Below are 57,671 nucleotides of genomic sequence, written 5' to 3' on the forward strand. Positions count from 1 at the left end.
GGACCGGCCGGGTCGTCGTCCGTGACCCGGTCGCCGGGGGCGCCGTCGCCCGTGCGGGCGGCGTCGAGCCTCGCCCGCGCGCCGTCGAGCCACTCCTGGCAGCGTGCGGCGAGGGCCTCGCCGCGCTCCCACAGCGCGAGCGAGGCCTCGAGGGGCTCGCCTCCGGTCTCCAGCCGGGCGACGACCTGGACCAGCTCGTCGCGGGCCTGCTCGTAGGACAGCGCGGAGACGTCCGCGCTGACAGCGTTGTCGGATCCGGTCACGGCGCTATTCAACCTCATCTGTCCGAAGGGGCCGCGCGGGGTGCCGTGCGGCGGGGTGGGTCACGTTCGCTCCGCAGCGGTCGCGCCGTCGGCGGCACGGGCGGCGTCGTCGACCACCCGGGCGGCGAGCTCGCCGCGGGCCAGGCGTACGCGGAGCGCCGCTCCGAGCGGCGCGTCGGCGGGCGAGCGCACGACGTGGCCGTCGTCGCCCTGCACGACGGCGTAGCCGCGCTCGAGCGTGGACGCGGGCGACAGGGCGCGCACCTGCGCCTCGAGCCGGCCGACCTCGCCCGCCGCGCGCACCAGGCACGAGTCGAGCGCGCGCCGGCCGCGGTCGCGCAGGAACGCGACGCGCTCGGCCCGGTCCGCGAGCATCACCTCCGGCGACGCGAGGACGGGGCGCGACCGCACGGCGTCGAGCGCGGCCTGCTCGCGCGCGACGCGCGCCTCGACCGCCGCGCGCGCGCGGGCGCGGGCCTGGGTGACGCGGGTGCGCTCCTCGGAGACGTCGGGCACGATGCGCTTCGCGGCGGCGGTCGGCGTCGACGCGCGGTGGTCGGCGACGAGGTCGAGCAGCGGGCAGTCCGTCTCGTGCCCGATCGCGCTCACGAGCGGCGTGCGGCACGCGGCCGCGGCACGCACGAGGGTCTCGTTGGAGAACGGGAGCAGGTCCTCGACGGACCCCCCGCCCCGCGCGACGACGATCACCTCGACCTCCGGGCGCGCGTCGAGCTCGCGCAGCGCCGCCCCGACCTGCTCGACGGCGTGCACGCCCTGCACGGCGACCTCGCGGATCTCGAACCGGACCTGCGGCCAGCGGGCGCGCGCGTTGACGACGACGTCGTGCTCGGCCTTCGACTCGCGCCCGCACACGAGTCCGACGACGCGCGGCAGGAACGGCAGCGCGACCTTGCGCTCGGCGTCGAACAGGCCCTCCGCGGCGAGCACGCGCTTGAGGTGCTCCACCCGTGCGAGGAGCTCGCCGACGCCGACCGGGCGGATCTCGCGCGCCTGGAGCTGGAGCGTGCCGCGCCGGGACCAGAACACCGGCTTGGCGTGCACGACCACGTGCGCGCCCTCCTCGACGGGCTTCCCGTCCAGGACGCGCACGGCGGCGGAGACGGGCAGCGACATGTCCTGGTCCGTGTCGCGCAGCGTCAGGAACGCGGTCGACGTGCCGGGCCGGCGGTTGAGCTGGACGACCTGGCCCTCGACCCACACGGGTGCCATGCGCTCGACGTACTGCTCGATCTTGCGCGAGAGCAGGCGCACCGGCCACGGGTGCTCGGCCGACGTGTCGAGCGCCCGTGCGGGCAGCTCGTGGCGCGACGCCGCCCGGCGGGGCGGGACGGCATCGTCGGACCGCCCGTCGGACCGGCCGTCGGACCGGCCGTCGGACCGGCCGTCGGACGGCCCGTCGGGCGCGGGGAGGGAGGCGGCGGACACGGCACCAGCCTGCCCCATGCCACCGACGTCGACCCGTCACGGCCGCCCGTCACGGCCGCCCGTCACGGCCCCGTGCCGTGTGACGGTCGTGTGCAGGGGCGGGGGAGTGTCGCGTGCCACCGCCTCCCGGCCCGGGCGAGAACCGAGGGGTCACCTAGACTGGCGGGCGTGAGTGCCACCCCTGCCAGCCAGTCCGCCGCCGACGCCACCGTGCCCGCCGCGAGCACGGGCGCGACCGGCAAGCGCGTCCTGCTCGCGGCCCCCCGCGGCTACTGCGCCGGCGTCGACCGCGCCGTCGTCGCGGTGGAGAAGGCGCTCGAGCACTACGGCTCGCCCGTGTACGTGCGCAAGGAGATCGTGCACAACAAGTTCGTCGTCGAGACGCTGAGCGAGCGCGGCGCGATCTTCGTGGACGAGACGGACGAGGTGCCCGAGGGCGCGCGCGTCGTGTTCTCGGCGCACGGGGTCTCGCCCGCCGTGAAGGCGGCCGCGGCGGAGCGCAACCTCGACACGATCGACGCCACGTGCCCGCTCGTGACCAAGGTGCACAAGGAGGCGGTGCGCTTCGCGAAGGACGACTTCGACATCCTCCTCATCGGCCACGACGGCCACGAGGAGGTCGAGGGCACGGCGGGCGAGGCGCCTGACCACGTCCAGGTCGTCAACTCTCCCGACGCCGTGGACGACGTCGTGGTGCGCGACCCGAGCAAGGTGGTGTGGATCTCGCAGACCACGCTGTCCGTCGACGAGACGATGGAGACCGTCCGGCGCCTGCGCGAGAAGTTCCCGACGCTCCAGGACCCGCCGAGCGACGACATCTGCTACGCGACGCAGAACCGCCAGGTCGCGGTGAAGAAGCTCGCGCCGGGTGCCGACGTCGTGATCGTCGTGGGCTCCGCGAACTCGTCGAACTCCGTGCGGCTCGTCGAGGTCGCGCTCCAGGCCGGCGCACGCGCCGCGTACCGCGTCGACCGGGCGCGCGAGATCGACGAGGCGTGGCTCGAGGGCGCGACGACCGTGGGCGTGACCTCCGGGGCCTCGGTGCCCGAGATCCTCGTCGACGACGTGCTCGCGTACCTCGCCGAGCGCGGCTACGGCACGGTGGAGGAGGTCCGCACCGCGACGGAGGACCTCATGTTCTCCCTGCCGCGCGAGCTGCGCTCCGACCTCGGCGCCACGGGCCCGGGCGCCCGACCCGGGCGCGGCGGGCGCCGCTCGCTGTCCGTCCAGCCCGTCTGACCCCGGCCCGACCCGTCCGACGCCGGGGGGCCGTGACCGCGGAGCGCCGTCGCGGCCGGTGCGTCAGGCGAACGCCTGGCGCGCGTCGTCCTCGTCGTCGCCCGGGCGGTCGTCGATCGCGACGACGGCGTCCGACGCCGCGGCGACGAGCTCGGGCTGGGTGACGGGCCGCGGCACGTCCTCGACCACGCGCACCTGACCGATCCGTTCCGACTCGTCCACGACGTTCAGGTCGACCAGTCGACGCGCCTGGGGCAGGACGCGCGTCTCGAGCGAGCCGACGAAGACGTTGAAGTCCTTCGTCGCCGCGCTGAGGGACCGCCCGAGCTTCGTGACGTGCCGCGCCGTCGTGACGAGCCGCGAGTGCAGCTCCTTGCCCGCGCGCAGGACCTCGTGCGCGTTGTCCGTCACGGCGTCCTGCTGCCACGCGTAGGCGACGGTGCGCAGCAGCGCCACGAGCGTCATCGGCGTCGCGACGACGACGTTGCGGCGGGCCGCGTACTCCAGCAGGTCCGGCCTGCGCTCGACGGCAGCGGCGAGGAACGGCTCCGCGGGGACGAACATCACGACGAACTCCGGCGTCGGGCTGAACTGCGACCAGTAGCGCTTGGACGCCAGGTCGTCGACGTGCTTGACCATGTGCCGCACGTGCGCGTCCAGGCGGTCCTCGCGCACGGCCGGGTCGGACGCCTGCTGGGCCTCGAGGTACCCGAGGAACGCGACCTTCGAGTCGACCACGACGTTCTTGCCCCCGGCGAGGTGGACCACCATGTCGGGGCGCAGGGCCCCGTCCTCCGTCGTGACGTGCGCCTGCTCCGTGAAGTCCACGCGCGAGAGCATCCCCGCGGCCTCGACGACCCGCCGCAGCTGGAGCTCGCCCCACGCCCCGCGGGTCTGCGACGAGCGCAGCGCCGTGACGAGGTCGTTCGTGCCGCTGCGCAGGTCCGCGCTGGCCTCGGCGAGCTGGCGCAGGTGCTCGGCGAGCGCCGAGTGGCCCGCGGCCCGTGCCTTCTCGGCGGCCGCGACCTCGGCGCGCATCTGCTCGAGCGAGCGAGCGAGCGGCTCGACGAGCGTGCGCACGGCCTCCTCCCGCTTCGCCAGCTCGGCCGCGCCCGTCTCGTGGCTCCGGCGCAGCCTCTCCTCCGCGTGCGCGAGGAACTGCTCCGACGTCGCGGCGAGCGCGCGGCGCGACAGCGCCTCGAACTGCGTCTCGACGCGACGGTGGTCGCCCTGCACCTCGGCGAGCCGGCGCGCGGCCGCCTCCTGGACGTCGGCGAGCTGCTGCTCGTGCGACGCGCGCGCCAGGTCGAGCCGCTCGTCGGCGCTGCGCTGGGCCGCGGCGAGCTGGCGGACGAAGGCCTCCCGCTCGGCGGCGAGCTGACGGTCGAAGCCCTCGCGCTCCGCCTCGAGGCGTTCCGCGAGGCCGGCACCGCGCGCCGCCTCCTGCTGGGCCTGCCCGAGCATCGTGGTCAGCCGTCGGACCTCGGCGGCCGCGCCGTCGGGCGACGTGCGCCGCACGACGAGCACCAGCGCCACGCCGACGACGACGCCCAGCACGAGCCCGACGGAGAAGAGCGCCCAGGAGTCCATGGCGGCACCTTCGCACGGGGCACCGACAGCGGGACCGGCGCGTGACCTGACCCACGCCCCGGCGCGTCGTGACAAACCGCACCAGGGCGTCGTCGACCGCTCCGTTAGGTTGGGCGCCATGGTCGACCCCACGCACGAGTCCCCACCTGCCGGCCCGGTGGCCGCCCCGGCCGAGCAGGTCCCCGCACCTGCTCCCGGGCAGGCGCCCACCGCTCCGCACGACCCGGCCGCCGCCCTGTCCCTGCGGGGCCTGTGGAAGCGCTTCGGGGAGAAGGTCGCGGTCGCGGGGGTCGACCTCGACGTCCCCGCGGGGTCGTTCTACGGCCTCGTGGGCCCGAACGGCGCGGGCAAGACGACGACCCTGTCCATGGCCACCGGCCTGCTGCGCCCCGACTTCGGCAGCGCGCACGTGCACGGCACCGACATCTGGGCCGACCCGGTGGCGGGCAAGCGCCGGCTCGGGGTCCTGCCCGACGGCGTGCGGCTGTTCGACCGCCTCACCGGCGCCCAGCTCATCACGTACGCGGGCCTGCTGCGCGGGATGGACCGCGACACCGTGGCCGGGCGCACGACGGACCTGCTCGACGCGCTGGACCTCGCGAAGGACGCGAACACGTTCGTCGTCGACTACTCCGCGGGCATGACGAAGAAGATCGCGCTCGCGACGGCGCTCATCCACGCGCCGCAGGTCCTCGTGCTCGACGAGCCGTTCGAGGCCGTCGACCCGGTCTCGGCGGCCAACATCCGCGACATCCTCGCCGACTACGTGCGCTCGGGCGGCACCGTCGTCGTCTCGTCCCACGTCATGGACCTCGTCCAGCGCATGTGCGACCACGTCGCCGTCGTCGCGGGCGGGCACGTGCTCGCCGCCGGCACCGTGGACGAGGTGCGCGCCGGGCAGAGCCTCGAGGACCGCTTCGTCGAGCTCGTGGGCGGCCGCACGACGTCGGAGGGCCTCGCATGGCTGCGCAGCTCGTAAGGCTCAAGCTCACCCTCATGGCCAACGCGTTCCGCCGGAGCGCGTGGCAGACGATCGGGTTCGTCCTCGGTTCGCTGTACGGCCTGTTCGTCGTCGGCCTCGTGGTGTCCGGGACGATCGCCCTCGGCACGAGCGACCCGGTGCTCGCCGGCGCCGTCGTCGTGCTGTTCGGCGCCGTCGCGGTCCTCGCGTGGTGGATCGTGCCGCTCTTCGCGTTCGGCGTCGACGCGACGCTCGACCCGCAGCGGTTCGTCCTGTTCGGCATCCCGCAGCGCCGGCTGCTCGCCGGCCTCGCGCTCGCGGGGACGGTCTCGATCCCGGGCATCGCCACCGGCCTGTCCGCGGTCGGCGTCTCGTTCGCGTGGTGGCGGACGCCGCTCGCGGTGCTCGCCGCGCTCGTCGGCGCGGTGCTCGCGCTGGCGCTGTGCGTCGTCGGCTCGCGCGCCACGACGACGGCGCTCGCCCCCCTGCTCGAGTCGCGCCGCTACCGGGAGGTCGTGACCATCGCGGCGTTCGTGCCGCTCATGCTCGTGGGACCGGCCTTCGGGTGGTTCGCGTCCCAGATGGGCGAGGGGCCCGTCGACGGCGACGGCGTGCGCGACCTGGCCACGCGCCTCGCCGGCGTCGTGGCCTGGACGCCGTTCGGCGCGCCGTGGGGCCTCGGCGCCGCGGTGCACGACGGCGCGTGGGGCCTCGCGCTCGGCCGCCTCGTCGTGGCGCTCGTGACGCTGGCCGTCGCGTGGGTCGTGTGGGACCGGTCGCTGGCACGCGCGCTCGTCTCGCCGCCGACGTCCGGCGCGGGAGGGCGGGCGAAGGGCCTCGGGATGTTCTCGCGCTTCCCCGCGACACCGACCGGTGCCGTCGCGGCGCGGACCTCCACGTACTGGCTGCGCGACCCCCGGTACTCGGGCTCGATCGCCGTCGTGCCGCTCATCCCCGTCGTGCTGCTCGCGCTGGGCGGCGGCCCGGGCTCGGAGGTCTTCCTCGTGCTGGGCCCGATCACGGCCTGGATCCTCGGGTTCGCGATCTCGGCGGACGTCGCCTACGACCACACGGCGTTCGCGCTGCACGTCTCCACGGGCGTGAGCGGGCGCGCCGACCGGTGGGGCCGCGCGGTGCCGGTCCTCGTCGGCGGCGTCCCCGTCTCGGTGCTGTTCGCCGTCGTCTCCGCAGGTGTCGCGGGCCGCTGGGACGCCCTGCCGGCGGTCCTCGGCCTCACGCTCGGGCTGCTGCTCGTCTCGCTGGGGGTCTCGAGCGCGTCCTCCGCACGGCTGCTCTACCCGGTGCCGAAGCCGGGCGACAGCCCGTTCAAGTCCCCGCAGGGTGCCGCCATGGCGACGATGGTCGCGCAGACGGTCGCCATGGCGCTGGTGCTCGGGCTGTCGCTGCCCGTGCTCGCGCCGGGCGTGCTCGCGATCGTCCTGCCCTCGGCCGTGCTCGGCTGGGTGAGCCTCGCCGTCGGGCCCGTGCTGGGCGTGGTCGTGCTCGTCGTCGGCGTCCGGTGGGGCGCGCGCGTCTACGACCGCCGGGCGCCCGAGCTGCTCCAGCGCGTCATGTCGTACGCCTGACGCACGCGGCGCCCGGCCGGGAGCCGGGGCGCCGCCCTGCGTAGGATGGTGGCCCGTGGCTCTCACTATCGGCATCGTCGGCCTGCCCAACGTCGGCAAGTCCACCCTCTTCAACGCCCTGACGCGCAACCAGGTCCTCGCGGCGAACTACCCGTTCGCGACGATCGACCCGAACGTGGGCGTCGTGCCGCTCCCGGACGCGCGGCTCGACCGCCTCGCGGAGATCTTCGGCAGCCAGAAGGTCCTGCCGGCGACCGTGTCGTTCGTCGACATCGCGGGGATCGTCAAGGGCGCGAGCGAGGGGGAGGGCCTCGGCAACAAGTTCCTCGCCAACATCCGCGAGGCGGACGCCATCTGCCAGGTGACGCGCGTCTTCTCCGACCCGGACGTCGTGCGCGTCGAGGGCTCGGTCGACGCCGAGGGCGACATCGAGACCATCAGCACCGAGCTCGTGCTCGCCGACCTCCAGACGCTCGAGAAGACGCTGCCGCGCCTCGAGAAGGAGGTCAAGATCAAGAAGGGCGACGCCGCCCTGCTCGCCGCGGCGCAGAAGGCGCAGGCGATCCTCGAGGAGGGCACCACGCTCTTCCAGGGTGCCGCTGCCGCCGGCCTCGACCTCGCCGACGTGGCGAGCCTCCAGCTCCTCACCGCCAAGCCCTTCATCTACGTCTTCAACACCGACGACGCGGGTCTCGCCGACGACGGGATGCAGGAGCGCCTGCGCGCGCTCGTTGCCCCGGCGCAGGCCATCTTCCTCGACGCGAAGTTCGAGTCCGAGCTCGTCGAGCTCGAGCCCGAGGAGGCGCGCGAGATGCTCGCCGAGAGCGGTCAGGCCGAGGCTGGTCTGGACCAGCTCGCGCACGTCGGGTTCGACACCCTCGGGCTCCAGACGTACCTGACGGCCGGGCCGAAGGAGGCCCGCGCGTGGACGATCCGCAAGGGCTGGACCGCCCCGCAGGCGGCGGGCGTCATCCACACCGACTTCGAGCGCGGGTTCATCAAGGCCGAGGTCGTCTCGTTCGAGGACCTCGTCGAGACGGGCTCGGTGCAGGCCGCGCGCGCCGCGGGGAAGGCGCGCGTCGAGGGCAAGGACTACGTGATGGCCGACGGCGACGTCGTGGAGTTCCGCTTCAACGTCTAGTCGCCCGAACGCGCTCCTCGGGCGGTCGGGGCCCCGGCCCGGCAGCCGTGCGTGCAGTGGTGCAGGTCACAGGCTTGCCGGTGCTGTTCCCGGTCTGTTTCCGGTCGATTTCGGCCCCGGGTCGCGCCCGTACCGACCAGTATCAACTCGGTAACGATCACCTCCGGCAACCAGGCGATCCGGACAACCCGCGCAACTTGGTAGGTAGCGTTTCCCGAAACCGTGGTGGGCGTCACTCGACCCATGCACGCCGGCTCGTCCGGGCGGTGCTGGTCGAGGCGGCCTGGGCGAGCTGACGTCCGGGGCGTGCCCACCATCCCCTGGAGGAGGAACATTGAAGATCAGGCGCACGAGCGCTGCCATCGCGGTGGCAGCCACCGGTGCACTGCTGTTCTCAGCGTGCACGAGCCCCGCGGGCAACGATGACGAGCCCGACTCGAACGAGGGCACGACGGCTGCGGCGGAGATCGACGCGGACGACCCCTGCAAGCAGGACCCGGGCGTCTCCGAGACGCAGGACGGCAACGTGTCGTTCTCCGTCGGTGAGGACGAGTTCCTCGGTTACAACACGGTGACCCCCGAGACGTACTCGACGTACAACAGCGTCGTGACCGAGCGCATCCTCGGCGGGTTCTGGTACTTCGGCACCGACGGCACGATCTGCCACGACGAGACCTTCGGCACCTACGAGGTGACGAACGAGGACCCGCTGCAGGTCACGTACACCATCGCCGACGACGCGAAGTGGTCGGACGGGACCGACATCACGGTGGCCGACTTCGTCCTCAGCTGGGCCGCCCAGGCGATCCCCACGGAGGCCGACCCGGAGACCCCGCTGTTCAACCACGTCTCGGGCATGACCTACGGCGAGTACGTGCCGGAGGGCCCGCAGGGCGAGGCGACCGGCAAGGAGTTCGTCCTCGACTACCCGACGGTCTACGCCGACTGGGAGATCCAGGTCGAGGCGCCGATGCCGGCGCATGTCGCCGCCGAGCAGGCCGGCATGACGACCGAGGAGATGGTCGCCGCCGTCCGCGACCGCGACTACAGCAAGCTCACGCCGCTCGCGGAGTTCTGGAACACCGGCTGGCTGTCGCAGACGCCGGGCGAGCTGCCCGACCCGGCGCTCGTGCCGTCGTCCGGGCCGTACACGTTCAAGGACAACGGCTGGACCGCCGGCCAGTCCCTCACGCTCACGGCGAACGAGGAGTTCTGGGGCGCGCCGCCCGCGACGCAGGAGCTGACGTTCCGCTTCACCGCGGCCGACACGCACGTCCAGGCGCTGCAGAACGGTGACCTCGACGTCATCGAGCCGCAGGCGACGGTGGACACGCTCGGCCAGCTCGAGGCGATCGGTGACACGGTCACGGTCGAGACGGGCTCGTCGCTCACGTGGGAGCACCTCGACTTCAACTTCCGCGAGGGCAACGTGTTCGCCGACAACCTGGCGCTGCGCGAGGCGTTCGCGCTGTGCGTGCCGCGTCAGCAGATCATCGACAACCTCATCGCGCCGATCAACCCCGACGGTGAGGTCATGAACGCCCGTGAGGTGTTCCCCTTCCAGGAGAACTACGACGAGGTCGTCGAGGCCTCGTACGACGGTCGGTACGACGAGGTGGACATCGAGGCCGCGACGGCCAAGATCGCCGAGGCGGGCGTCGAGACGCCGGTCACGGTCCGCATCGGCTACTCCGCGCCGAACCCGCGCCGCAGCGACGAGGTCGCCCTCATCAAGTCCAGCTGCGACCAGGCGGGCTTCCAGATCCAGGACGTCGGCGCGGAGGACTTCTTCGACAACATCCTGCCGAACGGTGACTACGAGGTCGCGCTCTTCGCGTGGGCCGGCTCCGGCCAGAAGGCCTCGGGCCAGAACATCTACGCGACGGGCCAGCCGCAGAACTACGGCGAGTACAGCGACCCCGTCGTCGACGAGGCGTGGAACACCCTCGCGTCGTCGGTCGACCCCGAGGTGCACCTCGAGCAGACCAAGGTCATCGAGAAGCAGCTCTGGGACACGCTGTTCGGCATCCCGCTGTTCGCCCACCCGGGCGTCGTGGCCTACAACTCCAACCTCCAGAACGTCCGCGACACCGCGACGCAGAGCACGGTCGTCTGGAACGCGGAGCAGTGGTACGAGGCTCAGTGACCCTGAGCCGCTCCCGGTAGCACACGCTCCGTGAGCACGTCCTGACGGGCACCCTGTGGGGCAGGAGGCGCCGCCTCCTGCCCCACAGGGGTGCCTGGCCAGGAACGATGCAGGAGTTCGTCGTCCGGTGGCATACAGTGACCTGCTGTCCCACACGGAGCAGGCGCCCGACCGGCGCCAGGCTTGAAGGGTAGACCCGTGCTCAGATTCATCCTGCGGCGCATCGGGATCTCGTTCCTGGTGCTTCTCAGCGCGTCGTTCCTGCTGTACATCATGGTGATCAACTCGGGTGACCCCCTCGAGGACCTCCGTGAGTCGAACGCGGAGAACCGCCAACAGCTCATCGATGCACGCGAGCAGTTCATGGGTCTGAACGACCCGTGGTACCTGCGGTACTGGAACTGGCTGCGCGGCGTCGCCGGCTGCGTGACGCTGAACTGCGACCTCGGCGTCGACCGGACCAACCGCGACGTCGGTGCACTCCTCGGCCAGGCGGCGGGCTCGACGCTGCGCCTCGTCGTCATCGCCACGGTCCTCGCGATCATCGTCGGAGTCGCGCTCGGCATCCTCACCGCGATCCGCCAGTACTCCGGCTTCGACTACACCGTCACGTTCGGTGCCTTCCTCTTCTTCTCGCTCCCGGTCTTCTGGGCCGCGGTGCTGCTCAAGGAGTACGGCGCGATCCGGTACAACGACTGGATCGCTACCGGGTGGGTCAGTCCACCGGCCATCCTCCTGATCGCCGCGCTGCTCGCCTTCATCGTCCAGGCGGTGCTGGGTGGCGACGCGCGTCGGCGCCTGCTCACGGCCGGCGCGACGTTCGTCTTCGTCACCGTCGCGATGTTCGTGTTCAACGCGCTCGACTGGTACCGCAACCCGTTCATGGGCCCCGTCGTCGTGACCCTCGTCGGCGCCGGTGCAGCCGTGCTGGTCACGTCGCTGGTCACGGGCCTGGCGAACCGGCGCGTGCTCTACGCGACGCTGACGACCGTCGCGGTGGGGCTCGTCTCCTACTTCGCCTTCGCGGGGATCCTCGTGGAGCCGAGCGGCTGGCTCGTCCTCATCGGGCTGTTCGTCCTCGCGATCGCCCTGTCGATGCTCGTGGGCTACCTGTGGGGCGGCTACTCCCGCCGGCAGGCGATGTTCGCCTCGACCATCACGGGCGTGATCATGAGCATGCTCATCGTCGCGGACATCGCGATGGCGCACTTCTCGAGCTTCCTCGACCTCAAGTCGCGCCCGATCTCCACGATCGGCGCCGGGACGCCGAACTTCACCGGCGGGTTCTGGGAGTCGTTCCTCGACAAGGGCGCGCAGCTGATCCTGCCGACCATCCTCCTCACGCTCATCTCGGTGGCGTCGTACAGCCGCTACACGCGCTCGTCGATGCTCGAGGTCATGGGGCAGGACTACGTGCGGACCGCACGGTCGAAGGGTCTGTCGGAGCGTGCGGTCATCACCAAGCACGCGTTCCGCAACGCGCTCATCCCCATCACGACGATCGTCGCGTTCGACTTCGCCGGCCTCATCGGCGGTGCGGTCATCACCGAGACGGTCTTCGGCTGGAAGGGCATGGGGGAGCTGTTCCGCACGGGCCTGGACAACGTCGACCCGAACCCGGTGATGGCGTTCTTCCTCATCACCGGCATCGCGGCGATCGTGATGAACATGCTCGCGGACATCGCCTACGCCTACCTCGACCCGCGGATCCGGCGGTGACCGCGGTGGCGCACCAGACCGGGGCGACGGCGCCCCAGCCGGCACCGGCCGGCACGCAGACATCGACGAGCGGGCGCACGACCTGCACGACCCGCGCAGCGACCCCCGGAGGCCGGGATGAGTGACGACGACCAGCGCGCACGGCGCGCTCAGCAGGGCGACGAGTCCTTCGAGCCGATCGTGGGCGTCTCCGGGACCGACGCGATCGGTGCGAAGTCCACGGCGATCGCCATCGACGAGGAGCCGCACGACGGCAAGTCGTACAGCCAGGGTCAGCTCGTGCGCCGCCGGTTCTTCCGGCACAAGGGCGCGATGGCCTCGCTCGTCGTCCTCGCGGTGATCACGATCGTCGCGTTCACGTCCATCGGCATCGGCCCCATCCCGGGTTGGTGGCCGCACGACTACACGCTCGCGGGCCAGGTCGTCAACGGTGGCCGCCCCTCCTGGGAGCACCCGTTCGGCCAGGACACCATCGGCAAGGACTACTTCGCGCTCGTCATGCGCGGCACGCAGCAGTCGCTGATCATCGCACTCGGCGTCGGACTCATCTCGACGTTCCTCGGGACGCTGATCGGTGCGCTGGCCGGCTTCTACCGCGGCTGGATCGAGGCGCTGCTCATGCGTCTGACCGACCTGTTCATCATCATCCCGCTGCTCGTCTTCGCCGCCGTCCTCGGGGCGATCGCGCGCGACTGGGGCATCTGGGGCCTGACGCTCGTCCTCGGCGCGGTGACGTGGACCGGTCTCGCACGCCTCGTGCGCGGCGAGGTGCTCTCGCTGCGCGAGCGCGAGTTCGTCACGGCGGCCCGCGCCGTGGGCACGGGCGCCGGCCGCATCATCACCAAGCACATCCTGCCGAACGCGATCGGCGTGATCATCGTCTCGGCGACGCTCGCGATCGCGCAGGCGATCCTGCTCGAGACGTCCCTGTCGTACCTCGGCTTCGGCGTGCAGGCCCCGAGCACCTCGCTCGGCCTGCTGATCTCCGACTACCAGAACGCGTTCACCACCCGCCCGTGGCTGTTCTGGTGGCCCGGCATCATGATCCTCGCGATCGCCCTCGCGGTGAACTTCCTCGGTGACGGTCTGCGCGACGCGTTCGACCCCCGCCAGAACAGGAGCAAGGCCTGATGACGACCCTCGACATCACCACCGAGGACGGGGTCGGCTACCGCACGGACGCCGTGCTGTCCTTCGAGGACCTCGACGTCCGGTTCGGCACCGAGTTCGGGACCGTGCACGCGGTCAAGGGCATAACGCTCGACGTGCGCCCGGGCGAGGTCGTCGCGCTCGTCGGCGAGTCCGGCTCGGGCAAGTCGGTGACCTCCATGACGGCGCTCGGGCTGCTGCCGAAGAACGCGCAGGTCTCGGGCACCGTCCGCGTCGGGGACAAGGTCCTCAGCGACCTCGACCTGCGGGGCCTGCGTCGCCTGCGCGGCAACGACGTGGCCATGGTGTTCCAGGAGCCCATGACCGCGCTCAACCCCGTGCTGACGATCGGCGACCAGCTCACCGAGGCGCTCCAGCTCCACGGCATCGCGTTCGGCAAGCAGGCCGACGCGCGCGCCGCCGAGCTGCTGCGCATGGTCGGCATCCCCGAGCCGGAGCGGCGCCTCAAGCAGTACCCGCACGAGCTGTCGGGCGGCCAGCGCCAGCGCGTCGTCATCGCGCTCGCGATCAGCTGCGACCCGAAGGTGATCATCGCCGACGAGCCCACCACGGCGCTCGACGTCACCGTCCAGGCCGAGATCCTCGACCTGCTGCGCTCGCTCAAGGACAAGCTCGACACGGGCATCCTGCTCATCACCCACAACATGGGCGTGGTGGCCGACATGGCCGACCGCGTCGCCGTGATGCTCAAGGGCGACCTCGTCGAGATGGGTACGGCGGAGCAGGTGCTCACGCGCCCGCAGCACGAGTACACCAAGCGGCTGCTCGGCTCCGTGCCGCACCTCGGGTCCGGCCCGGGCCAGTTCGGCACGGCCGCCGAGGACGTCATCGACCACCCCGACCTGTCCGACGCACCCGCGCTCGACCTGAGCAACCTCGTCATCGAGTACCAGCGTCTCGGCAAGGCGCCGTTCCGGGCCGTCGACGACGTGTCGTTCCAGGTGCGCAAGGGCGAGATCGTCGGACTCGTCGGCGAGTCGGGGTCCGGCAAGTCGACGATCGCGCGCTGCGCGCTCGGCCTCATCCCCGCGGAGAGCGGGTCCGTGTCGATCTTCGGCGAGGACTTCGGACGGATGCGCAAGCGCGAGCTCAAGGAGCTGCGCAAGCGCATCGGCGTCGTCTTCCAGGACCCGGCGGCGTCCCTCAACCCGCGCATGCCCGTCGGCGACTGCATCGCCGAGCCTCTCGTCGTCCACCAGATCGGCGACGCACGGTCCCAGCAGGAGCGTGTGTACGAGCTGCTCGACGCGGTCGAGCTGCCGCGCACCGCGTTCAACCGGTACCCGCACGAGCTGTCCGGGGGTCAGCGCCAGCGCGTGAGCATCGCCCGCGCGCTCACGCTCGACCCCGAGCTGCTCGTCGCGGATGAGCCGACGTCGGCGCTCGACGTGTCGGTCCAGGCGAGCGTCCTGCAGATGTTCACGCACCTGCAGGAGCGGTACCAGTTCGCGTGCCTGTTCGTCAGCCACGACCTCGCGGTCATCGACCTGCTCGCGCACCGCGTCGTCGTCCTGCAGAACGGCCGGATCGTCGAGCAGGGCCTGCGCTCCGACGTGCTGCACGACCCGCGCGAGGAGTACACGCGCCGGCTGATCGCCGCGGCCCCGGTGCCGAACCCGGACGAGCAGCGCCGTCGCCGCGAGGCGCGGTACGCGCTCCTGGCCGAGCTCGGCGACCAGCGCAGCGAGCTGCGCGACCCGGTCACTCCGTTCGACCCGCTGCGGCCGAGCGCCAACCCGGAGGGCAACGGGTCGCTGCGCGGCGGCACCATGGGCGGACTCTAGGAGCGACGGTCGCCGGCCGGTCGCGTCGACGTCGACGTCACGAGGAAGGTGTCGCACGTGAGAGCGACCGCGCTGGCCGCCCGGCGGTCGCGTGCGCAGCTGGGCCTGCTCGCGACGGTCGTGCTCCTCGCGGCGCTCATCGTCGCGACCGTCGGGGCGACCGTCGGCTACGTCCAGTCCGCCGCGACCGCGGGCGCGCGCGACGCCCTCGCCGGCGCGCCGCCCGCGGCGCGCGGCGTCCAGGTGCAGACGCGCCTCGCGGACGACGCGACGGCACAGGACGTGCGCGTCCGCGAGGTGGTCGAGACCGACCTCGCGGGCGTGCCGCTCGCCGTCGACCGCACGGTGCGCACCGAGCCGCTGCCGCTCGCGGCACCCTCGGGCTCGCCCGGGGGCGACGACACGGACCGGGCGGGGGGCGGGCTCGCCGCCGACCGCGCCGTCCTCGAGGTCGACCCCGCGCTGCCCGACGTCGCAGCGGTGACGGGGGAGTGGCCGTCGGCCCCGGGCGAGACCGCGCTGCACGGCGCGGCGGCCGAGACCCTGGGTCTCGGCCCCGGCGACGTCGTGGTGGTCGACCGCTCCGACACGGACCCGCAGTCCGAGCCCGGCACCGAGCTCACCGTCGTCGGGACGTGGCGCCCCCTCGACGCGGAGCACCCCCGCTGGTTCGACGACCCCCTGGCCGTCTCGGGAGTGGACGGCTCCGTCGCCGGGCCCTTCGTCGTGACCCCGGAGACGCTCGACGGCCTCGGCACGACCCCGCTCGTGCGCTGGACCGTCGTGCCGGACGCGTCGCGCGTCGTGCCCGCCGACCTCGCCGCGGCGGCCGCGGGGGCGTCGTCGCTGCGCGACCGCCTGCGCGAGGACGACGCGGTCGCCGTGCGCGGCCTCACCGTCACCGGTGCGCTCGGCGCGACGGCGGCCGAGGCCCGTGCCGCGCTGGCCGCGGCGGGTGCCGTGACGCTCGTGCCCGTCGCGCTCCTCGTCGTCGTGAGCGTCGTGGCGCTGGTCCAGGTGGCGCGCCTGCTCGCGCAGACCCGGGCGACCGACGTCGGCCTGCTCGTCGCACGCGGCGCCTCCACGCGTCAGCTCGTGGCGCTCTCCGCGGCGGAGGCCGTGGCGGCGGTCGGCGCGGGTGCGCTGCTCGGTACGGGCGGTGCCCTGCTCGCCCTGCGCGCGAGCCCCGACGCCGGTGCCGCGCACGCCGCCCCGTGGCTCGTCGCCGTGCTCGGCGCCGTCGTCGGCTCCGCGCTCGTCACCGGCGTCGCCTGGCTCCAGGCGCGCTCCGTCGCCCGCCGGCACGAGGCTGACCGGTCCGGACGCGTCCGCGCCGCCGCGGCTGCCGGCACGCTCGTGCTCACCGTCGTGGTCGCCGGACTGTGCCTGTGGCAGCTCCTGCGCTACGGCTCGCCGGTCGTGCCGACCGGCACCACCACCGAGGTCGACCCCCTCGCCGTGCTCGCCCCGGCCGCGGTGCTGGTCGCGCTGGCCGTCGTGGGCGCCGCGGTGCTCGGTCCGTTCACCGCCCTCGCGGAGCGTGTCGCGGCGCGAGGGCTCGGGCTCACGGTGCCGCTGGCCGCGCGCCAGGTCGCGCGGCGGCTCGTCGTCGTCGCGGTGCCCGTCGTCCTCGTCGTGCTGGCCGCCGGGTCGGGCACGCTCGCGGGGACCTACGCCGGCACGACGCAGTCGCTGCGCACCACGCTCGCCGAGCTGCGCACGGGGGCCGACGTGCGTGTGGCGACGGGTGGCCCCGCGACGGTCGCCGGGACCGGCAACCCGCCCGTCGTCGCGGAGTACGCCGCGCTCGACGGCGCGACCGGCGCCTCGAGCGTGCTCGAGCTCCCGGGCGTCGTGGGCGAGGACCCGCTCACGCTCGTGGCCCTCGGTGCCGACGCGGCGCCCGACGTGCTGAGCCTCCCGCCGGGCACGGGCGACGCCGGTCCCGCCGCAGGGCTCCGCGACGCCGCCGCCGACCTCGGCGTGCCGCTCCCGGGCGACGCGACGGGACTGACGGTGGACCTCACCGCGTCGGTCGCCGTCTCCGTCGACGTCACGGCCGACCTGCCCTGGTACTGGGCCGACGTCCACCAGCGCCGGTCCCTGCGCGCGACGGCGTGGGTCGCGGACGCGGCCGGAGCCCTCAGCCAGGTCCCGCTCGGGGAGGTCGAGGTGTCGTACGCCCCGGACGGCGCCGACGTCGCGGACGCCGTCGGTGCGCAGCCCGCGGCGCGCACGCTGTCCGGGGACCTGCCCGGTCCCGGCCGCTGGCGGCTCGTCGCGGTCGACCTGCTCGTCGGCACCCCGGCGATGCCCGCGCGCGCGTCCGTCGTGCTCGACCGCGTGGCGGCGACCGCCCCGTCCGGCGACGACGAGCTCGCGCTCGGGGACGCCTGGGCGCCGGCGACCTCCCTCGTGCGCGACGAGCTCGCCGTCGTCGAGCCCGCGGGCGCCGCGGGCTTCGCCGCGGAGCTCGGCGGGTACGGACTGCCCCTGCCCGTCCGTGTGCTGCCCGGCGGCGACGACGCCCTGGCGCCGCTGCCGGTCACGCTCCCGGCGCCGGTCGCGGAGCGCTACGACCTCGTGCCCGGCGACGAGTCGGTCGTGACCGTCTCGGGCACCGACCTGCCGGTGCGGGTCACGCGCGTCGTGGACGTGCTGCCCGGTGCGGTCGACCGGGCCGCGGTGCTCGCCGACCAGGGCACGCTGCTCCAGCACCTCGTCCGCGCCGGGCAGTCCGTGCCGCGGCCGGGGGAGGTCTGGCTCGGTGCCGCGGACGACGCAGGGCGGGCGCCGCTCGCCACCGCGGCGGAGGCCCTCGCGCGCGAGCGCGGGGCGCGTGACGTCGTGGTGGCGGTCGCGGGCGCCGACGCCGGCCCCGACGTCTCGGCGCCCGTGCGGGTGGCGTTCTGGCTCGCCGCCGCGGGGGCGCTCGTGCTGTCCCTCGCCGGGGTCCTCGCGGTCGCGGCCGCGCTGCTCGGAGTGCGCCGCGCCGAGGTCGCGGTGCTGCGGGCGCTCGGGATGCCACCCGGTGCCCAGGCGCGCGGCCGGGCGCTCGAGATCGGGGCCGTGACCGGCGCCTCGCTCGTGCTGGGCGTGCTCGCGGGGTGGGCCGTCGCGACCCTCACCGTGCCCGCGCTCGCCCGCGCCACGCTCGGCGCCGCCGCACAGGTGCTGCCCGTCCCGCTCGACGTGGCCGTGGTGCCCACCGTGCTGCTGCTCGGCGTGCTCGCCACGGGCCTCGGCGCCGTCGCGGCGGTCGTCGCCGCGCGCGTGCGCGCCCAGGCGCTCGACGGCGAGTACCGGGAGGAGATCCGATGAGGCTCGGCCGCCTGACGTGGCGCCAGTTCACGGCGTACCGCGCGGTGTCGCTCGCCCTCGCCGTCGTCGTCCTGCTCGTCGCGTTCGTCGTCACCGCGTGGCCTCGCGCGGTCACCGCCACGGACACCGCCCAGGTCGCGCACGAGCTCGACCGGTCGACGCCCCTGCAGCGCGACGTCGTCGCGGTGAACCAGCTCCTGCCCGACCGCGGCCCGGCCGCAGCACCCGGGACCACGGGGCTCGACCCCGCCGTCGAGGACCTGTGGGGTGCGTTCGACGAAGGGCTCGTGACGCTGCGCGACGCCCAGCCGGAGCCGCTGCGCTCGGCGCTGGGCGACCCGCGGTTCACCGTCGAGGACGACGCGCGCGACCTGCCCGCCGTGCCGGGCAACGACGTGCGGTTCCCGTCGGGCGTGCTCAAGGTCGACCCGCGCCTCGCCGAGCACGTGAGCCTGGTCGAGGGCGTGTGGCCCGGTCCGGTCGAGCTCCCGGAGCCGGCGCCCGGCGACTCCGAGCCGGCGGACGCGTCCGGCGCGGTGCGCACCGTCGGCCCGCAGGTCCTCGAGGTCGTCGTCGCGGCCGAGTCCGCCGACGTGCTGGGCTGGTCGGTCGGTGAGGAGCGCGCGCTCGACGCCGCCACGTCGGTCCGCCTCACCGGGACGTTCACGGCGGACGACCCGGCCGAGGACTACTGGCAGCACAACCCGTACTCCGCAGCACCGCTCGTCGTGGACGACCTCAACCTGGGGCGCTCGGCGCGCACCGCGATGTACCTCGACCCCGCGACCGCGGACCGCGCGTTCTTCCTCAGCCCGACGACGCGCGTCTGGTACCCCGTCGCGGGCGACGCGGTCGAGGCCGACGAGGTCGCGCCGCTGCTCGCGCAGCTGCGCGGCTTCACCGCCTCCCCGTACCCGGTGGTCGAGTCGGGGGCGTTCACCCTCACGCCCGCGAGCGAGCTGGGCGACGTGCTCGCCGCGCTGCTCGCCCAGCAGCGGGCGTCGGCGGCGATCCTCGCGGTCGTGGCCGTCGGCCCGCTCGGCGTGACCGTCGCGGTCCTGCTCCTCGGCGCGCGGCTCGTGGTGTCCCGCCGCCGGCCGTCGCTCGCGCTGCTGCGAGCCCGCGGCGCCTCGGGCGTCCAGCTGCGCGGTCTCATGGCCGCCGAGGGGCTCGCGCTCGCCCTGCCCGCCGCCTCGCTCGGCGCCGCGGCGGCGGTCGTCGCCGTCCCGCCCGCCTCGGGCGGCGGCGCCGTCGGGCTCGGCACGGTCGTCCCCGCCCTGCTCGTCGCGCTCACGCCGGCGGTGCTCCTCGCCGCCACGACGTCGCCCGCGGGACTGCGCGAGACCCGTGCCGACCTCGGGACCGCACCCAGCCGCGGGCGCACGCTCGTCGACGTGCTCGTGGTCGCCGCGGCCGCCGTCTCCGTCGTGCTGCTCCTGCGGCGCGGCGTCGTCGTCGGCGGTGCGGACGGCGAACCCGCGACGGCCGGGACAGGTCCGGGGGCTGCCGGCGGCGGCGTCGACCCGCTCCTCGCTGCCGCGCCGCTCCTGCTGGCGCTCGCGACGTGCGTCGTGGTGCTGCGCGTCTACCCGCTGCCCGTGCGTGCCCTCGAACGAGCCTTCCGCACGCGACGCGACCTCGTGCCGTTCCTCGGCGCCGCGCGCACCGTGCGCGACCCGGCCGGCGGCGTCGTGCCCGCGCTCGCCCTGGTCGTCGGCGTCGCGGTCGCGATGTCCTCGGGCGTGCTCTACTCGACCGTGCGGTCGGGTGTGGAGACCATCGCCTGGGGCGAGGCGGGCGCCGACGTGCGCGTCAGCGGCCCTGTCGTCGACGAGGACGTCGCCGACCGGCTGCGCGCGGTCGACGGGGTGGCCGAGGTCGCGACCGTGACCGACGCCGGCGAGCTGCCGTTGCGCCTCGGCGTCTCCGGCGAGCGCGTCACCGTGCTCGCCGTGGACACCGCGGCGCTCGCCGCCGTCCAGGCCGACGTCCCGGGTGCGCGCCCGCTGCCGGCCGGCCTCTCGGAGCCCGGCGACCGGCTCCCCGCCGTCGTGTCCGACGCGCTCGACGTGCCGGTCGGGACCGGCGACGTGACCCTCGTCGCGTCGTCGAGCACCCCGGTCGACGTGGTCGCGACGACGGGACCCCTCCCGGGCGTGCCGGCGCGCACCTTCGTCGTCGTCGACCGCCACCTCGCCGCGCAGGCGCTCGACGAGACCTTCCGCCCGCGGGTGGCCCTGCTCTCGCTGGACGACGGGGCGGACCCTGCCGCCGTGCGCGCCGCCGTCGCCGACGTGCTGCCGCAGTCGGCGATCACGAGCCCCGACCTCGTCTCGGCGGACCTGCTCGACTCGCCCGCGGCCGACGGGATGAACCGCGCGTTCGTCGTCGCCGTCGCGCTGTCCGGGCTGCTGTGCGCGGCCGCGGTCGTCATGACGCTCATGATCGGGGCGCCGGGGCGCGACCGGCTGGTCGCCGTGCTCCGCACGCTCGGGCTCGAGCGGCGCGGGACGCGCGGCCTCGTCGCGTGGGAGCTCGGCCCGTGGGTGCTCGCGGCCGTCGTCGTGGGGGCCGGGCTGGGTGTCGCGATCCCCGCCCTGGTGCTCGCGACGGTCGACCTGACACCGTTCACGGGCGGCGACGCCCGACCCCCGCTCACCGTCGACCCCGTCCTGCTCGGGATCGTCGTCGGCGGGTTCGTCCTCGTGGTCGCGGCAGCGGTCGTGGTCTCCACGGCGCTCAGCCGGCGCACGAACCTCGCGGCCCAGCTGCGCATCGGTGAGGAGAGATGACATGACGACCTGGACCGGGATCGACGAGCCGGACGCCGGGGTGGACCTCGGCGCGCGACCCGGCTCGCGAGGCGCACCGGGCGCGCCCGTGGAGCCGGACATCCTCTGCCAGGACCTCGTGCGGATCTTCTCCGCGGACGGTGTCGAGGTCCAGGCGCTGCAGGGGCTCAACCTGCGCGTCGACCCGGGGGAGCTCGTCGCGATCGTCGGCGCCTCCGGCTCGGGCAAGTCGACGCTGCTGACCATCCTCTCCGGTCTCGACCGGCCGACGGGCGGGTCCGCCGTCGTCGCCGGCACCGACCTGCTGACCATGGGCCGGCGCGAGCGCGTGCGCTACCAGCGGCACAGCGTGGGCTTCGTGTGGCAGCAGACGAGCCGCAACCTCCTGCCGTACCTCACCGCGGCGGAGAACGTCGCGGTGCCGCTCGCGCTCGCGGGCGACCTCCCGGGCCGGGACCGCCCGGCGCGCGTCGACACGCTGCTCGAGCTGCTCGAGATCGGGCAGGTGCGCGACCGTCGTCCGGACCAGATGTCGGGCGGGGAGCAGCAGCGCACGGCGCTCGCGGTCGCGGTCGCCAACGCGCCGCGCGTCCTGCTCGCCGACGAGCCCACGGGCGAGCTCGACGAGTCGACGTCCGTCGAGGTGCTCGAGGCGATGCGCGGCGTCAACGCCGAGCTGGGGGTGACGACGCTCATCGTCACGCACGACCCCACGGTCTCCGACCACGTGCTGCGCACGGTGCAGATCCGCGACGGTCGCACGTCCACCGAGGTGCTGCGGCGCACGGAGGTCGACGAGCACGGCTCCGAGCGGCACGTCGCCGAGGAGTTCGCCGTGCTGGACCGCGTCGGCCGGCTCCAGCTCCCGCCGGACTTCGTCGCGAGCCTGGACCTGCGCGACCGGGTCCGCCTCGCGCTCGAGACGGACCACGTCGGCGTCTGGCCCGACGCGCGCGGTGGCGACGAGGGGAGGCGGGCGTGATCGAGACGGCGGTGCGACCGGCGGCCGGGAGGGCGCCGGCGCCGGCGCTGCGGGCCGACGGCGTGGGGCGGGTGTTCGGGCGCGGGGCGAACGAGGTGCACGCCCTGACGGACGTGAGCCTGGTCGTGCACCCGGGCGAGCTCCTCGTGGTGCGCGGCCCGTCCGGCTCGGGGAAGACGACGCTGCTGAACATCCTCGGCGGGCTCGACCGCCCCACGAGCGGTGCGGTCGTGCTCGCCGGGGACCGCACGCTGTCGGCCCTGCGCGAGCGCGACGTCCTCGAGGTCCGCCGGCGGGAGATCGGCTACGTGTTCCAGTCCTTCGGCCTCGTGCCCGTGCTGTCCGCGGCCGAGAACGTCGAGGTCCCGCTGCGCCTGCAGGGCGTCGAGCCCCGGGAGCGTGCGGACCGTGTCGCGCGGGCGCTCGCGCTCGTGGGCCTCGAGGAGCACGCCGCGCAGCGGCCCTACGAGCTGTCCGGGGGGCAGCAACAGCGCGTCGGGATCGCGCGGGCGCTCGTCGCCGAGCCGGCCGTCCTCGTCGCGGACGAGCCGACCGGCCAGCTCGACTCCGGCACGGCCGCGACGGTGATGGACCTGGTCCGCGACGTCGTGCACGACCGCGGGGTCGCGGCGGTCGTCTCCACCCACGACCCGCTGCTCATGCAGCGCGCGGACCGCGTCGTCGAGCTGCACGACGGGCGCGTGGTGCAGACGGGCTGACCGCCGCGGGTCCTTCCCGGTTGCCACCCGGGCGGCGCACCGGAAGCCTGGGCACATGAGCAGCACGCACGACTCCTCCAGCACGAGCGCGGGACACGGTCCGGACGGGTCTCTCGCCGGCACCGCCGCAGAGACGACGACGGCGGCGCCGTCGGCCGAGGGAGGTGCGGCGCTGCCACCACCACCGGCGGGCGACGACGACGCGCGGACCGGGCGTCCCGACCCCCGGGTCTTCTACCCGGCGGCGGGGATCATCCTCCTGTTCGTGCTGCTCACGGTGTTCTTCGCGGACGCGATGACCACCGCGATGAGCACGCTGCAGAGCGACGTCATCGGCGTGTTCGGCTGGTACTACGTCCTCATCGTCGCCGCGTTCGTCGTGTTCTCGCTCTGGATGGGGCTGAGCCGGTTCGGCGACATCGTGCTGGGCAAGGACGAGGAGGAGGCCCAGTTCGCGCTGCCCGTGTGGTTCGCCATGCTCTTCGCGACCGGCATGGGCATCGGCCTGGTGTACTGGGGAGCGGCCGAACCGCTGTCGCACTACATCGCGCCGAAACCGGGGGTGGAGGGCAGCGACCCCGCGCTCGCGCAGGCCGCGATGGGCCAGAGCTACCTGCACTGGGGCATCCACGCCTGGGCGATCTACGTCGTCGCGGGACTCGCGCTCGCGTACTCCATCCACCGCAAGGGCCGCCCCGTCTCGATCCGCTGGGCGCTCGAGCCCATCCTCGGCGACCGCGTCAAGGGCTGGCTCGGGAACGCCATCGACGTCGTCGCGATCGTGGGCACGGTCTTCGGCGTGGCCACCTCGCTGGGCTTCGGCGTGATGCAGATCGCCGCGGGCCTCGGCTTCCTCGACGTCGCCGACCCCAGCCTGGGGCTGGAGATCGGGCTCATCGCCGCCATCACGGTCATCGCCACGTTCTCGGTGGTCTCCGGGCTGGGCAAGGGCATCAAGTGGCTGTCGAACGGCAACATGGTGCTCGCCGGTGTGGTCGCGGTGCTGGTGCTGCTGCTCGGCCCGACGCTCTTCCTGCTGCGCGAGTGGGTCCAGTCCCTCGGCTTCTACCTGCAGAACATGCTGCGCCTGACCTTCGACACGACGGCGTTCCAGGGCGCGGTCGGGCTCGAGTGGCAGTCGTCGTGGACGATCTTCTACTGGGGCTGGTGGATCTCCTGGGCGCCCTTCGTCGGCGTGTTCATCGCGCGCATCTCCCGCGGGCGGACCGTCCGGGAGTTCGTGCTCGGCACCCTGTTCGTGCCGACGATCGTGACGACGCTGTGGTTCGCGATCTTCGGCGGTTCGAGCCTCTACCGCGAGCTCACGGTGCCCGGCAGCATGCTCGAGGACGGCGCGGTCAACCAGGACACCGTCCTGTTCCAGCTGCTCGCCGACCTCCCGCTGTCCACCGTGCTGTCCGTCGCGGCGATCATCCTCATCGTCGTCTTCTTCGTCACGTCGTCCGACTCCGGCTCGCTCGTGGTGGACATGCTCGCCTCCGGGGGCAACCCCAACCCGCCCACGTGGAGCCGGATCTTCTGGGCGGTGCTCGAGGGCCTGCTCGCCATCGCGCTCCTGCTCGCCGGTGGTCTGCAGGCGTTGCAGACGGCGGCGATCCTCATCGCGCTGCCGTTCTCGCTCGTGATGATCGGCATGGCCGTCGCGACGATCAAGGCGCTGCGGGTGGAGCACGCCGCGATCATGCGCGTCGAGCGGCGACAGGCGCGCGCGGCGCTCACCGAGCACGTGACGACGCGCGTCACCGAGTCGATCTCTGAGCAGTGGGAGGAGCTCTACCCGGACCGGCCCAACCGCTGGCGCGGGCTCGTCCGCAGGCCCGGGGGAAGGTCGCCGCGCTCCTCCTGAGGACCCGGCCCGTCCCGCCTCCCGCACCGGCGTCGCGGCCGCGGGAGGCGGTGCGCCGTCGGCCGGGGACGACGGCGCGTGTGTAACGGTGTGATGACGAACACGTCTCGAAAGGGCGTCGGACCCCGGTCTCCGGTACCGCCCCCGCGACCCCCGGGGGAGGATCGGCGACCAGGCGGGTGTACCGGCAACGGCGCCGCGTACGCTCGCCCCACGGTCCCCGGCTCACGCGTCGTCCGGGGACGTCGCCCGGGGACCGTCGCGCGCTGAGGGGCCCGGAGCGGCGACCGCGGGACGACCCGGTACCATAGCCGTGCCCGGGTGAGTGCCCGTGCGCCCTCCCCACGCCGCGGCCCAGCCGGCCGGACCGGTCCAGGAGCGGCGTCGAGCGTCCGTCGCCCCCGTCGACCCCACGAAATGAGAACCGTAGATGTCTGTGCGCTCCGACCTGCGCAACGTGGCGATCGTCGCCCACGTCGACCACGGCAAGACGACGCTCGTCGACGCCATGCTGCGTCAGTCCGGCGCCTTCTCGGCCCACCAGCAGGTCGACGACCGCGTCATGGACTCCGGTGACCTCGAGCGCGAGAAGGGCATCACCATCCTCGCGAAGAACACCGCGGTCCGGTACGCCGGTCCTGCGGCGGCCGCGGCGGGCGAGCCCGACGGGATCACGATCAACGTCATCGACACCCCCGGCCACGCCGACTTCGGCGGCGAGGTCGAGCGCGGCCTGTCGATGGTCGACGGCGTCGTCCTGCTCGTCGACGCGAGCGAGGGCCCGCTGCCCCAGACGCGCTTCGTGCTCCGCAAGGCGCTCGCCGCGAAGCTGCCGGTCATCGTGGTCGTCAACAAGGTCGACCGCCCCGACTCGCGCATCACGGACGTCGTCGCCGAGACGACCGACCTCCTGCTCGGCCTCGCGAGCGACCTGTCCGACGAGGTGCCCGACCTCGACGTCGACGCCGTCCTCGACGTGCCCGTCGTCTACGCGTCCGCGAAGGCGGGGCGCGCGTCCCTCGACCAGCCGATCGACGGCGAGCTCCCCGCGAACGAGGACCTCGAGCCGCTGTTCACCACGATCCTCTCGACCATCCCCGCACCGACCTACGACGAGGGCGCGCCCCTCCAGGCGCACGTGACGAACCTCGACGCGTCGCCCTTCCTCGGCCGCCTCGCGCTGCTGCGCGTCTTCAACGGCACGCTGCGCAAGGGCCAGGTCGTCGCGTGGGCGCGCCAGGACGGCACGCTGCAGAACGTCAAGATCACCGAGCTCCTCGAGACCAAGGCGCTCGACCGCGTCCCGACCGAGTCCGCCGGCCCGGGCGACATCGTCGCCGTCGCCGGCATCGCCGACATCACGATCGGCGAGACGCTCACCGACGCCGACGACCCGCGCCCGCTGCCGCTCATCACGGTCGACGACCCGGCGATCTCCATGACGATCGGCATCAACACCTCCCCGCTGGCCGGCAAGGGCGGCAAGGGCCACAAGGTCACCGCGCGCCAGGTCAAGGACCGCCTCGACGCCGAGCTCGTCGGCAACGTCTCGCTGCGCGTCCTGCCGACGGACCGCCCCGACGCGTGGGAGGTCCAGGGCCGCGGCGAGCTCGCGCTCGCGATCCTCGTCGAGCAGATGCGCCGCGAGGGCTTCGAGCTCACCGTCGGCAAGCCGCAGGTCGTGACGCGCACCATCGACGGCAAGACGCAGGAGCCGATGGAGCGCATGACCATCGACGTCCCCGAGGAGTACCTCGGCGCCGTCACGCAGCTCATGGCGCAGCGCAAGGGCCGCATGGAGACCATGTCGAACCACGGGACCGGCTGGATCCGCATGGAGTTCATGGTCCCGGCGCGCGGGCTCATCGGCTTCCGCACGCGCTTCCTCACCGAGACGCGCGGCACCGGCATCGCGTCGTCGATCTCCGAGGGCTACGAGCCGTGGGCCGGGGCGATCGAGACGCGCACCACGGGGTCGCTCGTCGCCGACCGCGCCGGCAAGGTGACGCCGTTCGCGATGATCAACCTCCAGGAGCGCGGCTCGTTCTTCGTCGACCCCACGCAGGAGGTCTACGAGGGCATGATCGTCGGCGAGAACTCGCGCAACGAGGACATGGACGTGAACATCACCAAGGAGAAGAAGCTCACGAACATGCGGTCCTCGACGGCCGACAACTTCGAGAACCTCATCCCGCCGCGCCACCTCACGCTCGAGGAGTCGCTCGAGTTCGCGCGCGAGGACGAGTGCGTCGAGGTCACGCCCGAGGTCGTGCGCATCCGCAAGGTGATCCTCGACCAGACCGAGCGCGCCCGCGCCACGTCGCGGGCCAAGCGCGCCTGACGGTGTCCGGTCGGGCCGAGGGGGCGGGCGCCCCGGCGGGTGCCCGTCCCGTCGTGCCCGACGGCGGGCTCGTCGCCGTGCACGCGCACCCCGACGACGAGACGCTCGCCACGGGCGCGCTGCTCGCGACGTGGGCGGCCGCGGGCGAGCGCGTCACCGTCGTCACCTGCACGCGCGGCGAGCGCGGCGAGGTCATCGACACGCCGGAGCACCCCACCGGCGTCGGGCACCTCGAGGGGGACGGCCCGGCGCTCGCGGCGCACCGGGAGGACGAGCTCGCGCACGCGCTCACGGCGCTGGGCGTGCACGACCACGTCTTCCTCGACGCCGTGGCGCGCGGGACCGGGCCGACGGCCGACGGCGAGACGGAGGCGTCGTCGCACGGCGCACCGCCCGCGCGGTACACGGACTCGGGCATGGCCTGGGCCGCCCCCGGCATCGCTCGGGCTGCCGCGGAGGCGCAGCTCCCGGCCGGGGCGTTCGTCGCCGTGCCGCTCGACGAGGCGGCGTCGCGCCTCGTCACGGTCCTGCGCGAACGCCGGCCCGCCGTCGTCGTCACGTACGAGGCGGGGGGCGGGTACGGCCATCCCGACCATGTGCGCGCCCACGAGGTGACGGTGCGTGCCCTCGAGCTGCTCGCGTCCTCGGGCGACGCCGTGCCCTCGCTCTGGCAGGTGGTCGCCCCCGAGTCCGCGGTGCGCGCCGCGCGGCGCGCGCTCGCCGACCGGCCGGCGGTGCAGCCCTTGCTCACCGGACCGGGTCGCGTCACGCTGCCCGACCCCGACGAGACCCTGCCGCCCCTCGCGGTGCCCGATGCCCGCCTCGGCGACGCGTCACCGCTCGTCGCGGTCCCCGTCGCGCCGGTCCTGACGGCGGTGCTCGCCGCGATGCGGGCGCACGCGACGCAGGTCCGGCTCGCGAGCGCGTCCGACGCCGGACCCTTCGGTCCGACGCCGGAACCGCTCGTCGGGTGGTACGCACTCAGCAACGACGTGCTGGCGCCCGTCCCTTCACACGAGTTCTACGCGCCCTCCCGCGCCGCTCTGCGGACCCTGCCGGAACCCGGCGCGGACGACCGATAGCCTCTCTGCTGTGGACACGAGCACGGGACGCCTCGTCGGTCGCGCGCTGGCGTGCGCGCTGATCGGAGCGATCGTCGGGCTCGTCGGCACGATCGCGCACCGCGCGCCCGTGGTCGACGTCCCGGCGCTGCACCTCGGGCTCGTGCTCGCCCTGCTCGCGGTGCTCGCCGCGAGCGTGCTCTCCCGGGCGTGGGGCGGCTACACGGGACTCGTCGGGTTCGGCGTCGGCTGGGTCGCGGTCGTGCAGGTCCTCGCGATCGAAGGACCCGGGGGCGACGTGCTCGTGCCCAGCCAGGCCGTCGGCTACGTGTGGATCTACGGCGGCATGCTGGTGGTGGCGGTCGCCGCGTTCCTGCCCCGGTCGTGGTTCAGCGAGCGGCCACTTCGGCCCGCGCTGCACGAACGCCCTTCCGGGCACAACGGACATCGGGCGTAGACCGGCCCGGATAGAATCTGCCGTGCGGGAGACCGCACACCCCTCGTCGTCGCGCGGACGCCGCGCGCCTTTCGTCACGGAGACAGTGGATGGGTCAGCCGACCGAGCGAGACGAAGCTCTCGAGACGCCCGAGGACGGCGCGACGACCTCGCGCACGCCGTCGACCGCGCACACGCCGTCGACCGCGCACGGGACCGCCGCCGACGCCCCTCGAGACCCCGCCGGCACCCAGGAGGCGCCGGTCACGGAGCCTGCGCTCGAGGACGACGACACCCCCTACGTCCCCCGGGTGTTCGCGTTCGACCCCGACGCCCCGGCGGCCCAGGACGCGCCGTCCGCGGACACCGGCCCGCAGGCCGAGCCCGCGGACGCCGCTGGAGCCGACGTCGAGGCCGTCGTCGAGGCCGCTGACGACGCCGGAGCCGAGAACGACGCCGACGCCGCGGTGGGAGGCTCCGGGGAGCCCGCACCCGCGGAGCCCACGTCTGCGGAGCCCACGGCTGCAGAGCCGACGGCCGCGGATGCCGGCACCCCAGGTTCCACGGCCGAGACGTCCGTGCCCGCCGAGCCCGTCGACTCGCCGTCGGCGTCCGCGGCGAGCGAGCCCGTCGGGCCCGGACCGGTGACCGACGAGACTCCCGACGAGGCCGAGCCCGACGGAGCCGCGCCGGACCCGACGGGCACCACGCCGGACACGACGTCGGACCCGACCCAGAACGCGACGGACACCGAGCCGTCGGGCGCCTCCGCGCACGCCGACCGGCGTGGACCCGGGCCCGAGGAGGCGACCGCGGTGGCGGCCGCTCCGGAGGGCGACGAGACCCGGGTCGTGCCGGTCGTCGACGAGGCGTCCGCGCCGTCGGCGCTCGGGACGGCGGCTGCGGCCGACGCGACCCAGGTCCTCCCGCCGGTCGAGCCGTGGGAGCGCCCGGGGCCGGTGCGCACGTCGGTGCTCTCCGCGGCCGTGTCCGCCGGTGCGACCGACGGGTCCGCCGACCACGGCGCCGACGCCGGGTCCTCCGACCCGGACCTCTCCGACGCCGGTACGGACGCCGGCGGTGCGACCGCGGTGGTCCCGCCGCACGGCGGCGCGGGAGGCGCGGATCCTGCGGACGCTGCGGCGCCCGGTGGCGGATCCGAGGCGGCCGGGGCGGCCGGGCCGTTCGGGCCCGTCCCTCCGGACGAGGAGCGCGTCACCTCGCCGTTCGACGGGTTCGAGGAGGACGCGCCGCGGCGCGGGTGGGTCCGCGGGCTGCTGTGGACGGGGATCGCCGTGCTCGTGCTCGGCGGCGTGTACGCCGCCGCGCAGTGGTACTTCTCGGACAAGGTGCCGAGCGGCACCACGGTCGCCGGCGTGGACGTCGGCGGACTGTCGCGCGGCGCCGCGCAGGACGAGCTGGAGGCGTCGCTCGCTCCGCGCGCCGCGGAACCGGTGACGCTCGCCGCGGGCGACGCGACGACCACGATGGACCCCGCGGCCGCCGGGCTGACCTTCGACGCGGAGGCGACCGCCGAGGAGCTCACCGCGTTCTCGATGAACCCCGTCCGGCTGTGGGACCACCTCGTGGGCGGGGGCGAGGAGGAGCCGGTCGTGCGCGTCGACGAGACGGCGCTCGACGCCCAGGTCGAGGCGCTGCGCGGCAGTCTCGAGGTCGAGCCGGTCGACGGCACCGTGCTGTTCGTGGACGGTGCGCCCACCGCGACGCCGGCCGCCGACGGGACCGAGCTCGTGGCCGACGCGGCCGCGCAGAGCATCGCGGACCGCTGGCTCGTCACGGACGGCCCGATCGAGCTCGAGACCGAGCCGGTCGGTCCGGACGTCACGCAGGAGGAGACCGACGCGGCTCTCGCGCAGGCGCAGCAGGTCGTCTCGGCACCCGTCGTCGTGGCGGTCAGCGACCAGTCGCCGGAGCTCCCCGTCGAGGTGCTGGCGAGCGCTGCGTCCTTCACGCCGACGGACGGCGACCTCGTCCTCACCTTCGACGGCGCGCGCCTCGTCGAGGCGGTCGTGGAGCGCACGAACGACCTGCTCACCGCGGCGGACGACGCCCACTTCGAGTTCGTGGACGGCGTCCCGGTCGTCGCGGGCGGCGAGCCCGGCACGACGATCGACCCCCAGGCGATCTCCGACGCGGTCGCGACCGCGGCGACGTCGTCGGACCGCACCGCCACCGTCGAGCTCGTCCAGAGCGACCCGGCGCAGTCCGTGGCGGCGCTCGAGGCGCTGGGCGTCAAGGAGAAGGTGGCGGAGTTCTCCACGCCGCTGACGAACAACGCCCTGCGCACGGAGAACCTGCGCGTGGGGGCGAGCAAGGTGAACGGGCAGCTCGTGCTGCCCGGGGAGACGTTCTCGCTCACGGAGGCGTTGTCGCCCATCACGATCGCCGGCGGCTACCACTCGGCGGGCATCGTCGAGAACGGCCGGCACATCGACGGCGTGGGCGGCGGGCTGTCGCAGATGGCGACGACCGTGTACAACGCCGCGTTCTTCGCCGGGCTGGAGGACGTGGAGCACCGTCAGCACAGCTACTGGTTCTCGCGGTACCCGGCGGGGCGCGAGGCGACGATCTACGTCGGTGCCCTGGACCTGAAGTTCAAGAACGACACGCCGCACGGCGTGCTCATGCAGTCCTGGGTGGGCGGCGGCGAGCTCCATGTCGCCGTCTGGAGCACGAAGTACTACGAGGTCGAGACGAGCGCCAGCGGGCGGTCGAACGTCGTCCCGCCCACGACGGTGACGCAGACGGGCCCGGACTGCGCCCCGACGCCCCCGGGCAACCCGGGCTTCACGATCACGAACTACCGCAAGGTCTACCACGACGGCGAGCTCGTCAAGGACGAGGCGGACCGCTGGACGTACAAGCCGGACAACGAGGTGGTCTGCGCTCCCTGAGCGCGACCGGACGAGGAGTAGGCATGCTCGGACGCAGCGAACGGGAGTCGGGACCCCACGCCCTGCTCGCGGCGAGCGCCGCCGGCTGGGTCGACGGCGACCCGGCCGAGGCGGAGGCCCTGCTGGACCTCGGCTCGACGTCCGCGACGCTGTCGACGGTCGCGAGCATCGACGGGCTGTCGGCCGTGGTGCACCTGGGGCACCCTGCCCAGCCGTCGCACGAGCTCGAGCGAGCGCTGCTCGCCGCTCCGCCGTCGCTCGTGCTCACGTCGGCGGTCGCCGTGCCGGCGCAGTGGGTGTGGGTGGGGCGCGCGGCGCGCGCCGAGGAGGCGGCAGGCCCCGTCGTCGTGGACGAGGCGGGCATGCGCGACCGCCGTCACGCGCTGCGCGCGATGGGCGTGACGCCACAGCTCGTGCCGACGCGCATGCCGCTCGAGCAGCGCGTCGCGCTCGCCGGGGCGGACGGCACGCTCGTGCTCGAGCGGTCGGTCGCGGCTGCCGCGCCCGCCGGCCTCGGCTTCGTCGAGCTGCCGGGCAGCGAGCGCCTGACGCAGGGGGCGCCCGTCTGGTACGGGCTGCTCGAGTCGCGCGACACCGCGCCGCGCCCCGAGGGGACGGCGCAGGTGTGGCTGGCGTTCGGCCCGCACGACGACCACCGCGGCTCCCTGCAGCAGACGCTCGCGCTCGTCGCCGCGGCAGGCATCGACCTCCAGCACCTGCGCAGCCACCGCTCGCAGGCGGGACCGCACATCTTCTTCTCCGCGTTCTCCTGCCCGGACGCGCAGGTGCTGTCCGAGCTCGTGCGCGACTTCGACGACCGCGGCGTGTCCCACCGCGTCCTCGCGGTCCTGCCCGGGCACGAGTTCGTCCCCGGACCCGACGCGCTCGAGCCGCGCTGGAGCGCGTCGGCGGTCACCGGCGACGCCGTCGAGCACGCCCCAGCGTGAGCGGCGTCGGCTACCTCGGCCCGGAAGGGTCGTTCACGCACCAGGCCGCGGTCGGGTGGGCGGAGGGCCACGGAGCGGCTCCGCTCGTCGCCCGCGGCACGGTCGGCGAGGTGTTCGCCGCGGTCGCCGGCGGGGACGACGCGCGCGGGGTCGTCGCGATCGAGAACACGGTCGAGGGGTACGTCGTGCCGTCGCTCGACGCGATCGTCGGCAGCCCGGACGTCGTCGCCGTCGACGAGGTGGTCCTCGACATCGAGTTCGACGCGTTCGTGCGTCACGATCACGGCGAGCTCACCGAGGTCAGTGCGCACCCGCACGGTCTCGCGCAGTGCCAGGGCTTCGTGGCCCGCACCGGTCTGCGGACCGTGGCCGCGGCGTCGAACGCGGCGGCGTGCCGCGACGCGGCGCCGCACCAGGTGGCGCTCGGGCCGCGCATCTGCGGCGAGCTCTACGACCTGCGGACGCTCGAGCGCGGGGTCGAGGACTTCGCGGGGGCACGGACCCGGTTCCTCGTCCTCGCGACGCGCACCGAGGCCCCGGCCGTCCTCGCCCGTGCGCGCGACAGGCACGCCGGGGCGTGGCGGACCATGCTCGCCGTGACGCCCGTGGTCACCGGCCCGGGCGTGCTCGCACGCATCACCCGTTCGTTCGGCGAGCGGGGCGTGAACCTGTCGAGCCTCGTGACCCGGCCGCTCAAGCACGTGCACCGCGTCGCCGGCGCGTACGTCTTCGTCCTCACCGTCGACGGCGCCCCCTGGGACGAGCCGGTCCGCGCGGTGCTCGGGGACCTGCTCCGCGCGGGCGACTCGCTGAAGACCCTCGGCGTGGTCCCGGCGCGCGGCGAGCTCGACGACGGCGTGCACGCGGACGTCGACGCCGCGCACGTCCCGGTGGGCAGCGTCGGGCCGGGCACGTCCGCGCCCGCGCTCGCGAGCGGGCTGCTGTGGTGAGCGACGCGACGGCAGGTCCGCAGGCGCGGGGGAGCGCTGCCGATGGTGGTGGCGGCTCCGCGCCCCCCTCCGTGGCGGTCGTCGGGCTCGGGCTCGTGGGCGGCTCGGTGGCGCGCCTGCTGCATGCCCGCGGGGTCGCGGTCTCCGGGTTCGACACGACACCGCGGACCCGCGACGCCGCCGTCCAGGCCGGGCTGCGTGTCGCGCCCGGGCTGGACGCGCTGTGCGCCGACGAGCCCGACGTGCTGGTGCTCGCGGTACCGCTGCGCGCCATGCGCGCCGTCGCGGCCGAGGTGGCCCGGCACGTGCGCGGGAGGACGGTCGTCACCGACGTCGGCAGCGTGAAGGGTGCGGTGCGCGACGCCGTGGGGGCCGCCGGTCTCGGCTCGCGGTACGTCGGTGCGCACCCGATGGCGGGCACGGAGCGGTCCGGCTTCGAGGCGTCCGACGCGGACCTGCTCGACGGCGCGCGCTGGGCCGTGACGGTCGACGCGTCGACACGGGCGGACGCGCTGGCGACCGTGCTCCGGCTGGTCACCGGGCCGCTCGGCGGGACGGCTCACGTGGTGACCGACGACGTGCACGACGAGTCGGCCGCCCTCGTCAGCCACGTCCCGCACGTCCTCGCCACCGAGCTCCTCGGGGTCGTCGCGGACGCGCCGGTGCGCGACGTCGCGCTGGGGCTCGCCGCGGGCAGCTTCCGGGACGGGACCCGCGTGGGGCGCACCGACCCGCGCCGCACCGAGGCGATGGTGACCGACAACGCGGCGTGGGTCGCGTCCGCGCTGCGCGTCGTCGTGCGGGACCTCGAGCAGCTCGTGCAGGCGCTGGAGTCGAACGCACCGGTCGGGGAGTTCTTCGACCGCCCCGACGCCGTGCGGGCGCTCCTGGGCGCCCGCGACGAGCCCCGCGAGCCCGAGCGGGTCGAGCTCGACGCCGCCGGCCGCTGGCGGGCGACGCTGCCCGCGCTGGGTGCGGCCGGTCACGTGGTCGTGGCCGTCGAGGGCTCGGCCGTCGTCGTGCGCTGAGCCGGTGGACGGGCGCTCGCCGGGGGTCAGGCCGGGCGGCGCGGCGGCCGTGGCGGGACGACCTTGCCGGCGACGACGGCGTCCCGGCGGACGACGACGAGCACCGGTGCGGGGTCGTGCGGGCCGTGGCCCCGGTGCGGGGGGCCCCCGCCGGCGTCCTCGCGCAGCGTGACGGCCTCCGGGGTGACGTCCACCACGACGCCGATGACGTCCGTGAGGGGCGTGCCCGAGGCGCCGGCCTCGTCGTCCTCGAGCCGTCGGCGCACGACGACGCGCGTGCCGGGGACCCAGGTGTCCCACGGGACCGCGTCCGCCGCTCCGGCCGCCGACGAGCCCTCTCGCTGGTCGTGGGTCATGTCACGTCCGTCCACTGGCTGGTCCGTGGCGGGCGACCACCGCCCGACCTGAGCGATACTAGACACGCATGCCCTCCGTGACCGCGCGCGGCCAGGACGGTGCCCCGTGCTCACGGGACGCCGCAGCCGATCTCCCCGCGGTCCGCCGTCGCCAGAAAGGTTCCCCGGTCGTGACCTACGTGATCGCCCAGCCGTGCGTCGACGTCAAGGACAAGGCGTGCATCGAGGAGTGTCCCGTGGACTGCATCTACGAGGGCAAGCGGTCGCTGTACATCCACCCCGACGAGTGCGTCGACTGCGGCGCGTGCGAGCCGGTGTGCCCGGTCGAGGCGATCTACTACGAGGACGACGTCCCCACGGAGTGGAGCGACTACTACCGCGCCAACGTCGAGTTCTTCGACGAGCTCGGTTCGCCCGGGGGAGCGGCCAAGATGGGTCTCATCGAGAAGGACGACCCGATGATCGCGGCGCTCCCGCCGCAGGCCTGACGCGGCCGCGTTCGTCGGTCATGGGACTCGCCGACCTCTCCGGCCTGGCCTACCCGTGGGACACGCTCGGCCCGTACGTCGAGCGGGCGCGGGCGCACCCGCGCGGTCTCGTGGACCTGTCGATCGGCACGCCGGTCGACCCGACGCCGGTCGTCGTCCGTGAGGCGCTCGCCCGTGCCGCGGACGCGCCCGGCTATCCCACGACGCACGGCACCCCCGCCCTGCGGGAGGCCGTGTCCGCGTGGTTCGCCCGCCGTCGCGGCGTGCCCGACCTCGACCCGGCGGCCGTCCTGCCGACGATCGGCAGCAAGGAGCTCGTCGGCCTCCTGCCGTCGCTGCTGCGCCTCGGGCCGGGCGACGTCGTCGTGCACCCGCGCACCGCGTACCCCACGTACGACGTCGGGGCGCGCCTGGCGGGCGCGACGCCGCTCGCGACCGACGACGTCGAGGAGTGGGCCGGCCGGCCGGACGTGCGGCTGGTGTGGGTCAACTCGCCGAGCAACCCCACGGGCCGGGTGCTCGACGCCGCTCACCTCGCGCGCGTCGTCGCCGCGGCGCGCGAGATCGGCGCCGTCGTGGCGAGCGACGAGTGCTACGCCGAGCTCGCGTGGACCGAGCCGTACGCGTCGGGCGGCGTGCCGAGTCTGCTCGAACCGGCGGTGGCCGGCGGCTCGCACGACGGCCTGCTCGTCGCCTACTCCCTGTCGAAGCAGTCGAACCTCGCGGGGTACCGGGCGGCGTTCGTCGCGGGGGACGCGCGGCTCGTCGCCGACCTGCTCGCCACGCGCAAGCACCTCGGCATGATCGTGCCCGCGCCCGTGCAGGCGGCGACGGTCGCCGCGCTGTCCGACGACGCCCACGTCGCCGCCCAGCGCGAGACCTACGCCCGCCGGCGGGACCTGCTGCTCGGCGCGCTCGGCGCGAGCGGGCTCGTGACCGACCACTCGGAGGCCGGCCTGTACCTGTGGGCGCGGCGCGCGGGGGGCGGCGCCACGGACTGCTGGGAGACGGTGTCGGCGCTGGCCGACCTCGGCATCCTCGTCGGGCCGGGCGCGTTCTACGGGGACGCCGGCGCGCGGCACGTGCGCGTCGCCCTCACCGCCTCCGACGAGCGCGTGGCCGAGGCCGCCGCGAGACTCACGGACGGCGGAACCATGGTGTGACCTGGCTCACGGTAGTGTGACGATCGTGTGTCCGTCCTGGATTGGTCACGTGCCGCGCGAGCGGGGTACGGTCGACCGCGCGGCAACGGCGCGAGCAGCAGCAGGAAGGAAACCATGACCACCACCCAGCAGGCGACGGTCCGCCTCCTCGTCGACGACCAGGCGCAGGACCTGCCCGTGGTCGCGGCGTCCGAGGGCAACGACGGGATCGTCGTGTCCTCCTTGCTCAGGTCCACGGGTCTCGTCACGGTCGACCCGGGCTTCATGAACACCGCCTCGTGCGAGTCGAGCGTCACGTACATCGACGGCGAGGCAGGCATCCTGCGCTACCGCGGCTACCCCATCGAGCAGCTGGCCGAGCGGTCGAGCTTCCTCGAGGTCGCCTACCTGCTCATCCACGGCGAGCTGCCCGACGCCGCGACGCTCGACGCCTTCGTCGAGCGCGTCAACCGCCACACGTTCGTGCACGAGGACTTCCGCACGTTCATGGGGACGTTCCCGCGCGACGGCCATCCGATGGCGGTGCTCTCGTCGGCGATCAACGCGCTGTCGACGTTCTACCCGGAGTCGCTCGACCCGTTCGACGACGAGACGGTCGAGCTCGCGACCGTCCTGCTGCTCGCCAAGACCCGCACGATCACGTCGTACCTGCACCGCCGTCGCGTCGGTGAGCCGCTGCTCTACCCCGACTACTCGCGCGGCTACGTCGACGACTTCCTGCGCATGACGTTCGCGACGCCGTACCAGCAGTACGAGGCCGACCCGGTCGTCGTCGACGCTCTCGACAAGCTCCTCATCCTGCACGCCGACCACGAGCAGAACTGCTCGACGTCGACCGTGCGGATCGTCGGCTCGTCGCACGCGAACCTGTACTCGTCGGTCGCCGCCGGCGTCAACGCGCTCTCGGGCCCGCTGCACGGCGGGGCCAACGAGGCCGTGCTGTCGATGCTCGACAAGATCGCGAACGCCGAGTACGACGTCGACACCTTCATGCGCAAGGTGAAGGACAAGGAGGACGGCGTCCGCCTCATGGGCTTCGGGCACCGGGTCTACAAGAACTACGACCCGCGCGCCGCGATCGTCAAGAAGTCCGCCGATGCGGTGCTGTCCACGCTCGGCAAGAAGGACGACCTCCTCGACATCGCCATGCGCCTCGAGGAGATCGCGCTCAACGACGACTACTTCATCGAGCGCAAGCTCTACCCGAACGTCGACTTCTACACCGGCCTCATCTACAAGGCGATGGGCTTCTCGCCTGCCATGTTCACGCCGCTGTTCGCGCTCGGCCGCATGCCCGGCTGGATCGCCCAGTGGCGCGAGATGATGAAGGACCCGCAGACGAAGATCGGCCGGCCCCGCCAGGTCTACACGGGCGCGACCGAGCGCGACTACGTCGCCGTCGCGGACCGCTGACGCCCGCTCCCGCTCCGTTCGGACGCCGCGCACCTCGTCGGGGTGCGCGGCGTCCCTGCTCCGGGCTCGTGGCGTCCGCGCTCCGGGCTCAGGAGGGCGGCGTCGCGACGGTGAGGCGGACGGTGCCCGGGGACGGCGCGGGCGTGGCGTCCGCCGCGCGGTCCACGACCTCCCACGTCGGTTCGGCGCGCGTCCAGCGCCGGTCGGCGACGTCGACGGCGACGAGGTGCGTCGCGTCCGCCGACGCGACGGCCCACTGCGCGACCGCCCACGCGGCCCGCTCGGCGCCGCCGTCGCCCGCGGCCGCGGGCAAGGACGTGGTCTCGACCGTGACGACTCCTGGGGCGGTGTCGCCGGCGGAGACCGCGGGCAGGTCGCCGAGGTCGCGCGCGACGCGTGCGAGGAGCGGCGCGGTCGGGTCCGCGTGCGTCGCGGCGATCTCGTCGGCGGACACGGCCGCGAGCTCGCACGTGAGCGTCGCGGGGGAGTAGCCGGTCAGCGACGACGCCCACGCGCGCGAACGCGGCTCGTGCTGGGCGTAGGCGTCGGGGAACGCGGACCGCTGCACCGTCTGCGCGGCGACGGTGATCTCCATGTCCTCGTAGCCGTCGACGGTCTCGAGCACGTCGTAGAACGCGTTCGTCGAGTACACCGGGTCCATGATCTGCTCGACCGATCCCCAGCCCTGGGACGGGCGCTGCTGGAAGAGCCCGACCGAGTCGCGGTCGCCGTAGTCGATGTTGACGAGGCGCGACTCCTGCAGGGCGGTGGCGATGCCGATGGTCGCGGCCCGGGCCGGCAGCCCTCGCCGCAACGACGTCCCGGTGACCAGGGCGGCGTTGTCGGCCTGCGCGACGGACAGGTACCACGACCGCTCTCCGGCCGTGGCCGCGCAGCGCTCCGCGACGGGGGTGCTGTCGTCCAGCCGGTTCAGCGCGACGACCACGGCACCCGCCCCCACCGCGGTCACCGTCAGCAGCGTGACCGCGGCGCGCAGCGGACGGTGCCCGGACGCGCGCCCCTTCCGGCGGCGCGTGCTGCGTCGGGAAGCCATCGGGATCGCCGCGAGCGGGACGTCAGTTGGCGTGCAGCGCCGCGTTGAGCTCGACGCCGGACCCCGTGCGGGACACGGCCTCGACGCCCCCCGTCACCGAGTTGCGGCGGAACAGCAGCCCGGAGCGTCCGGCGAGGTCGCGCGCCTTGACGACGAGCGGTCCACCGTCCGGGCCGGGCTGCCCGACGACCGTGACCTTCGTGCCCGCGGTGACGTACAGCCCGGACTCCACGACGCAGTCGTCGCCGAGCGGGATGCCGAGCCCGGCGTTCGCGCCGAGCAGGGACCGCTGGCCGACGGAGATGACCTCGCGCCCGCCGCCGGAGAGCGTCCCCATGATGGAGGCGCCGCCGCCGATGTCGGACCCGTCGCCCACGACCACGCCCGCGGAGATGCGGCCCTCGACCATCGACGCCCCGAGCGTGCCGGCGTTGAAGTTCACGAAGCCCTCGTGCATGACCGTCGTGCCCGCCGCGAGGTGGGCGCCGAGCCGCACCCGGTCGGCGTCCGCGATGCGCACCCCGGCGGGGACGACGTAGTCGACCATGCGGGGGAACTTGTCGACCCCGTGGACGGTGACCGGCTGGCCCGTGGCGCGCAGGCGCAGGCGGGTCTCTTCGAAGCCGGCGGTCGCGCACGGCCCGTGGCTCGTCCACACGACGTTGGCGAGCACGCCGAAGATCCCGTCGAGCGACAGCCCGTGCGGCGCGACGAGCCGGTGCGAGAGCAGGTGCAGGCGCAGGTACGCGTCCGCGGTGTCGGCGGGCGGGGCGTCGAGGTCGATCACCGTGCGCACGACGCGCACGTCCACCCGGCGCACCTCGTCGCGCTCCGCGAGCGCCTCGAGGGAGGCCGGCACGGACGTGTCGGCGGGCGCGTCGCCCAGGGCGGGGGAGGGGTACCAGACGTCGAGCACGGTGCCGTCGTCGGCCACGGTCGCGAGGCCGTGGCCCCACGCCGCGCGCGGTGCGGAGGCAGCCGTCGGGGAGCCGGTCGCCGGGGTCGCAGAAGTCATGCGGACCACCCTATCGGCGCCGGTAGGGTGCTGGGGTGAGCCCGACCGCCGACCGCCACGCCGACGCTCCCACGACCGGTCCGAGGCCCGTCCTCGACCTCACCGGGGACCTGCTGACGCTCCTCCGCGCCGTGTGCGACATCCCGTCGGTGAGCGGCGACGAGCGCGCGCTCGCGGACGCGATCGAGACGGCGCTGCGCGCGTGCGCGCACCTCGAGGTCACGCGCGACGGAGACGCGGTCGTCGCCCGTACGACGCTCGGGCGCGACCGTCGCGTCGTCGTCGCGGGCCACATCGACACGGTGCCCCTCACGGACCCGCCGAACCTGCCCACGCGCGTCGTCGGCGAGGGCGAGGGCGCCGAGGTCTGGGGTCGTGGCACGGTCGACATGAAGGGCGGCGTCGCGGTCCAGCTCGCGCTCGCGGCCGAGCTCGACACCCCGGCGCAGGACGTCACGTGGATCTTCTACGACCACGAGGAGGTCTCGGCCGAGCTCAACGGCCTCGGCCGGCTCGCCCGCAACCGCCCCGACCTGCTCGCCGCCGACTTCGCGGTCCTGGGCGAGCCCACGTCGGCCGGCCTCGAGGGCGGGTGCAACGGCACCCTGCGCGTCGACGTGCGCGTGCCGGGGGTCGCCGCGCACTCCGCGCGCGCGTGGACCGGCTCGAACGCGATCCACGCGGCGCACGAGGTCCTCGACCGGCTCGCGGCGTACGTGCCGCGCGACGTGGAGGTCGACGGGCTGGTGTACCGCGAGGGCATGAACGCCGTGGGCGTCCGTGGCGGCGTCGCGGGCAACGTCGTGCCCGACGAGTGCGTCGTCACCGTGAACTACCGGTTCGCGCCCGCGCGGTCCGTGAAAGAGGCGACGCAGCACGTGGCGGAGCTGTTCGACGGGTTCGAGGTCGTCGTCACCGACGCTGCGCCCGGAGCGCGCCCCGGCCTCGACGACCCCCTGGCCGCCGACTTCGCCGCCAGCGTGCTGGCCGTCACGGGCGGCGCGCCGGCCCCGAAGTACGGCTGGACCGACGTCGCGCGGTTCGCCGAGCTCGGGGTGCCCGCGGTGAACTTCGGCCCGGGCGACCCGCTGCTCGCGCACACGGACGACGAGCGCTGCCCCGTCCGCCAGCTCGACCTGTGCCGACGCGCGCTGCGTGCGTGGCTCGCCGGGGGCGTCGCGGCTTAGGCTCGTGCGCATGAGCGACACGATCCGCGACGAGGGTTCCGACGAGGGGATGCCGGAGAGCGGGACCGGCTACCGCAAGGGGCCCGTGCTCCTGCGGGGCAGCCAGATCCCCCGCCAGACGACGGACCAGCGCCTGCTGGACTCGAGCCAGAGCGCGGACTGGGTGCACAGCGACCCGTGGCGCGTGATGCGGATCCAGAGCGAGTTCGTCGAGGGCTTCGGCGCCCTCGCGGAGCTCGGGCCGGCCGTGTCCGTGTTCGGCTCCGCGCGCACGAGCACCGACCACCCCGACTACGCGCTCGCGGAGGACGTCGGCCGCCGCCTCGTGGCGGAGGGGTACGCCGTCATCACCGGTGGCGGGCCCGGGATCATGGAGGCCGCGAACAAGGGCGCGGCCGAGGCGGGCGGGACCTCGGTCGGTCTCGGCATCGAGCTGCCGTTCGAGCAGGGCATGAACCCGTGGGTCAACGTCGGCGTGAACTTCCGCTACTTCTTCGCGCGCAAGACCATGTTCGTCAAGTACGCGCAGGGCTTCGTGGTGCTCCCCGGAGGGTTCGGCACGTTCGACGAGCTGTTCGAGGCGCTCACGCTCGTGCAGACGCACAAGATCACCGAGTTCCCGCTCGCGCTCATCGGCTCGGACTACTGGGGCGGGCTCCTGGAGTGGGCGCGCACGGCCGTCGTGGACCGCGGCATGATCAGCCCCGCCGACCTCGACCTCGTCCACCTGTGCGACGACCCGGCCGAGGCCGTCGACTACGTCTGCGAGCGCGGCGCGCTGCTGCGCGCCGAGGAGCGGGAGGCCACCGCCGCGATGGCGGCCGACCAGCGTCGCGCCGCCGGAGCGCGCTGACGACGGTGGGCGCCGACGAGCAGCCCGCGCTCGGCGTGGCCCCGCTCGACGTGCCTCCGCTGGACCTCCCCCCGCGCGGCAGCGCGCTCGTGCTGCGCGGCCGCGCGCTGGACCGCCCCGCGGTCATGGCGATCGTCAACCGCACCGACGACTCGTTCTGGGCGGGGGCGCGCCAGCTCGACGACGGCGCCGCGCTCGCCGCGGTCGCCCGGGCCGCCGACGAGGGCGCCGAGATCGTCGACGTGGGGGGCGTGCGCGCCGGCACGGGCCCGGAGGTCACGGTCGCGGAGGAGGTGCGGCGCGTCGTGCCGTTCGTCGCGCGCGTGCGCGCCGACTTCCCCGATCTGCTCGTCAGCGTCGACACGTGGCGCTCGGAGGTCGCGCGCGAGGCCGTGGCCGCGGGCGCCGACCTGCTCAACGACACCTGGGCGGGACACGACCCGAGGCTCGTCGAGGTCGCGGGGGAGCACGGCGTCGGCGTCGTGTGCTCCCACACGGGCGGCGCCGCGCCCCGCACCGACCCGGTCCGTGTCACGTACCCGGCACGACCGGGTGCGTCCGACCCGCGCGACGGCGTGGTCCAGGACGTCGTCGCGACCCTGCGCGGCGCGGCCGAGCGTGCCGTCGCGTGCGGCGTGCCGCGTGCGTCCGTCCTCGTGGACCCCACGCACGACTTCGGCAAGAACACGTGGCACTCCCTGCACCTGCTGCGCCGCACGCAGGTGCTCGCGAGCCTCGGCTTCCCGCTGCTCATGGCCCTGTCGCGCAAGGACTTCGTGGGGGAGACGCTCGACCTGCCGGCCGACGACCGGCTCGAGGGCACCCTCGCGGCGACGGCGCTCGCGGCATGGCTCGGTGCGCGCGTCTTCCGCGCGCACGACGTCGCGGCCACGCGCCGTGTCCTCGACATGGTCGCCGCGGTGCGCGACGAGCAGCCCCCGGCCGCGGCGGTCCGAGGGCTCGCGTGACGACCACCGGCGTCACCGGCCGCGCGCCGGTCCGCAGCACGTCGCGCCGCACCACCCTGCGCCCCACCCTGCGCCCCACCCAGCACCGCGCGCCGCGGCGCGCGCTGCGGCCCGCGACCTGGCCGTGGTGGGTGCAGGCCCTGGCCGTCCACGCCCTCGCGCGCGCCGTCAGCGCGGTGCTTCTCGTCGTCGTCGCGCGCTCCCAGGAGGCCAACCCGTGGACGGACGCCGCGCCGTCGTACGGCGCGTACGTCGGCCGCATGTGGGACGCGAGCTGGTACCGCGAGATCTTCGAGACCGGCTACCCCGACGTGCTGCCCGTCGGCGCCGACGGTGCCGTGCTGCAGAACCCGTGGGCGTTCTTCCCGCTCTTCCCGACGCTCGTGCGGGGCCTGCACGCGCTGACCGGCGCGGGCTGGGACGTCCTCGCGCCGACGCTCGCCCTCCTGTGCGGGGCCGCCGCCGCCGTCGTGATCCACCGGCTCGTCGCGACGGCGGGCGCCGCGGCGGTGGAGCGCCGCCCCGGCCTCCCGCTGGCGACCGTCCTCCTCGTCGGCGTGTTCCCGTCCAGCCCGGTCCTGCAGGTCGCGTACACCGAGTCGCTCGCGCTGCTGCTGGTCGCCGGCGCGTTGCTGCTCCTGGCCCGTCGGCGCTACGGGTGGACGGCGCTCGTGGTCGTGCTCCTGGGCCTCACGCGCGCCGTCGCGCTGCCCGTGGCGGCCGTCGTGCTGTGGCACGGCCTGGCGCGGTGGCGACGCGGCGACCTGCGCGGGCCCGACGCCGCGCGCCTCGGCGGACTGCTCGGGGTCGCCGTCGTGAGCGGCCTGCTGTGGCCGTTGGTGTGCCGGTACGTGACCGGCGTCCCCGGGGCGTACTTCCGCACCCAGGAGGCCTGGCGGGGCGGTGCGGACGTCGTGCCGTTCGTCCCGTGGGTCGACGTCTCGCGGTGGCTGTTCGCCGATGCCGGGCCGTGGCTCCTCGCCGTCCTGCTGGTGCTCGTGGCGGCGCTCGTGCTGAACCCGGTCGCAGCGCGGCTCGGCCCGGAGATGCACGCGTGGTCCGGCGCGTACCTGGCCTACCTTGTCGCGACGGTGCAGCCGGGGACGTCGCTCGTCCGGTTCCTCCTGCTGGCCTTCCCGCTGGCCGCCGTGACGGCGGGCTGGACGCGGTCGCGTACGTGGCTCGCCGGCGTGGCCCTGGCGTTCGTCGCCGGGCAGGCGTGGTGGCTGTGGCAGCTGTGGCGCCTGGTCCCGCCGTCGGGCTGGCCCCCGTGATGCCCGAGATGTCGGTGCGCGTGAACTAGACTGTGCCGCGGGCGTCGTCGGAGGTCGGGCGCGCGTCCCGGGTGCGCCGGACGGCTGCCCGGGCGTCGCGACGGACCGCGGTGGCGCCCCGCCCCCGCGCACGCGGGGCGGACCGGGACGACGAAATGGAGAGCCACCAATGGCTGCGATGAAGCCACGGACGGGTGACGGCCCGCTGGAGGTCACCAAGGAAGGGCGGGGCATCGTCATGCGCGTCCCGCTCGAGGGCGGGGGGCGGCTCGTGGTGGAGCTCAACGCGACCGAGGCCAGCGAGCTCGGTGACGCGCTCCAGGCCGTGGTGGGCTGATTGGTCGCTCGTGACCGCGGCGCCGTGACGACCGCGGGCACCGACGTCCCCCGTCCGCTGCCCGACGTGGTCGCGGCGCGCGGCAGCGTGCGCGAGTCGCCGCTCCTCGCGGACGACGACGTCGCGGCGGTCGTCGTCGCGGTCGCTCCGGCCCACGAGGACGGCGAGGGGCTCCAGCCCCGCGCCGGCACGGTGGACGCCGCGGTGCGCTACGGCGTCGACCTGGCCGAGCTCGCGGAGCGGTCCGGGGGACCGGCATTCCGCGGCGCCGCCGGGGACGTCGTCCGCGTCGACCTGCCGCGCGCCCACGTGGGGTCGACCACGCGGCTGCCCTGGGCCGGTCTGCCGACACGCCTCGTGCTCCTCGGCGTCGGCCGTGGCGACGCCGCGTCCCTGCGCCGCGCGGGTGCCGCGCTCGCGCGGACGACCCGCGGCCTGGAGCGCGTCGTCAGCGCGGCGACGGCGGACGCGGGCGCGGAGGGCGTACGCGCCTTCGTCGAGGGCTACCTCCTGGCGGCCTACCGGCAGCCGCGCCGTGCCCAGCAGGCCGCCTCCGGCGCGCGCGGGAGCGACGCGCCCGCCGAGCAGCTGGTGCTGCTGGCCCCCGACGGACGGCCGGACCAGGAGCCCGCGATCGAGGCGGCGCGTCGCAGTGCGCGCGCCACGTGGCTCGTGCGCGACCTCGCGAACACGCCCGCCGACGTCAAGGGGCCCGAGTGGCTCGCGGACCGTGCCCGTCGGCTGGCCCAGGAGCACGGGCTGGACGTCTCCGTCCGCGGCCCCCGCGAGCTCGCGGCCGAGGGATTCGGCGCGCTGCTCGCGGTCGGCGCGGGCTCCGCGCGGCCACCGCGGCTCGTCACGGTCTCGTACGACCCGCGGGACCACGGCGTCCTCGCCGAGGGAGCGGACGCGCGGCACGTCGTCGTGGTGGGCAAGGGCATCACCTACGACACGGGCGGCCTGTCGATCAAGCCGCGCGAGGCCATGGTGCCGATGAAGACGGACATGGCGGGCGCCGCCGTCGCGCTCGCGGCCGTCCTCGGCGCGGCGCAGGCCCGGCTCGACCGCCGCGTGACCGCGGTGCTGCCGCTCGCCGAGAACCACGTCGGCGCGGCCTCCTACCGTCCGGGGGACGTGCTGCGGACGTTCTCGGGCCGCACCGTCGAGGTGGCGAACACCGACGCCGAGGGGCGGCTCGTCCTGGCCGACGCCCTCGGCTTCGCCGCGAGCCGGCTCGCGCCCGACGTGCTCGTCGACGTCGCGACCCTCACCGGCGCGGCGACGCTCGGCCTCGGTCGTGGGCACGGCGCGCTGTACGCCACGGACGAGGCCGTCGCGGCGGCGCTCGAGGCCGCGGGCCGCGCCACGGGCGAGGCCGTGTGGCGCATGCCGCTGGTCGAGGACTACGCCGGCGCGCTGCGCTCCGACGTCGCCGACCTGCGCCACGTGCCGCTGGAGAGCCCGGGCGGCGGCTCGATCACCGCGGCGCTGTTCCTGCGGGAGTTCGTCGGCCCCGTGCCGTGGGCGCACCTCGACGTCGCCGGGCCGGCGCGCTCGGGGACGGAGCGCCACGAGGTCGTCGAGGGAGCGACCGGGTACGGCGCGCGCCTCCTGCTCGCGGCGCTCGACCAGCTCTGACCGGAGGCGACGCCCCGGTCAGCGCCGCACTGCCAGGAGCAGCCCGTCGCCGCTCGGCAGGAGCGCCGGCAGGACGCGTTCGTCGGTGCGCAGCGCGCGGCCGACCTCGCGGACGACGGTGGTGACCTCGTCACGCCGGGCCGGGTCGGCCACGCGGTCCTGGTGCAGCGCCCCGTCCACGGCCAGCACCCCACCCGGTCGCAGGAGCCGCAGACCCTGCTCGACGTACTCGGGGTAGCCGAGCTCGTCACCCCCGACGAGGACGAGGTCGTAGGCGCCGTCGGTGAGGCGGGGGAGCACGTCGCTCGCCCGGCCGGGGATCGTGCGCGTACGCGTCGGCGCGACGCCCTCCTCGGCGAACGCCTCCTTCGCGGCCCGCTGGTGCTCGACCTCGACGTCGATGGTCGTCAGGACGCCGTCGACGGGCATGCCGCGCAGGAGCCACAGCGACGCCACACCGGTGCCGGTGCCGATCTCCACCACCGCCCGGGCGGCGAGCGCCGCCGCGAGGACACGGAGCAGCGCGCCCGCACCGGGCAGGATCGCGGGGCAGCCGAGCTCCGCGGCGCGGTCGCGGGCACGCAGCAGCACCTCGTCCTCGGGGACGAAGTCCTCGCAGTACACCCAGCCGGCGGCCTTGGCGCTGCGGTTCGTGCCGACGTCGTTCGTGATCGGGTCCTCCGTGTGCTCGTGGTCCAGGTCGCCGCCCGCGACGCCGCCGGCGCACGGGCCCGGCGCGGTGCGCCGCCTGCTCCCGGATCGTACCCGGACCCGCTCGCGCAGGCGCGGACGCGCGCCGCCCGACGAGGGAGCGGGTGCGCACGTCGGGTGGAGGTCCGGCGCACGTCCCCGCAGGCGCAGGGAACACGCCGCCGCCGACGGGCGTTGTTCTGGGACGATGGACGGTGTGAGCGACAGACGACCGACGGTGCCCGTACGCCCGCAGGACGACCCGGCGGCGTGGGTGGCGCCCTCCTGGGACGAGATCGTCCGGGAGCACTCGGCGCGCGTGTACCGGCTCGCGTACCGCCTCACGGGCGACCGGCACGACGCCGAGGACCTCACCCAGGAGACGTTCGTCCGCGTGTTCCGCTCGCTGTCGAGCTACACGCCCGGGACGTTCGAGGGCTGGCTCCACCGCATTACGACCAACCTCTTCCTCGACCAGGTGCGGCGCAAGCAGCGCATCCGCATGGAGTCGATGGGTGACGACGACGCGCTCTACCCGGCGAGAGGCGACCTCGCGGAGCCCGAGCGGGGCTACGAGCACGCGAACCTCGACCACGACGTGCAGCGCGCGCTCGACGCGCTGTCGCCCGAGTACCGCGCCGCCGTCGTGCTGTGCGACATCGAGGGGCTGTCCTACGAGGAGATCGCCGTGACGCTCGGGATCAAGCTGGGCACGGTGCGGTCCCGCATCCACCGCGCGCGCTCCCAGCTGCGCGCGGCGCTGCCGCACCGCGACCCGGCCGAGCGTCCCGCCGCAGCCGAGCGCGCCCCGCAGGAGGTCGCGTGACGCACCTCGGGTCACGGCTCTCCGCGCTCGTCGACGGCCAGCTCTCGCCCGCCGAGGGCGAGCGCGTCCTCGAGCACGTCGCCGGCTGCCCGCAGTGCGCCGAGGAGCTCGCCGCGGCCCGCGCGGCGCGCCGCACGCTGTGCGCCGCGGCGGACGTCGAGCCCGCTCCCGACCTGACGGCCCGCCTGCTCGCGCTCTCGGCGCAGATCCCGTCGAGCGACGACGACCCGCTGAGGCGGCCGCCCGCCGCCGTCGACCCGTGGGCCACGCCCGGCGCGCCCGCCGTCCTCCCGCGCGGGGAGTGGCGGGGTGAGGTGCGCGAGCGCACGATCCGTCGCCGGCTGGCAGCGCTCGTCGTCGGCGGCGTCGGTGCCGCCGCCGTCGGGCTGTTCGCGCTGGGGCAGACCCCGACCATCACGCCGAGCCTGCACCGCAGCGACCCGCTCACCGTGCTCGCGCAGGCCCCTTCGGGAGCGTCGGCCGCAGGCGTCGGCGCGAGCGGGCAGGGCAGCGGCACGACGGAGCTCTCCGCGCTCGCCGCCCGCGGGTGGACGCGCCCCACCGCGCTGCCCGACGACGTCACCGTCGTCGCGGTGCGCGACGAGCGGGACCTGCTCGAGATCGACCTGCGCACGCCGGGCGGGGAGGCCGTCGTGCGCGAGCGGGTCGGCGTCCTCGACAGCGCGGCGCTCGCGGGCGTCGGCACGTGGGACGTCGACGGCCGGACCGTCCACGTGCTGTCCGAGGAGCCGTGGCACGTGGTGTGGCAGTCCGGCGACACGGTCGTCGACGTGGTGGCCGACACCGGGCAGGACGACCTCGCCGACCTCGTGGCGAGCTTCCCGGCGCGTGACTACGATGCCGGGGTCCCGGCGCGCATCTCCCGGGGCTGGACGACCATGACAGGAGCGATCGGCACCCCATGACCGACCCCTCGAACGGCGGGGGCGCCCCGGGGCGCCCCGACCACGCCTCGCCCAACCCCTTCGCCCCGCCGTCGGCCTACCGCCCCGCGGCGCCGTTGCCGCCCCGGTCCCCGCAGGGCGCGCCGACGCAGGACGTCCCACCGCCCCCGCCCCCGCAGGCTGGCGGCGCGTCGGGCACCGGCTGGTACGCGAGTCCTGACGGCCACGTCCCGCCGGCGCCGCCGAGCGCCCCTGCGGGGTACGTCCGTCCGACCGTCGACCCGACGCTCGTCGCGCCACCGGCGCGGCCGGGTCGACGCTCGCGCGGCGTGCGCCCGGCCGGCGTGGTCGGGCTCGTCGCCCTCGCCCTCGTGGCGGGCGCGGCGGGCGGTGTCACGGCGGACCGCGTCCTCGAGCCCGCGCAGGGCGCCGTCGTGGGCCTGCCCGCGGCGAGCGTCGAGGGCCGGGACCTCGACCGGCCGGCCGGGTCCGTCGCGGACATCGCGTCCACCGTCCTGCCGAGCGTCGTGTCGCTGCAGGTGCGCGGGACCGGCGGCGTCGCGACCGGCTCCGGCTTCGTGCTGCGCGAGGACGGCTACATCCTGACGAACAACCACGTCGTGGCGGGCGCCGCGGAGGGTGGCGAGGTCGTCGTGCTCTTCGCCGACGGCCACGAGAGCCCGGCCGAGCTCGTGGGCCGCACCGTCGACTACGACCTCGCCGTCGTGAAGGTCCCGGACACCGGGCTGACACCGCTCGCCCTGGCGGACTCCGACGGTGTCGTCGTCGGCGACCCGGTCGTGGCGATCGGCGCGCCGCTCGGCCTCAACGGGACGGTGACGACCGGCATCGTCAGCGCGCTGAACCGGCCCGTCCAGGCCGGGGAGGCGGCCGAGACGGCGTTCATCAACGCGATCCAGACCGACGCGGCGATCAACCCGGGCAACTCCGGCGGACCGCTCGTCAACGGCAGCGGCGAGGTCGTCGGCATCAACTCCGCGATCGCCCAGCCGCCGGGAGCGATGGCAGCCACCGGGAGCATCGGCCTCGGCTTCTCCATCCCCTCGAACCAGGCGCGGCGCACGGCCGAGCAGCTCATCGCCGACGGCGTCGCGACCTACCCCGTGATCGGCGTCCTGCTGGACCAGCGCTACCAGGGCGAGGGCGTGCAGGTCTCCACGGAGGACCAGCAGGGGCAGCAGGCGGTGACGCCGGACGGTCCCGCCGACGCCGCGGGCATCCGTCCCGGCGACGTCATCCTGGCGATCGACGGGCGTCCGGTGACGGAGTCGGACGAGCTCATCGTCGCGATCCGCGCCAAGGCGCCGGGCGAGACCGTGGTGCTGCGCGTCCGCACGGGCGACCAGGAGCGGGACGTGCGCGTCGTCCTGGACGAGGCCACGAGCGAGTAGTCTGACGGCGTGTTCGGGATCAACGGGGCCGAGTTCGTCGTGCTCCTCGTCGTCGCGGTCCTCGTGATCGGCCCCGAGCGCCTTCCGCACTACGCCGAGCAGCTCGGCGGTTTCGTCCGGACCGCGCGCGGGTACCTGCGCGACGCCAAGGCACGCGTCGACGCGGAGATCGGCGCCGAGGTCGGCGACGTCGACTGGTCGAAGCTGGACCCGCGCCAGTACGACCCGCGCCGGATCGTCCGCGAGGCGCTCCTCGAGGACGACGACGACCCGCGGCCGTCCCGGACGGCGCCCCCGCCCCCGCCCGCTCCGGTCGTCCCGGCGACCGGCGGGACCGCCCCGTTCGACGACGAGGCGACCTGACGCGACCGGTCCGCTCGGCGTCCCGCGGCGGGCCCGGACGACGGTCGCGATTCGGCCGGGCGGCCGGCGACCTGTCAGAATGGGGCAATGTCCATCGAGGCGACTGAGGTCGAGGCGGCACCCGGACCGGTGGCCGCGCAGCGGTCCGCGCACGGCGCGACGGGCGGCACGACGCCCCGCATCCTGTCGGGGATGCAGCCCACGGAGGACTCCCTCCACCTGGGCAACTACATCGGTGCGCTGTCGCAGTGGGTGGCGCTCCAGGACTCCTACGACGCGCTTTACTGCGTGGTCGACCTGCACGCGCTGACGGTGAACCCCGACCCGGAGCGGCTGCGCGAGCGCACCCGCCGCACGGCCGCCCAGTACCTCGCAGGCGGTGTCGACCCCGACCGGTCGGCGCTCTTCGTCCAGTCGCACGTGCCGCAGCACGCCGAGCTGTCGTGGGTCCTGTCGTGCCAGACGGGGTTCGGCGAGGCCGGTCGCATGACGCAGTTCAAGGACAAGTCGGCCAAGCAGGGCAGCGAGGGCACGACGGTCGGTCTGTTCACCTACCCCGTGCTCATGGCGGCGGACATCCTGCTGTACGACGCCGCCCTCGTCCCGGTCGGCGAGGACCAGCGCCAGCACCTCGAGCTCGCGCGCAACCTCGCGGAACGGCTCAACGCCCGCTTCGGTGCGGGGACGGCCGTCGTCCCGGAGCCGCACATCGTGCGCTCGGTCGCGAAGATCTACGACCTCCAGGAGCCCACGGCGAAGATGAGCAAGTCGTCGTCGGGCGGCAAGGGCGTCGTCTGGCTCCTCGACGAGCCGAAGGCGGCGGCGAAGCGCATCCGGTCGGCGGCCACGGACTCCGAGACCGAGGTCCGCTACGACCCCGTCGCGAAGCCGGGCGTCTCGAACCTCCTGACGATCTACTCCGCCCTCACGGGCCGCGGCGTCGAGGAGATCGCCGCGGAGTACGACGGGCAGGGGTACGGACGGCTGAAGGTCGACCTGGCGGACGTCGTCGTCGAGGTCCTCACGCCGTTCCAGGAGCGTGCCAACAGCTACCTCGCGGACCCGGCGGAGCTGGACGCCGTGCTGGCCCGGGGCGCCGAGAAGGCGCGGGAGATCGCCGCGGGCACGCTGGCCCGGGTGTACGACCGCGTGGGACTGCTGCCGCCGGGGGGGACCGCGAGGTGAACCTCCCGGAGCGCGGGCCCGGACAGGTGCGGATCGGCGTCGCGATCGAGGTCCCCGAGCCCTTCGCGACCGAGCTGCAGTCTGCCCGGGCGCGCTTCGGCGACCCGCTGGCGTCGGCGATCCCGCCGCACATCACCTTGCTCGGCCCGACCGTGCTCGACCCGGACGCCCTCGACGCGGCGCACGCGCACCTCGAGCGCGTCGCTGCCGCGGCGGCGCCGTTCCGCCTCCACCTGCGCGGCAGCGCGACGTTCCGTCCGGTGTCGCCCGTCGTGTTCGTGCAGGTGGTCGAGGGCATCGCGGAGTGCGAGCACCTCGAGCAGGCGGTGCGCAGCGGCCCGCTCACGCAGGAGCTCCGCTTCAACTACCACCCGCACGTCACGGTCGCCCACGAGGTCGGCGACCCGGACCTCGACCGTGCCTTCGACGAGATGGCCACGTACGAGGCGCGGTTCGACGTGCAGGGCTTCCACCTGTACGAGCACGGCGACGACGGCGTGTGGCGGCCGCGCCGGCCGTACCTGCTCGACGACGCGGCGGTGCTCCCGCCCGACGGCGCCCCCGGAGGAGTCGCCGGAGGTGTGGCGCGCGGGAGCCGCCCGTAGGGTCGTGGCGTGACCAGCGCCGATACCGCGGCGGGGGAGACCCGTACGCAGGACCGACCGTCCTTCGTCGACCGGGTGAAGGCGCTCGTGGCGTGGTGGAAGTCGTCACGCCCGGGACGGGCGTTCGCCTGGTACAACGCCCAGCACGGGCCGCTGCTGTGCGGCGGCATGGCCTACGCCGCGCTGTTCTCCCTGTTCGCCGCCCTGGCGATCGGGTGGACCGTCTTCATGGCCGTGCTCGGCTCGCGCACCGAGCTCCAGGACGCGGTCCTCGAGCAGATCGACACGTGGTTGCCCGGACTCGTCGGCACGGACGGCACCGCGGTCCTCTCGCCCGACGACCTGGTGCTCGACAACCCGGTCACCGTGACGAGCGTCGTGGCGTCAGGGGTGCTCGTCGTCAGCGCGGTCGCCTTCATGGCCGCGCTGCGCACGTCGGTGCAGGCCATGTTCGACGTGCCGCCGACGGCCCAGAACCCGGTGGTCGCGAAGGCGCGCGAGCTCGGTGGCTTCGTCCTGCTCGGCACCGGGATCCTCGTGAGCGCCACGGCGAGCGTGGTCGTCTCGGGCGTCGGCGCCTGGCTCGCCGACCTCCTCGGCGGATCGTCCGCGCTCACGGTCGTCGTCGGGGCCGTCGGCGTCGGCCTCGGGCTCCTCGTCGACGCCGTGGTCGTGGCCCTCGTCGTGCTCCTCGTGGGCGGCGTGCGCCCCGCGCGGCGCGACCTCTTCCTCGGCTCGGTCGTCGCGGCGGTCGTCTTCGGCGGCCTGCGCTACCTCGGGACGAGCATCGTCGTCGCGTCCGCGAACCGCAACGCCCTCCTGGCGTCGTTCGCGGTGGCCGTGACCCTGCTCGTGCTGGTGAACTTCGTCGCGCGCGTGCTGCTCATGGTGTGCGCGTGGATGGCGGACCCGCCGGAGCTCGCGGAGGACCCCGAGCACGAGGACGTGGACGAGGGCACGAGGACGCGCGACGGCGAGGACGGACGGCGACCGGTGCCGCGCGGCGGCGACGACGCCGTGGCCGGGCGGGCGCGCTGGTCGACCGAGGAGCGCGTGCGGGCGGGCCAAGGTCGTGGCCGGCCGTGGAGCCCCGTCGTGCGGGGTGTCCGTCGCGGTCGGCTCGCCGGGCACTGAGGAGCTCTCGCCCCCGGGCGAGGACGACGGCGGCGCCCCACCCGGACCGGGTGGGACGCCGCCGCCGTCGGACGCGTCGCGACGTCTCAGAACGCGCGCGTGATCATCGCGCGCTTGACCTCCTGGATGGCCTTCGTGACCTCGATGCCGCGCGGGCAGGCCTCGGTGCAGTTGAAGGTCGTGCGGCAGCGCCACACGCCCTCCTTGTCGTTGAGGATCTCCAGGCGCTGCGTGGCGCCCTCGTCACGGCTGTCGAAGATGAAGCGGTGCGCGTTGACGATCGCCGCGGGCCCGAAGTACTGACCGTCGGTCCAGAACACAGGGCAGGACGACGTGCACGCGGCGCACAGGATGCACTTGGTGGTGTCGTCGAACCGCTCGCGCTGCTCGGCCGACTGCAGGCGCTCCTTGCTCGGCTCGTTCCCGGACGTGATGAGGAACGGCATGATCTCGCGGTAGGACGCGAAGAACGGCTCCATGTCCACGACGAGGTCCTTGACCACGGGCAGGCCCTTGATGGGCTCGACCGTGATGGGCTTGTCGGGGTTGACGTCCTTGAGCAGCGTCTTGCACGCGAGCCGGTTGCGGCCGTTGATGCGCATCGCGTCGGACCCGCACACGCCGTGGGCGCACGAGCGACGGAAGGTCAGCGAGCCGTCGTGCTCCCACTTGATCTTGTGCAGGGCGTCGAGCACGCGGTCCGTGCCGTGGGCCAGGACCGTGAACTCGTCCCAGTACGTGTCCTCGCCGTGCGTGGACTCGGGGGAGTAGCGGCGGATCCGGAGGGTCACCTCGAACGAGGGGATCTCACCGGCCTTCGCCTCGGGCGCGGCCGTGCTCTCGAGTGTGGCAGTCATCAGTACTTCCGCTCCATGGGCTCGTAGCGGGTCTGGGTGACGGGCTTGGAGCCCAGGGCGACCTTGTAGCCGTCGAAGTGCTCGACGTGGTCGAAGTAGCCCGCCACGTGTCCGTCGACCTGACCGTCGTCGACCGTCCCCGCCGTGGTCGGGCGGCGGTAGGCCATCGTGTGCAGCATGTAGTTGGCGTCGTCGCGGCTCGGGTAGTCCTCGCGGTAGTGCCCACCGCGCGACTCCTTGCGGTTGAGCGCCGCGACGACCGTGACCTCGGCGATGTCGAGCAGGAAGCCGAGCTCGATCGCCTCGAGGAGGTCGGTGTTGAACAGCCGGCCCTTGTCCTGGACGGACACGTCCCGGTAGCGCTTCTGGAGGTCGCGGATGTCCGCGAGGGCCTGGTTGAGCGACTCGCCGGTGCGGAACACCTGGGCGTTGGCGTCCATCGTCTCCTGGAGCGCCTTGCGTACGTCGGCGACGCGCTCGCCGTCGGGGCGGTTGCGCATCTCCTCGAGCTGGGCGATCACGGTCGCCGCGGGGTTCTCCGGGAGCTCGGTGTACGACGCGGTCGCGGCGTAGGCCGCCGCGGTGCGCCCGGCACGCTTGCCGAACACGTTGATGTCGAGCAGCGAGTTGGTGCCCAGGCGGTTGGAGCCGTGCACGCTGACGCACGCGACCTCGCCGGCCGCGTAGAGGCCCTTGACGACGTGGTTGCTGTCGCGCAGCACCTCGGCGTCCACGTTGGTCGGGATGCCGCCCATCGCGTAGTGCGCGGTCGGGTACACGGGGACGGGCTCGGTGTACGGCTCGATGCCGAGGTACGTCCGCGCGAACTCGGTGATGTCCGGGAGCTTGGCGTCGATGTGCGCCGGCTCGAGGTGGGTGAGGTCGAGCAGGACGTAGTCCTTGTTCGGACCGGCGCCGCGACCCTCGCGCACCTCGTTCGCCATCGACCGGGCGACGATGTCGCGCGGGGCGAGGTCCTTGATCGTCGGGGCGTAGCGCTCCATGAAGCGCTCGCCGTCGGCGTTGCGCAGGATGCCGCCCTCGCCACGGGCCGCCTCCGACAGGAGGATGCCGAGCCCGGCGAGGCCCGTCGGGTGGAACTGGAAGAACTCCATGTCCTCGAGGGGCAGGCCGCGCCGGTAGGCGAGCGCCATGCCGTCGCCGGTGAGCGTGTGCGCGTTCGAGGTGGTCTTGAAGATCTTCCCCGCGCCGCCGGTGGCGAAGATGATCGCCTTCGCCTGGAAGACGTGGATCTCGCCGGTCGCGAGGTCGTAGGCGACGACGCCGGTCGCGGTGACCGTCTCGCCCTCCGGCACCTCGCCCGCCGACAGGTCGTGGTCGGTGATGAGGTCGAGCACGTAGAACTCGTTGAAGAACTCGACGTCCTGCTTGACGCACTGCTGGTAGAGCGTCTGGAGGATCATGTGACCCGTGCGGTCCGCGGCGTAGCAGGAGCGGCGCACGGCGGCCTCGCCGTGGTTGCGGGTGTGGCCGCCGAACCGGCGCTGGTCGATGCGGCCCTCAGGCGTGCGGTTGAACGGCAGGCCCATGCGCTCGAGGTCGAGGACGGCGTCGATGGCCTCCTTGGCCATGATCTCCGCGGCGTCCTGGTCGACGAGGTAGTCACCGCCCTTGACGGTGTCGAACGTGTGCCACTCCCAGTTGTCCTCCTCGACGTTGGCGAGTGCGGCGCACATGCCGCCCTGCGCCGCGCCCGTGTGGGAGCGCGTCGGGTACAGCTTGGAGATGACGGCGGTGCGGACCGTGCCGGAGGACTCCAGCGCCGCGCGCATCCCGGCGCCGCCGGCGCCGACGATGACGACGTCGTACTGATGGGTTTGCATCGGGTCCGATGCCTCCTGGGGAGAGAGCGGGGGGGGTGGGGCGGCTCCGGCGACGGCCGGGGGTGGGTCAGGCGGTGCAGAACGACGCGAGCAGGTCGGCCGGCGCGCCCGCGGGGCACGGGTCGAACGTGAAGATCACGAGCGTGCCGAGCACGGTGACGACCGTGAACGCGAGGTAGAGCGCGAGCTTGAGCACGAGGCGCGTGCCGTCGCGCTCGGCGTAGTCGTTGATGATCGTGCGCACCCCGTTGGTGCCGTGGAACATCGCGAGCCACAGCATGAGCAGGTCCCAGATCTGCCAGAACGGCGACGCCCACTTGCCGGCGACGAAGCCGAAGTCGATGGCGTGCACGCCCTCGCCGACCATGAGGTTGACGAAGAGGTGGCCGAAGATCAGGACGATCAGCACGACGCCCGAGGCGCGCATGAAGATCCAGCTGTAGAGCTCGTAGTTGCTGCGCGTGGCCTTGCGGCGCTGGTACGGGTCGCGCGGCGCCGCGACCTCCACCGTGGGTGCGGCGGCCATCAGTGCCCCCCTCCGAAGACGTTCATGAGGTGACGTGGCAGGAAGCCCGCCATCGTCACGACGAACAGACCGACGACGACCCACAGCATCGCCCGCTGGTAGCGCGGGCCCTTCGCCCAGAAGTCGACGAGGATGATGCGGACGCCGTTGAACGCGTGGAACACGATCGCGGCGACCAGACCCGCCTCGCCGAGGCCCATGATCGGCGTCTGGTACGTGCTGATGACGGCGTTGTAGGCCTCGGGGGAGACGCGCACCAGCGCCGTGTCGAGCACGTGGACGAGCAGGAAGAAGAAGATGAGGACGCCGGTCACGCGGTGCGCGACCCACGACCACATGCCTTCGCGGCCGCGGTAGAGCGTGCCGGCAGGTGCACTGGGCACTTTGGGGGCCTCCTGTGGCGAGGTCAGGGGAGAGATGCCGGGGTGATCCCGGAGCCGGCCCGGACCGGGGCGGGGCCGTCGTCGGCTTCGGTCTCTGGGAATCACCATAGAACCTCGACGTCGTGTCCCGGACGCCGCCGGGCCGTCCGCGCAGGTCTGGGCGGGCGATTGTGAGGGATCCCACAGGCGACGGGGGAACCGGCCCCCTCATTATGCTGCGGACATGGCCCCTTCTCCGACACGCACCGCGTCCGCCCCGATCCCCGGGTTCCACGCCGTCGTCCCCGCCGGAGGGGCGGGCACCCGGCTCTGGCCGCTGTCGCGCGCGGGGTCGCCGAAGTTCCTGCTCGACGTCACCGGCTCCGGGCGCACGCTCCTGCAGGCGACCGTCGAGCGCCTGACGCCGCTCACCGGCGCCGACGGCGTCGTGCTCGTCACGGGCGACCGGCACGTGGCCGCGGCGCGCACCCAGCTCCCGGACCTGCCGGCGACCAACGTGCTCGCCGAGCCGTCGCCGCGCGACTCGATGGCCGCGATCGGCCTCGCCGCGGCCGTCCTCGAGCGGCGGCACGGCGACGTGGTCGTGGGCTCCTTCGCGGCCGACCAGGTCATCACGGGCAGGGACGCGTTCGAGTCGTCGGTGCGCGAGGCCGTCGAGGCGGCGCGCGCCGGCTACGTCGTGACGATCGGCATCGCGGCGTCGCGGCCCTCCACCGCGTTCGGGTACGTGCACAGCGGCGACGCGCTCGGCGTCGCCGGGGCGCCGTCGGCCCTCCACGTGCGCGGGTTCA

At 74.3% G+C, this 57,671-nt stretch carries 48 protein-coding genes (2 of these 48 running past the window's edge); 37 read left to right on the plus strand and 11 right to left on the minus strand.

Annotated elements, in window-relative coordinates:
* Together ACFTZA_RS13400 and xseA are read right to left on the minus strand one after the other, a co-directional pair.
* A protein-coding gene (locus ACFTZA_RS13400) for an exodeoxyribonuclease VII small subunit (RefSeq protein ID WP_378195556.1) crosses the window boundary here: on the minus strand, positions 1-281 show its 5' portion. Its footprint begins 52 nt before the window's first position; 281 of the gene's 333 nt are visible here — the first part of the coding sequence; it begins with the start codon at positions 279-281; the stop codon falls past the left edge of the window.
* Positions 282-323: 42 nt separating this feature from the next.
* Positions 324-1,709 carry an exodeoxyribonuclease VII large subunit gene (gene xseA / locus ACFTZA_RS13405; protein ID WP_378195559.1) on the minus strand — a complete coding sequence of 462 codons (1,386 nt, stop codon included), beginning with the start codon at positions 1,707-1,709 and terminating at the stop codon, positions 324-326.
* Between the two features lie 210 nt (positions 1,710-1,919).
* Here xseA and ACFTZA_RS13410 point away from each other — a divergent pair, with 210 nt between their 5' ends.
* On the plus strand, positions 1,920-2,948 hold the full coding sequence (locus tag ACFTZA_RS13410) for a 4-hydroxy-3-methylbut-2-enyl diphosphate reductase (protein WP_378195704.1): 1,029 nt from the start codon (positions 1,920-1,922) through the stop codon (positions 2,946-2,948).
* 63 nt (positions 2,949-3,011) lie between these two features.
* Here ACFTZA_RS13410 and rmuC read toward each other — a convergent pair whose 3' ends face one another.
* Positions 3,012-4,538 carry a DNA recombination protein RmuC gene (rmuC, locus tag ACFTZA_RS13415; RefSeq protein ID WP_378195561.1) on the minus strand — a complete coding sequence of 509 codons (1,527 nt, stop codon included), beginning with the start codon at positions 4,536-4,538 and terminating at the stop codon, positions 3,012-3,014.
* Between the two features lie 118 nt (positions 4,539-4,656).
* On the opposite strand from rmuC, the gene ACFTZA_RS13420 reads away from it, so the two are divergent.
* From ACFTZA_RS13420 to ACFTZA_RS13510, 19 genes are all read left to right on the plus strand, one after another.
* Positions 4,657-5,517 (plus strand): ABC transporter ATP-binding protein, encoded by an 861-nt coding sequence (locus ACFTZA_RS13420; RefSeq protein ID WP_378195564.1) that lies wholly within the window; start codon positions 4,657-4,659, stop codon positions 5,515-5,517.
* Positions 5,499-7,085: a hypothetical protein gene (locus ACFTZA_RS13425; protein WP_378195567.1), complete on the plus strand. Its 1,587-nt coding sequence runs from the start codon at positions 5,499-5,501 to the stop codon at positions 7,083-7,085. Before ACFTZA_RS13420 ends, ACFTZA_RS13425 begins: the two co-directional genes overlap by 19 nt.
* Before the next feature lie 55 nt (positions 7,086-7,140).
* A complete protein-coding gene (ychF, locus tag ACFTZA_RS13430; RefSeq protein WP_378195569.1) occupies positions 7,141-8,226 on the plus strand; it encodes a redox-regulated ATPase YchF in 1,086 nt (361 codons plus the stop codon).
* Positions 8,227-8,560: 334 nt separating this feature from the next.
* Positions 8,561-10,372 carry an ABC transporter family substrate-binding protein gene (locus ACFTZA_RS13435; RefSeq protein ID WP_378195572.1) on the plus strand — a complete coding sequence of 604 codons (1,812 nt, stop codon included), beginning with the start codon at positions 8,561-8,563 and terminating at the stop codon, positions 10,370-10,372.
* A 198-nt stretch (positions 10,373-10,570) separates the two neighbouring features.
* Positions 10,571-12,091: an ABC transporter permease gene (locus ACFTZA_RS13440; protein ID WP_378195575.1), complete on the plus strand. Its 1,521-nt coding sequence runs from the start codon at positions 10,571-10,573 to the stop codon at positions 12,089-12,091.
* 117 nt (positions 12,092-12,208) lie between these two features.
* Positions 12,209-13,222: an ABC transporter permease gene (locus ACFTZA_RS13445; protein WP_378195578.1), complete on the plus strand. Its 1,014-nt coding sequence runs from the start codon at positions 12,209-12,211 to the stop codon at positions 13,220-13,222.
* The gene (locus ACFTZA_RS13450; RefSeq protein WP_378195581.1) at positions 13,222-15,045 is read left to right on the plus strand and encodes a dipeptide ABC transporter ATP-binding protein; all 1,824 of its coding nucleotides are present in this window, start codon (positions 13,222-13,224) and stop codon (positions 15,043-15,045) included. Before ACFTZA_RS13445 ends, ACFTZA_RS13450 begins: the two co-directional genes overlap by 1 nt.
* Before the next feature lie 57 nt (positions 15,046-15,102).
* On the plus strand, positions 15,103-18,366 hold the full coding sequence (locus ACFTZA_RS13455) for an FtsX-like permease family protein (protein WP_378195584.1): 3,264 nt from the start codon (positions 15,103-15,105) through the stop codon (positions 18,364-18,366).
* The gene (locus ACFTZA_RS13460) at positions 18,363-21,158 is read left to right on the plus strand and encodes an FtsX-like permease family protein (protein ID WP_378195587.1); all 2,796 of its coding nucleotides are present in this window, start codon (positions 18,363-18,365) and stop codon (positions 21,156-21,158) included. Before ACFTZA_RS13455 ends, ACFTZA_RS13460 begins: the two co-directional genes overlap by 4 nt.
* 1 nt (position 21,159) lies before the next feature.
* Positions 21,160-22,140, plus strand: a complete 981-nt coding sequence (locus tag ACFTZA_RS13465) for an ABC transporter ATP-binding protein (protein ID WP_378195590.1) — start codon at positions 21,160-21,162, stop codon at positions 22,138-22,140.
* Positions 22,137-22,859 (plus strand): ABC transporter ATP-binding protein, encoded by a 723-nt coding sequence (locus ACFTZA_RS13470; protein WP_378195593.1) that lies wholly within the window; start codon positions 22,137-22,139, stop codon positions 22,857-22,859. The genes ACFTZA_RS13465 and ACFTZA_RS13470 overlap by 4 nt, the downstream gene beginning before the upstream one ends.
* Positions 22,860-22,914: 55 nt before the next feature.
* On the plus strand, positions 22,915-24,726 hold the full coding sequence (locus tag ACFTZA_RS13475; RefSeq protein ID WP_378195596.1) for a BCCT family transporter: 1,812 nt from the start codon (positions 22,915-22,917) through the stop codon (positions 24,724-24,726).
* A gap of 430 nt (positions 24,727-25,156) precedes the next feature.
* The gene (gene typA / locus ACFTZA_RS13480) at positions 25,157-27,067 is read left to right on the plus strand and encodes a translational GTPase TypA (protein WP_378195599.1); all 1,911 of its coding nucleotides are present in this window, start codon (positions 25,157-25,159) and stop codon (positions 27,065-27,067) included.
* Positions 27,068-27,120: 53 nt separating this feature from the next.
* On the plus strand, positions 27,121-28,149 hold the full coding sequence (locus ACFTZA_RS13485; protein WP_378195602.1) for a PIG-L family deacetylase: 1,029 nt from the start codon (positions 27,121-27,123) through the stop codon (positions 28,147-28,149).
* A 10-nt stretch (positions 28,150-28,159) separates the two neighbouring features.
* Positions 28,160-28,585: a DUF6113 family protein gene (locus ACFTZA_RS13490; protein ID WP_378195605.1), complete on the plus strand. Its 426-nt coding sequence runs from the start codon at positions 28,160-28,162 to the stop codon at positions 28,583-28,585.
* An 89-nt stretch (positions 28,586-28,674) separates the two neighbouring features.
* Positions 28,675-31,479 (plus strand): VanW family protein, encoded by a 2,805-nt coding sequence (locus ACFTZA_RS13495; protein WP_378195608.1) that lies wholly within the window; start codon positions 28,675-28,677, stop codon positions 31,477-31,479.
* Between the two features lie 23 nt (positions 31,480-31,502).
* Positions 31,503-32,426: a hypothetical protein gene (locus ACFTZA_RS13500; protein WP_378195611.1), complete on the plus strand. Its 924-nt coding sequence runs from the start codon at positions 31,503-31,505 to the stop codon at positions 32,424-32,426.
* Positions 32,423-33,376 carry a prephenate dehydratase gene (locus ACFTZA_RS13505; protein WP_378195614.1) on the plus strand — a complete coding sequence of 318 codons (954 nt, stop codon included), beginning with the start codon at positions 32,423-32,425 and terminating at the stop codon, positions 33,374-33,376. The genes ACFTZA_RS13500 and ACFTZA_RS13505 overlap by 4 nt, the downstream gene beginning before the upstream one ends.
* The gene (locus ACFTZA_RS13510) at positions 33,373-34,404 is read left to right on the plus strand and encodes a prephenate dehydrogenase (RefSeq protein WP_378195617.1); all 1,032 of its coding nucleotides are present in this window, start codon (positions 33,373-33,375) and stop codon (positions 34,402-34,404) included. The genes ACFTZA_RS13505 and ACFTZA_RS13510 overlap by 4 nt, the downstream gene beginning before the upstream one ends.
* 26 nt (positions 34,405-34,430) lie before the next feature.
* Here ACFTZA_RS13510 and ACFTZA_RS13515 read toward each other — a convergent pair whose 3' ends face one another.
* Positions 34,431-34,760 (minus strand): hypothetical protein, encoded by a 330-nt coding sequence (locus ACFTZA_RS13515; RefSeq protein ID WP_378195619.1) that lies wholly within the window; start codon positions 34,758-34,760, stop codon positions 34,431-34,433.
* Positions 34,761-34,930: 170 nt separating this feature from the next.
* Here ACFTZA_RS13515 and fdxA point away from each other — a divergent pair, with 170 nt between their 5' ends.
* The 3 genes from fdxA (at position 34,931) to ACFTZA_RS13530 (ending at position 37,824) form a co-directional block, all read left to right on the plus strand.
* On the plus strand, positions 34,931-35,248 hold the full coding sequence (fdxA, locus tag ACFTZA_RS13520) for a ferredoxin (RefSeq protein ID WP_378195622.1): 318 nt from the start codon (positions 34,931-34,933) through the stop codon (positions 35,246-35,248).
* 20 nt (positions 35,249-35,268) lie between these two features.
* Entirely contained in the window at positions 35,269-36,411 is a 1,143-nt protein-coding gene (gene dapC, locus ACFTZA_RS13525; RefSeq protein WP_378195625.1) for a succinyldiaminopimelate transaminase, read from the plus strand.
* Between the two features lie 114 nt (positions 36,412-36,525).
* On the plus strand, positions 36,526-37,824 hold the full coding sequence (locus tag ACFTZA_RS13530) for a citrate synthase (RefSeq protein WP_378195628.1): 1,299 nt from the start codon (positions 36,526-36,528) through the stop codon (positions 37,822-37,824).
* A gap of 88 nt (positions 37,825-37,912) precedes the next feature.
* On the opposite strand, the gene ACFTZA_RS13535 is transcribed toward ACFTZA_RS13530, so the two are convergent.
* Both ACFTZA_RS13535 and dapD read right to left on the minus strand, forming a co-directional pair.
* Positions 37,913-38,878: a hypothetical protein gene (locus ACFTZA_RS13535; RefSeq protein ID WP_378195630.1), complete on the minus strand. Its 966-nt coding sequence runs from the start codon at positions 38,876-38,878 to the stop codon at positions 37,913-37,915.
* Positions 38,879-38,900: 22 nt separating this feature from the next.
* Positions 38,901-39,893, minus strand: a complete 993-nt coding sequence (gene dapD, locus ACFTZA_RS13540) for a 2,3,4,5-tetrahydropyridine-2,6-dicarboxylate N-succinyltransferase (protein WP_378195633.1) — start codon at positions 39,891-39,893, stop codon at positions 38,901-38,903.
* A 35-nt stretch (positions 39,894-39,928) separates the two neighbouring features.
* Between dapD and dapE the strand changes: the two genes are divergently transcribed.
* The 6 genes from dapE to ACFTZA_RS13570 all read left to right on the plus strand — a co-directional run bounded on the left by dapE (position 39,929) and on the right by ACFTZA_RS13570 (position 46,150).
* Positions 39,929-41,080, plus strand: a complete 1,152-nt coding sequence (dapE, locus tag ACFTZA_RS13545; RefSeq protein ID WP_378195636.1) for a succinyl-diaminopimelate desuccinylase — start codon at positions 39,929-39,931, stop codon at positions 41,078-41,080.
* 10 nt (positions 41,081-41,090) lie between these two features.
* Entirely contained in the window at positions 41,091-41,933 is an 843-nt protein-coding gene (locus tag ACFTZA_RS13550) for a TIGR00730 family Rossman fold protein (RefSeq protein WP_378195639.1), read from the plus strand.
* 5 nt (positions 41,934-41,938) lie between these two features.
* Positions 41,939-42,901 (plus strand): dihydropteroate synthase, encoded by a 963-nt coding sequence (gene folP / locus ACFTZA_RS13555; protein ID WP_378195642.1) that lies wholly within the window; start codon positions 41,939-41,941, stop codon positions 42,899-42,901.
* Positions 42,898-44,175 carry a hypothetical protein gene (locus ACFTZA_RS13560; protein ID WP_378195646.1) on the plus strand — a complete coding sequence of 426 codons (1,278 nt, stop codon included), beginning with the start codon at positions 42,898-42,900 and terminating at the stop codon, positions 44,173-44,175. The genes folP and ACFTZA_RS13560 overlap by 4 nt, the downstream gene beginning before the upstream one ends.
* A gap of 169 nt (positions 44,176-44,344) precedes the next feature.
* A complete protein-coding gene (locus ACFTZA_RS13565; RefSeq protein WP_069387794.1) occupies positions 44,345-44,512 on the plus strand; it encodes a DUF3117 domain-containing protein in 168 nt (55 codons plus the stop codon).
* Between the two features lie 24 nt (positions 44,513-44,536).
* Positions 44,537-46,150, plus strand: coding sequence for a leucyl aminopeptidase family protein (locus tag ACFTZA_RS13570; RefSeq protein WP_378195649.1), 1,614 nt, complete (start codon positions 44,537-44,539; stop codon positions 46,148-46,150).
* A gap of 18 nt (positions 46,151-46,168) precedes the next feature.
* On the opposite strand, the gene ACFTZA_RS13575 is transcribed toward ACFTZA_RS13570, so the two are convergent.
* Entirely contained in the window at positions 46,169-46,774 is a 606-nt protein-coding gene (locus ACFTZA_RS13575; protein ID WP_378195653.1) for an O-methyltransferase, read from the minus strand.
* Positions 46,775-47,048: 274 nt separating this feature from the next.
* On the opposite strand from ACFTZA_RS13575, the gene sigE reads away from it, so the two are divergent.
* The 7 genes from sigE (at position 47,049) to ACFTZA_RS13610 (ending at position 53,270) form a co-directional block, all read left to right on the plus strand.
* Complete coding sequence (sigE, locus tag ACFTZA_RS13580; protein WP_378195656.1) at positions 47,049-47,666, plus strand: RNA polymerase sigma factor SigE; 618 nt, start codon at positions 47,049-47,051, stop codon at positions 47,664-47,666.
* On the plus strand, positions 47,663-48,592 hold the full coding sequence (locus ACFTZA_RS13585) for a zf-HC2 domain-containing protein (RefSeq protein ID WP_378195659.1): 930 nt from the start codon (positions 47,663-47,665) through the stop codon (positions 48,590-48,592). The genes sigE and ACFTZA_RS13585 overlap by 4 nt, the downstream gene beginning before the upstream one ends.
* Complete coding sequence (locus ACFTZA_RS13590; protein WP_378195662.1) at positions 48,589-49,983, plus strand: S1C family serine protease; 1,395 nt, start codon at positions 48,589-48,591, stop codon at positions 49,981-49,983. Before ACFTZA_RS13585 ends, ACFTZA_RS13590 begins: the two co-directional genes overlap by 4 nt.
* 9 nt (positions 49,984-49,992) lie before the next feature.
* A complete protein-coding gene (locus ACFTZA_RS13595) occupies positions 49,993-50,346 on the plus strand; it encodes a twin-arginine translocase TatA/TatE family subunit (RefSeq protein WP_378195665.1) in 354 nt (117 codons plus the stop codon).
* 87 nt (positions 50,347-50,433) lie between these two features.
* A complete protein-coding gene (trpS, locus tag ACFTZA_RS13600) occupies positions 50,434-51,531 on the plus strand; it encodes a tryptophan--tRNA ligase (protein WP_378195668.1) in 1,098 nt (365 codons plus the stop codon).
* Complete coding sequence (locus tag ACFTZA_RS13605; protein ID WP_378195671.1) at positions 51,528-52,136, plus strand: 2'-5' RNA ligase family protein; 609 nt, start codon at positions 51,528-51,530, stop codon at positions 52,134-52,136. The genes trpS and ACFTZA_RS13605 overlap by 4 nt, the downstream gene beginning before the upstream one ends.
* A gap of 9 nt (positions 52,137-52,145) precedes the next feature.
* A complete protein-coding gene (locus ACFTZA_RS13610) occupies positions 52,146-53,270 on the plus strand; it encodes a YihY/virulence factor BrkB family protein (RefSeq protein WP_378195674.1) in 1,125 nt (374 codons plus the stop codon).
* Positions 53,271-53,356: 86 nt separating this feature from the next.
* On the opposite strand, the gene ACFTZA_RS13615 is transcribed toward ACFTZA_RS13610, so the two are convergent.
* From ACFTZA_RS13615 to sdhC, 4 genes are all read right to left on the minus strand, one after another.
* Positions 53,357-54,127: a succinate dehydrogenase iron-sulfur subunit gene (locus ACFTZA_RS13615; RefSeq protein ID WP_378195677.1), complete on the minus strand. Its 771-nt coding sequence runs from the start codon at positions 54,125-54,127 to the stop codon at positions 53,357-53,359.
* Positions 54,127-55,971 carry a succinate dehydrogenase flavoprotein subunit gene (gene sdhA / locus ACFTZA_RS13620; RefSeq protein WP_378195679.1) on the minus strand — a complete coding sequence of 615 codons (1,845 nt, stop codon included), beginning with the start codon at positions 55,969-55,971 and terminating at the stop codon, positions 54,127-54,129. Before sdhA ends, ACFTZA_RS13615 begins: the two co-directional genes overlap by 1 nt.
* Positions 55,972-56,038: 67 nt before the next feature.
* On the minus strand, positions 56,039-56,497 hold the full coding sequence (locus tag ACFTZA_RS13625) for a succinate dehydrogenase hydrophobic membrane anchor subunit (protein ID WP_378195682.1): 459 nt from the start codon (positions 56,495-56,497) through the stop codon (positions 56,039-56,041).
* Positions 56,497-56,880, minus strand: a complete 384-nt coding sequence (gene sdhC, locus ACFTZA_RS13630) for a succinate dehydrogenase, cytochrome b556 subunit (RefSeq protein ID WP_378195686.1) — start codon at positions 56,878-56,880, stop codon at positions 56,497-56,499. The genes ACFTZA_RS13625 and sdhC overlap by 1 nt, the downstream gene beginning before the upstream one ends.
* A gap of 223 nt (positions 56,881-57,103) precedes the next feature.
* Here sdhC and ACFTZA_RS13635 point away from each other — a divergent pair, with 223 nt between their 5' ends.
* Positions 57,104-57,671, plus strand: the 5' end (the start) of a protein-coding gene (locus ACFTZA_RS13635; RefSeq protein ID WP_378195689.1) for a mannose-1-phosphate guanylyltransferase. Its footprint extends 572 nt past the window's final position; the window shows 568 of its 1,140 coding nt (coding positions 1-568); its start codon is at positions 57,104-57,106; its stop codon lies off the right edge, out of view.

Source organism: Cellulosimicrobium sp. NPDC057127, assembly GCF_042670945.1.
Classification (GTDB): domain Bacteria; phylum Actinomycetota; class Actinomycetes; order Actinomycetales; family Cellulomonadaceae; genus Cellulosimicrobium.

What these genes read in the sequence shown, in the direction of transcription:
- trpS (WP_378195668.1), top strand. Translation starts at nt 50,434, where the DNA reads ATGTCCATCGAGGCGACTGAGGTCGAGGCGGCACCCGGACCGGTGGCC.
- ACFTZA_RS13590 (WP_378195662.1), top strand. Translation starts at nt 48,589, where the DNA reads ATGACCGACCCCTCGAACGGCGGGGGCGCCCCGGGGCGCCCCGACCAC.
- ACFTZA_RS13530 (WP_378195628.1), top strand. Translation starts at nt 36,526, where the DNA reads ATGACCACCACCCAGCAGGCGACGGTCCGCCTCCTCGTCGACGACCAG.
- ACFTZA_RS13425 (WP_378195567.1), top strand. Translation starts at nt 5,499, where the DNA reads ATGGCTGCGCAGCTCGTAAGGCTCAAGCTCACCCTCATGGCCAACGCG.
- sigE (WP_378195656.1), top strand. Translation starts at nt 47,049, where the DNA reads ATGGACGGTGTGAGCGACAGACGACCGACGGTGCCCGTACGCCCGCAG.
- sdhA (WP_378195679.1), bottom strand. Translation starts at nt 55,971, where the DNA reads ATGCAAACCCATCAGTACGACGTCGTCATCGTCGGCGCCGGCGGCGCC.
- ACFTZA_RS13515 (WP_378195619.1), bottom strand. Translation starts at nt 34,760, where the DNA reads ATGACCCACGACCAGCGAGAGGGCTCGTCGGCGGCCGGAGCGGCGGAC.
- ACFTZA_RS13495 (WP_378195608.1), top strand. Translation starts at nt 28,675, where the DNA reads ATGGGTCAGCCGACCGAGCGAGACGAAGCTCTCGAGACGCCCGAGGAC.
- ACFTZA_RS13475 (WP_378195596.1), top strand. Translation starts at nt 22,915, where the DNA reads ATGAGCAGCACGCACGACTCCTCCAGCACGAGCGCGGGACACGGTCCG.
- ACFTZA_RS13535 (WP_378195630.1), bottom strand. Translation starts at nt 38,878, where the DNA reads ATGGCTTCCCGACGCAGCACGCGCCGCCGGAAGGGGCGCGCGTCCGGG.
- ACFTZA_RS13445 (WP_378195578.1), top strand. Translation starts at nt 12,209, where the DNA reads ATGAGTGACGACGACCAGCGCGCACGGCGCGCTCAGCAGGGCGACGAG.
- dapC (WP_378195625.1), top strand. Translation starts at nt 35,269, where the DNA reads ATGGGACTCGCCGACCTCTCCGGCCTGGCCTACCCGTGGGACACGCTC.
- dapD (WP_378195633.1), bottom strand. Translation starts at nt 39,893, where the DNA reads ATGACTTCTGCGACCCCGGCGACCGGCTCCCCGACGGCTGCCTCCGCA.
- typA (WP_378195599.1), top strand. Translation starts at nt 25,157, where the DNA reads ATGTCTGTGCGCTCCGACCTGCGCAACGTGGCGATCGTCGCCCACGTC.
- ACFTZA_RS13500 (WP_378195611.1), top strand. Translation starts at nt 31,503, where the DNA reads ATGCTCGGACGCAGCGAACGGGAGTCGGGACCCCACGCCCTGCTCGCG.
- ACFTZA_RS13450 (WP_378195581.1), top strand. Translation starts at nt 13,222, where the DNA reads ATGACGACCCTCGACATCACCACCGAGGACGGGGTCGGCTACCGCACG.
- rmuC (WP_378195561.1), bottom strand. Translation starts at nt 4,538, where the DNA reads ATGGACTCCTGGGCGCTCTTCTCCGTCGGGCTCGTGCTGGGCGTCGTC.
- ACFTZA_RS13565 (WP_069387794.1), top strand. Translation starts at nt 44,345, where the DNA reads ATGGCTGCGATGAAGCCACGGACGGGTGACGGCCCGCTGGAGGTCACC.
- ACFTZA_RS13550 (WP_378195639.1), top strand. Translation starts at nt 41,091, where the DNA reads ATGAGCGACACGATCCGCGACGAGGGTTCCGACGAGGGGATGCCGGAG.
- ACFTZA_RS13460 (WP_378195587.1), top strand. Translation starts at nt 18,363, where the DNA reads ATGAGGCTCGGCCGCCTGACGTGGCGCCAGTTCACGGCGTACCGCGCG.
- ACFTZA_RS13625 (WP_378195682.1), bottom strand. Translation starts at nt 56,497, where the DNA reads ATGGCCGCCGCACCCACGGTGGAGGTCGCGGCGCCGCGCGACCCGTAC.
- ACFTZA_RS13615 (WP_378195677.1), bottom strand. Translation starts at nt 54,127, where the DNA reads ATGACTGCCACACTCGAGAGCACGGCCGCGCCCGAGGCGAAGGCCGGT.
- ACFTZA_RS13465 (WP_378195590.1), top strand. Translation starts at nt 21,160, where the DNA reads ATGACGACCTGGACCGGGATCGACGAGCCGGACGCCGGGGTGGACCTC.
- ACFTZA_RS13420 (WP_378195564.1), top strand. Translation starts at nt 4,657, where the DNA reads ATGGTCGACCCCACGCACGAGTCCCCACCTGCCGGCCCGGTGGCCGCC.